Consider the following 56,810-nt stretch of genomic DNA (forward strand, 5'->3'; position numbering starts at 1 on the left):
CCCTCCATGATGTCGGCAATCTTCTTATTCAGACCCTGCGGTGTAATGCCATGCTCTTCATTGTGTTCGGCCTGTTTGGCACGCCGGCGAGCCGTTTCATCAATCGCTTTCTGCATCGAGCCGGTAATCCGGTCGCCGTAGAGGATGGCCCTGCCGTTCACATTCCGCGCGGCCCGGCCGATAGTCTGGATCAGCGACCGCTCGGAGCGCAGGAAGCCTTCCTTATCAGCATCCAATATGGCCACCAGCGACACCTCGGGCATGTCCAGGCCTTCCCGCAGCAAGTTGATCCCGACCAGCACGTCGAACTCACCCCGGCGTAGATCGCGGATAATCTCGACGCGCTCCACGGTATCGATGTCGGAATGCAGATAGCGCACCTTGATGTCGTGCTCCATCAAGAAGTCCGTGAGGTCTTCGGCCATGCGCTTGGTCAGCGTGGTTACCAGCACGCGCTCCTTGATCGCCACCCGGGCGTGAATCTCGGACAGCAGATCATCCACTTGGGTGGACGCCGGCCGGACTTCGATTTCCGGATCCAATAGGCCAGTCGGCCGGACGACCTGCTCGACCACCTGACCAGCATGCTCGGCTTCGTATGTGGACGGCGTCGCCGACACGAAGATCATCTGGGGCGCTATGCGCTCCCATTCGTCGAATTTCATGGGCCGGTTATCCAGTGCCGATGGCAACCGGAAACCGTATTCCACCAGGGTCTCCTTACGGGACCGGTCGCCTTTGTACATGGCGCCGATTTGGGGAACGGTCACGTGGGACTCATCCACCACCAGCAGGGCGTTGGCCGGGATATAGTCGAACAAGGTCGGTGGCGCCTCGCCGGGACGACGGCCCGACAGGTAACGTGAGTAGTTCTCGATGCCGTTGCAGTAGCCAAGTTCCATCATCATTTCGATGTCGTAGCGGGTGCGCTCCTCCAACCGCTGCGCTTCCACCAGCCGGTTGTTGTCCCGCAACTGCTTCAAACGCTCATCCAGTTCAACGCGAATGTGTTCCACCGCATCCAGCACGGTCTGACGGGGAGTGACGTAGTGGGACTTGGGGTAGATCGTCACCCGAGGCACTCGGCGCAGCACCTCACCGGTGAGCGGATCGAAATAGCTAAGGTTTTCCACCTCGTCATCGAACAGCTCGATGCGGATGGCTTCCTTCTCGGATTCGGCCGGGAACACATCGATGACGTCACCGCGAACCCGATAATTGGCGCGATGGAATTCGATGTCATTCCGGGTGTACTGCAGCTCCGCCAGACGGCGCAGGATAAAGCGCTGGTCGATCTCATCGCCCCGATCCAGGTGCAGCATCATTTTCAGGTAGGACTGCGGGTCGCCCAAACCGTAGATCGACGATACCGTGGCCACGATGATTGCGTCGGGACGCTCCAACAATGCCTTGGTAGCCGACAATCGCATCTGCTCGATGTGCTCGTTGATCGACGCGTCCTTTTCGATGAACGTATCGGACGACGGTACGTAGGCTTCCGGCTGGTAGTAGTCGTAGTAGGAAACGAAGTACTCCACTGAGTTCTCTGGGAAGAACTCGCGGAACTCGCCGTACAGCTGCGCGGCCAGCGTCTTGTTGTGAGCCATGATGATGGTGGGCCGCTGAATCTCCTCGATCACCTTGCAACGGTGAAGGTCTTGCCGGAGCCAGTCACGCCTAACAGGGTCTGATGTGCCAGGCCGGAATGGATGCCATCCACCAGGCCTTCGATGCCTTCGGCTGATCACCGGCGGGCTCGAAGGGTGAATCAACCTTGAACTTCCCCTCGTTTGCGGTACTCGGCTCGTTCTTGGCCATAATAGGCGGACAACCTCCGGTTTTTGACGGACAAGGCCACGAAAAAGCCCCACTGTCCAGAAATTTAGCGTTATGCCGGCTTCATGATACCATCGGAACAATCGACGGCCGGCAGAAAATAAGTCATTGTGCCTACTTCACCCGTCGCAGAGCCCTATCAGACGCAGCTTTAAGGAGCGCAAGTTTGGACCTTCAACTTTCCAGCCGAGTACAGGCTATCAAGCCCTCTCCCACCCTCGCAGTCACCAACAAAGCCGCGGAACTCCGCGCAGCTGGCCAGGACATCATTGGCCTTGGGGCTGGCGAGCCCGACTTCGATACCCCGGATCACATCAAACAGGCAGCCATTGAAGCCATCAACAACGGCCAGACAAAGTACACGGCTGTGGATGGTACGCCGGCCCTGAAGAAAGCGATTATCGCGAAGTACAAACGGGACAACGGCCTGGATTACGAAGCCAACCAGATCTTGGTAAGCAGTGGTGGCAAACAGAGCTTTTTCAACCTCGCACTTGCCACGCTGAACCCCGGTGATGAAGCCATTATTCCGGCGCCCTACTGGGTGTCCTACCCGGACATGGTTCTGGTTGCCGAAGGCAAACCAGTTATTCTCGAAACGGGTGCTGACACTCGCTTCAAGATCACGCCGGAACAGCTGGAAAACGCCATCACCGAGCGCACCCGCCTGTTCGTGATCAACAGCCCGTCCAACCCCAGCGGCATGGCTTACACCCTGGAAGAGCTGCAGGCCATCGGTGAAGTGCTGAAAAAGCACCCGAACATCATGATCGCCACCGACGACATGTACGAGCCCATCCTCTGGACCGGCAAGCCGTTCTGCAACATCCTGAACGCTACTCCGGAGCTGTACGACCGGACCTTCGTTCTGAACGGTGTTTCCAAAGCCTACTCCATGACTGGCTGGCGCATCGCTACGCCGCTGGCCCCGCCAAGATCATTGGCGCCATGAAGAAGATCCAGTCCCAGAGCACGTCCAACCCCTCGTCGGTGTCTCAGGCGGCTGCCCAGGCAGCTCTTGATGGCTCACAGGACTGTGTTGGCGAGATGGTCAGCGCGTTCAAGGAACGTCACGACTGGCTCGTAGAGGCGCTGAACGGCCTGCCCGGTGTGGATTGCCTGCATGGTGACGGCACGTTCTACGTATTCCCGAGCTTTCACGCCGCAATCGACGCCGACAAGGACGCCACCACAGACGTCGAGTTTGCCGAGAAGCTGCTGACTGAAGCCGGTGTCGCCCTGGTTCCGGGTTCCGCCTTTGGTGTTCCGGGCCACATGCGACTGAGCTTTGCCACCAGCATGGACAACCTCAAGCAGGCCATTGAACGTCTGCAAAAGGCCCTTGGTTAAGACTGGGGAAACGTCCTCGGTCAAAAAGTTTGAGCGAGGGGTTGACGAGGCGGTATAGCCAACTTAATATACGCGCCTCGTCACACACGACGACGTTCCCCGATAGCTCAGTTGGTAGAGCAACGGACTGTTAATCCGTTTGTCGCTGGTTCGAGCCCAGCTCGGGGAGCCACTATTCTAAAAGCCCGCTAATTCTCTGAGTTAGCGGGTTTTTTATTGTCTGATTGCCCTGCTTTCCTCATCTGACCCTGCATCCGCCCTAGCCTGATACCTAAAGGAGTGACGGGGTAGAACCTGCCTCCCAAAAACCGCTACTAGCACGTCCATGTGCGCTTGTTTCCGGCCATCCTTGGCCTTCAACATTTTTGGGAGGCAGGCTCTACCCCATCAGCCGATGTATTCAGAGATAGGCAAATAACGACAAAGCAGCTGACACCTCACGGCTTCGAGGGGCGGCAGGCAGAGCTTTCCAAAACTGTGGAGGGCCATGGACGGCCCGAAACAAGCGCACACGGACGTGCTTGTAGCGTGTTTTGGAAAGCTCTGCCTGCTGCCCCTTACACCGAAACTCACAGGCTAGGTTGAGATTTTAGGAAAAGAACCAGTTACAACCCCAAAACCTCAGCATGAATAGCTTCCAGAGCAGCCAAAGGGTCATCAGCTCGGGTAATTGGACGACCAATCACCAGATAGTCGGAACCAGCCGTGAGAGCATCTGTTGGAGTCATGATGCGTTGCTGGTCGCCCTTGTCGCGCTCAGCGGGCGGATTCCGGGGGTGATTAGCTTGAAGTCTGCGCCCTGCTCGGCTTTGAGCTTGGGAGCCTCCTGGGCGGAGCAGACGACGCCGTCGAGGCCGCAGTTTTTGGTAAGGGTTGCCAGACGTGAAACCTGGACGTCAGGCGAGTCAGTGATACCAATGCCGGCCAGATCATCCGCAGACATGCTGGTGAGCACGGTGACTGCGATCAGCAACGGGCGTTCGGCGCCGTAGGATTCCAGTCGCTCCCGGCAGGCGGTCATCATCTTCTCACCACCCGAGGCGTGAACGTTGACCATCCACACACCGAGGTCAGCGGCCGCTGCCACGGCGGCCGAGGTTGTGTTTGGGATATCGTGAAACTTCAGGTCCAGGAACACATCGAAACCGCGTTTCTGCAGGCGATCTACCAGCTGCGGGCCACTGCGGGTGAACAACTCCTTGCCTACCTTGAGCCGACACTTGGTCGGATCCAGTTGCTCTACCAGCTCTACGGCCGGTTTCTCAGATGGAAAATCCAGGGCGACAATGATCTTCGGATCGTTTTGGTTTTGCACGTTATAAACCCTACAGACTGCTTTAAAGAATTATTCGGCCTCTACACCCTGAATCGGGCGAATGGTCTCCCACTGCTTGCAGCTGGGGCAAAGCCAGTGCAATTGCTGGCCGGAGAAGCCGCAGTTGGCACAGCGGTATATCGGGCGATTCACGAGGATCAGGTGACCGATGCGGCTTACCAAACGCCCCTCATCGGTGGTCATACCCTTCTCATACCCGGCCATCTCAACCAGCCGCAACAGACCCCGGACACTGGGACGCACCTCCAGCTCCTGACGCAGGAGCTCAATGGCAGCAAGACGCCCGGAGGATCGCTCAACGGACTCCACCAGGGCCAACAAGAGACTGGTACTGGGGTAGCTCTCGTAGAGCTTCCGCAGCTTTTTGCCGAGCCGCCCAACATCACCGTGCTCCTGCTCCAGCTTCATCAACCGATCCACGGCTTCAGGACCAAATTCCGGGTTCTGATCGAACACCTTTAAGCTCTGATTTGCGGCTTCCCGGAAGCTACCCTGGCGGATCTGCAGCTTCATCAGAATGAGCGTGGCGCGAACGCAGGACTGGTCATAATCCAGCGCCTGTTTGCAAAGCTTTTGGGCGCCCCAACGGTCATCCTCACGCAGCGCCTGCTCAGCCAGCTCACAGGTAATGTAGGCGAGCACCTTGAACATGGCCGGATCGGCATCACCCTTGGTGAGCGCCCGCGCCACGTCGGCGGCTTTGCCCCACTCTTTTTCCTGTTGATACAGCTCGATCAGCTGCTGCGACGACCCGCGACCGTAATCGCGATCGCCCATCAGCTCCTGCAGCAGAGCTTCGGCTCTGTCCAGCAGGCCCGCCTTGAGGTAATCCTTGGCAAGTTCGAGGGTAACCTGGGGAGAAAAGCGGGTAGGTAATTCAGGGCGTGCCAGCAAATTCTGATGAATAAGGATGGCGCGCTCAGTCTCGCCTTTAAGACGGAAATGACTGCCAATGGACAAGTGCAGGCTGACCGTCTCTTTGTTCACAGCCAGAGACTGCACGAAGTTCTCGACGGCTTGATCGGAGTAATTGGTAAAGAGGAACTGGAGTCGGTCGCGCACCGACTCTTCATCAGCGATCGGGGTGCTGGACCTGCGACGGCTTTTGCCAAGCCGGCCTGCAAACCAGCCGGCAGCAACCGCTATCGTCAGCAGCAGCCACTGAAGCACTATATCCATTAAAGAGTCCGGTCGGTCTGGGCCCTGGATTTCTCCAATGCCTGCTCGGCACGATTAAGTCGTTTCTCGAGGGTTCGCCGGGACACCGAGTTTCGAACAGTGGCCAGCACGGTCATCAACACGCCCACGAGCGCGCCAATGATAAAAGACATGATAATCCAGACGGCGACGCCGTGAGGCTGGGTTTCAAACAACAGGAAGTTGAGCGATACCGCCATCTGATTGTTGAGAGAGAACACAAGTGCCAGCAGGACAAGGACCAGTACTAACAGAATAATGAAGATTTTCTGCAATCCTGCCATAGCAATAACGCTCCCAAACGGACTTAAAAGAAGTCCGGATTATACAAGTTCCCTGATGCTGCGTCAGAAGCCTTTTTTCAGGCTGTCATTGACCTGTTCCCGCAATTCCTTGCCGGGCTTGAAATGCGGCACGAATTTGGCGGGCAGTTGCACGGCTTCGCCAGTCTTCGGATTGCGACCAGTTCGTGCAGCCCTGTGATGCAGCGAAAAACTGCCAAACCCACGAATTTCAATTCTCTGGCCATCGGCGAGCGACTGAGACATGTGTTCAATAATGGTTTTTACAGCCAACTCGACGTCTTTAACGGAAAGCTGACTTTGCTTGGACGCAATCAGCTCGACCAGTTCGGACTTCGTCATGAGGCGTTTCCCTCTTTCTTTATTATGTGTCCGCCGGATACCGGACTCTCATGACTCCTAGTTTAGCCAAACCAAAAAAAAACACAAAAAAAACGGGCTCTTAGAGCCCGTTTTTTTCTTACCAACCGAGATTATCAGTCTTTGTTGGCGTTTTGCTGCTGCATCTGCTCCTTGATGAGATCACCGATGGTGGTCGCACCAGAAGTTTCAGCTGTTTTGGCACGCATGCCTTCAACCGCTTGCTTGTCATCTTCAACGTCTTTGGACTTCACAGACAGGTTGATGATGCGGTTCTTGCGATCGATGCTGATGATCTTCGCTTCAACTTCCTCGCCTTCCTTCAGCGCGTTGCGTGCGTCTTCAACACGGTCACGGCTGATTTCAGAGGCTTTCAGGACAGCTTCCACTTCGTCATTCAGAGCGATGGTCGCGGCCTTCGCATCTACAGCAGAGACGGTACCCTTAACGATAGAGCCCTTGTCGTTCAGCTGTACAAACTCTGCGAACGGATCGCTTTCAAGCTGCTTGATGCCGAGGGAGATACGCTCACGCTCAGGATCAACAGACAGGATAACGGTTTCAACTTCGTCACCCTTCTTGTATTCACGAACTGCTTCTTCGCCAGTCTCGTTCCAGCTGATGTCAGACAGGTGAACCAGACCATCGATGCCGCCGTCCAGACCGATGAAGATACCGAAGTCAGTAATAGACTTGATCTTACCGGAGATGCGGTCGCCCTTGTTGAAGTTGCTGGAGAAATCTTCCCACGGGTTGGATACGCACTGCTTGATACCCAGGGAGATACGACGACGTTCTTCGTCGATGTCCAGAATCATCACTTCCACTTCGTCGCCTACTTGAACGACTTTGGACGGATGGATGTTCTTGTTGGTCCAATCCATTTCGGATACGTGAACCAGACCTTCAACACCTTCTTCCAGCTCAGCAAAGCAGCCGTAGTCGGTCAGGTTGGTAACACGTGCCTTGACCCGGCTGTTCTCCGGGTAACGACCCTTGATATCAACCCAGGGATCTTCACCCAGCTGCTTCAGGCCGAGGGATACACGGTTACGCTCACGGTCGAACTTCAGAACCTTAACGCTGATCTCATCGCCCACATTCACGATTTCGCTCGGATGCTTGATGCGCTTCCAGGCCATATCAGTGATGTGCAGCAGGCCGTCAACACCGCCCAGATCTACGAACGCGCCGTAGTCAGTCAGGTTCTTGACGATACCTTTAATTTCCATACCCTCGGTCAGGGTTTCCAGCAGAGCTTCACGCTCAGCGCTGTTTTCAGCTTCCAGAACCGCGCGGCGGGAAACAACCACGTTGTTACGCTTCTGGTCCAGCTTGATAACCTTGAACTCGAGCTCTTTGTTCTCCAGGTGCGCAGTGTCGCGAACCGGACGAACATCTACCAGAGAGCCAGGCAGGAAGGCGCGGATACCGGCCAGATCGACGGTGAAACCACCCTTGACCTTACCGTTGATAATACCCTTAACAACCTCTTCCGCTTCGAAGGACTTCTCAAGTACCTTCCAGGCTTCTGCGCGCTTGGCTTTCTCGCGAGACAGACGGGTTTCCCCGAAACCATCTTCGACAGCATCGAGAGCGACATCTACAACGTCGCCAATCGCAACTTCCAACTCGCCTTTTTCGTTAAGAAACTGGGAGGCGGGGATAACGCCTTCGGACTTCAGTCCGGCGTTAACGGTGACCCAGTCGCTGTCGACGTCAACTACGGTTCCCTGGACGATGGAACCCGGTTGCATGTCAATTTCTTTTAGGCTTTCTTCAAAAAGATCCGCAAAGCTCTCGCTCATTATGTGTCCTATGTGATCAACGCAAGTTTACTCCGTGCTACCAGCAACACGGTCTGTTAGTCATGTCCGGATGAAGCCAGTGGCTGGCCGATAACGCCACATCCGGCATTTCAACGACGAAAAGGTGTAGTCAGGCCTGGCCCGCTGCGGCCATACACCTGTCCAACACCTCTTCAATACTCAACCCTGTAGAATCAATGACTTGCGCATCATCCGCAGGCTTGAGAGGGGCTGCAGAACGGTTCATATCCCGCTCATCGCGAACCCGTATCTCTTCTAAAAGGGCATCAATGTTAACATCGACGCCTGCGTCCTTCAACTGGCTAAATCGTCTGCGGGCCCGCTCCTCTGCACTGGCGGTCAGGAAGATCTTGACCGGAGCATCGGGGAATACCACGGTGCCCATGTCACGACCGTCGGCGACCAGGCCCGGTGCCTTTCGGAAATCCCGCTGACGCTGCAACAGCGCATCCCGAACCGGCTGCATGACAGCAACCCGCGACGCATTATCGCCACAGGTCTCGGTGCGTATCTCCGAGGTGACATCCTCTCCGGCCAGAATGACCTTCGCCGGCTCTCCCGGGGGCGTCGGCTCAAACGCCACATCCAAAGACGCCGCGACGCCAATCAGGGTTGCCTCATCTTCGAGGGACACACCCTGACGCACAGCCGCCAGTGCGGTCAAGCGATAGAGTGCGCCACTGTCGAGCAGATGAAAGCCCAGTTTCTTGGCCAGCATCTGGGTGACCGTGCCCTTGCCCGATCCACCGGGGCCGTCGACCGTGATTACCGTCGGCAGGTTATCCGTCATTACTCAGCTCCCTCCGCGGCAATTCGGATTCCGGTGCTCTGGGCCAATTCGACGAAACCGGGGAACGATGTTGCCACATTGGCACAATCAGTCACTTCAATGTCACCTGTTGCCCGCAAGGAGGCGACGGCGAACGCATGGCAATGCGGTGATCGCCTTCGCTGTCGACCTGGCCACCGGAAATGGTTTGCCCACCTTCAATGATAATGCCGTCCGACGTTACCGTGGTTTCAACACCCAGATTCGCCAGACCATCAGCCATAACCTGAATTCGGTCACTCTCCTTCACACGGAGCTCTTCGGCACCACGGAGCACGGTTCGCCCCTTGGCGCAGGTGGCAGCAATGAACAGCACCGGAAATTCATCGATAGCCAGAGGCACCTGGTCCTCCGGAATGTCGATACCGGTCAGTTCGGCAGAACGAACCCGAAGGTCGGCCACCGGCTCACCGCCGATCTCACGCTCATCGAGCACTTCGATATTCGCGCCCATCTGACGCAAGATGTTGATAACACCAACACGGGTCGGGTTCATGCCGACGTGGCGAAGCACCAGATCTGAGTCCGGGGCAATGCTGGCAGCCACCAGGAAAAACGCAGCGGAAGAAATATCTGCAGGCACATCAATATCGTTGGCAACGAGTTCCCCACCACCGCTGACACTGGCCGTGGCACCATCGCGATGCACGTGATAGCCGAATCCGGCCAGCATGCGCTCAGTATGGTCCCGGGTTGGCGCAGGCTCTGTCACCGAGGTGCTGCCCTCGGCATAGAGACCGGCCAGCAACAGGCAGGATTTAACCTGGGCACTGGCCACGGGCATTTCGTAATGGATGCCAGTCAGGTGCTGGCCGCCACGGATTTTCATCGGCGGACGGCCGCCCTCGGCGGTATCAATCACTGCACCCATGGCCCGCAGCGGATCGGCTACACGGCCCATGGGGCGCTTGGTCAGGCTCGCATCGCCGGTCAACTCGGAATCAAATGGCTGCGCCGCCAGCAAACCAGCGAACAGACGCATGGCTGTGCCGGAGTTGCCCAGGTACAACGGGCCCCGCGGTGCCTGCAAACCGTTGACGCCGACGCCGTGAATACGGACAAAGCCGTCATCCGGCCCCTCAATGGTGACGCCCATATCCCGGAATGCCTGAAGCGTAGCCAGGCTATCCTCCCCCTCAAGAAAGCCTTTTACTTCCGTGATGCCGTTAGCCAGCGCGCCCAGCATGATTGACCGATGGGACATGGATTTATCACCCGGTACCCGGATATCACCGGCGATCGCGCCGCCGGGCTGAAGACGAAACGTTACCTGATTCTCACTGTTTTTTGTCACGTAAGCCTGCCCTGAAAGCATTTTTGAAAAGTGTTCCCGCGCCGCCTTGGCGCGACTGAAAACCCGGAGCAGCATGGCACTGTCCTGATTGGCAATCGCATCGCGCAACTGATCCAGATCATGGGTGAAATGGTCAATCACACGCAGCACCGCGTCGCGGTTGGAAAGAAAAATGTCGTGCCACATCACCGGATCGCTGGCCGCGATTCGGGTGAAGTCGCGAAAGCCGCCCGCGGCGTACCGGAAGATGTCCATATTCTCGTCTTCACCGGCCAGGGTATCCACTAGCGAAAAGGCGATCAGGTGCGGGAGATGGCTGGTGGCCGCAAGCACCTCATCGTGATAAGCCACCGACATCGTTAGCACCGTGGCGTCGCAGCCTTCCCACAGCTGCTTGAGGTTCGCCAGGGCCTCGGGATTGGCGTCGTCGGCCGGGGTCAGAATAACTTTGTGGCGGGCAAACAGATCGGGATTGGCGGCGCGAATACCACTCTTCTCAGAACCCGCAATCGGATGACCGGGGATTACCTGCGGGGACAACCTGCCGAACACCGCTTCAACGTCGGCCACAAAACTGGATTTGGTACTACCAACATCAGTCAGTACTGCCGACTCACCCAGCCAGGGTTTAATTTCTGCCAGCACCGCACGGGTTGCCCGAACCGGCACCGCCAGAACCACCAGATCACTGCCGGTGACCGCCTCTTCAATAGACTTGGCCGCTTGGTCAATAACACCCAGCTCAACGCCCAGAGCCAGCTCCTCGGCTCGCTTGTCTGCTCCGACCACCACTTCAGCCAGACCATTGCGCCTGAGAGCGCAGGCCAGCGAGCCGCCAATCAGGCCCAAGCCGATGATCGCGACACGCTTGAACAGAGCTTGCTGATCCGGCACCTCAGGCTTCCCTCTCAGACAGCGACTTTGATGAAAAAACAGATGACAACCCTGATGACAACCCAGATGCCAAAGACTGTTCGAGCGCCTCGATGAATTGCTGATTCTCTTCCGCCAGACCAACGGACACCCGCAGGTGGCGAGGCATGCCGTAACCGCCTACTGGGCGCACAATAACGCCCTTGGCGAGCAAGGCCTGATAAATGTCCTGCGCGCGTTCGCCGACATCAACCGAAATGAAATTGGCGGCCGAGGGTATGTACTCAAGCCCAAGACGGTCGAAGGCCTGCTCCAGCTGGCGCAGCCCGGCAGTATTCACCTCACGGGAACGTTCCAGATAGCGTTCATCTGCCAGCACGGCAGTTGCGGACGCCAGCGCCACGGTGTCGACGTTAAAGGGCTGGCGCACACGGTTGAGAATGTCGGCGATGGCTGGCGAGCTAATGCTATAGCTACCCTGAGTGCTGCAAGGCCCCAGGCTTTGGAAAAGGTTCTGCAGACAATCAGGTTCGGGAACTGTGCCAGCAGCTTCACCCCATCCGGGTACTCATCACCCTGCAGGTATTCGCAGTAGGCTTCGTCCAGCACCACCAGCACATTGGCGGGAATTTTTTCCAGGAAAGCTTCTATCGCCGCAGCGCCGTGTACGGTGCCGGTCGGATTATTCGGGTTAGCCACAAAAATCAGGCGGGTACGGTCGGTAACGGCCTCCGCCATGGCGTCGAGATCATGCCCCCAGTCTCGGGCAGGTACCGAGACCCCTTTGGCGCCAATGGCCTGGGTCACCAGCGGGTAAACCGCAAACGCGTATTGGGAAAAAATGACTTCGGCATCTCGATCGGCGAAGCAGCGGGTTATCACTTCCAGCACATCGTTGGAGCCATTACCCAGGGTGATCTGGTCCATATTGACGCCGAAACGATTCGCCAAGGCCTGCTTCAGATCGAACCCGTTGCCGTCCGGATACAGACACAGCTCTGACAGCGCCTTCTGCGCCGCCTTCAGGGCAACGTCACTGGGGCCCAGCGGATTTTCATTGCTGGCCAGCTTAACAATGTCGGCCGGATTCAGGCCCAACTCGCGGGCCAGCTCGTCAATTGGCTTGCCCGGCTGATAGGGAGACAGTGCCTGAACCCCGGTTACTGCCAGACTCTGGTAATCAACTGCCATCGCTATCACTCACTCCGTAACTTTTTCCTGCCCTTAACATCGCAATGCTAGAGAACACCAATCGGATAGGAACCCAGACGCTTCAGCTCAACCGCTTCCTCGTCCACCTGGGCCAGCAGCTTGCTCACCTGGTCGTCTTCCATGTGGCCTTCGAAATCGATATAGAACACATAGGCCCAGGTACCGCTGGGCGACGGCCGGGTTTCAATGCGAGTCAGGCTGATACCGTGCTGATGGAAAGGTTCCAGCAGCTGGTACAGCGCGCCCGGCTTGTTGCGCATAGATACCAGGATGGAAGACTTGTCGTGACCACTGGCCGGCACTTCTTCCCGACCTATAATCAGGAACCGGGTGGTGTTGTCCGGACGGTCCTCAATGCTGTTCGCCAGCTTCTTCAAGCCATAAAGCTCGGCGGCCATATCGCCGGCAATTGCCGCGGCACCTGGCTCTTCCGCTGCCCGGCGCGCCGCTTCGGCGTTGCTGGACACAGTGATGCGCTCGATACCGTAGCGATGGGTATCCAGCCACTGGCGGCACTGAGCAAAAGATTGCTGATGCGAGTAGATGCGGGTGATGTCCTGGTCTTCGTGCTTGGGTGACACCAGCAAGTGGTGGTGAATCCGAAGCTGAACTTCGCCGCAAATCTTCAGCGGTGACGACATGAACATATCCAGCGTGTGGTTGATCATGCCTTCGGTGGAGTTTTCCACCGGCACCACGCCGTAATGAGCCGCACCCGACTCCACTTCCCGGAACACTGCATCAATGGCCGGCAGCGGTACGCTGACCACTGAATGCCCAAAATGCTTCAGAGCAGCCGCCTGGGTGAAGGTTCCCACCGGCCCCAAGAAGGCAATGTGCATCGGCTTTTCCAGGGCCAGGCAGGCGGACATGATCTCGCGAAACAGTCGCGCCATCTCCTCGCCCGACAATGGCCCGGGATTCTGCTCTTTGATGCGGCGCAGTACCTGGGCTTCCCGCTCCGGACGGTAGAAAAACACGTCCTGGTCCGGGTTTGAGTCCATCTTTACGTGTGCCACTTCCTGGGCACAGCGAGCGCGGGCACTGATCAGATCCATGATCTGCTGATCAAGGCTGTCAATCTCATCCCGGAGTTCGGCCAGACGAATCTGCTCGTCACTCATGATTAACCACGCTCCTTCGCGAATTCAGCCATATACTGCACCAACGCATCGACACCGGCCTCCGGCATGGCGTTGTAGATGCTTGCACGCATGCCACCCACGGAGCGGTGCCCCTTGAGGTTAAGCAAGCCGCGGGCATCGGCGCCCTTAAGGAAGTCAGCATTGAGAGCATCGTCCGCCAGGGTGAACGGCACGTTCATCCAGGACCGGAAACGCGGATCGATCGGATTGGCGTAAAAATCGTTGGTGTCGATGAAATCGTAGAGTTTCTTGGCTTTGCGGGCGTTGATCGCCCCCATGGCCTCTACCCCACCCTGAGCCTTCATCCACTGGAACACCAACCCTGCCAGGTACCAGGAATAGGTAGCCGGCGTGTTGTACATGGAATCGTTATCGGCGATGACCTGGTAGTTCATCATCGTCGGCGTTTCCCTACGGGCTTTGCCCAGAAGATCTTTCCGAATGATGACAACCACCAGACCAGACGGCCCGATGTTTTTCTGGGCGCCGGCGTAAATCAGACCAAACTTGGAGAAATCCATAGGCCGGGACAGCATGGTTGAGGACATGTCCGCTACCAGCGGCACAGAACCGCTGTCTGGAATGAAGTCGAATTCCAGGCCGCCAATGGTTTCATTCGGCGTGTAGTGCAGATACGAAGCGTCAGCGCTGGTCTGCCAAGCTGAAACATCCGGAATCGAGCTGAATCCGGAATCCTCAGCACTGGCCACCACATTGATGTTGCCGTAGCGCTTGGCCTCGGCGATCGCCTTTTTCGACCAGATCCCGGTGTTCACGTAATCCGCAGACCCACCTTCTCCGAGGAGATTGAGGGGGATGGTGGCGAACTGACTGGAAGCCCCACCCTGCATAAAGAGTACGGCGTAATCATCTGATATACCGGCTAATTCACGAAGATCTCGCTCGGCGGTTTCAGCAATCTGTACAAACTCGTCGCTGCGATGGCTCATCTCCATCACGGACATACCAGTACCGCGCCAGTCCAGCATTTCCTCGCGTGCCTGCTGCAGCACTGCTTCCGGCAAGGTTGCCGGGCCTGCACAAAAGTTATACGCCCTACTCATGTTCCGTGATCTCTCAAGTCATACTGATTCGGTCTGTTGGCAGTGCCGGCTTAGTCTTCGCCGGCACCTTCCTCGGAGCTGCTCTCACCCGCTGCATCACCGGCGTCACCATTGGACTCTCTACCTTCTAGCGTACCTTCCAGTACTCCGCCTTCAGGTGCTTCACCGTCAAGCTCTTCGCCATCAAGGCCAGCGTCATCGGCTTCGGCAATCCGCTCCACGCCTACCAGGCGCTCGTCTTCCTGGCTCAGCTTGATCAGACGCACACCCTGGGTGTTCCGGCTCAGCACGGAAACTTCGTCCGTGCGGGTCCGCACCAACGTGCCCTTGTCGGAGATCAGCATCATTTCATCGCCATCGAACAACTGCAGGGCTGTTACCAGGTTACCGTTACGCTCGGAGCACTGCATGGCGATAACGCCCTGGCTGCCTCGGCCGTAAGTCGGGAATTCATCAATGGCTGTGCGCTTGCCGTAGCCGTTCTCACTGGCGGTGAGGATCACGCCATCTTCCTGAGGAATGATCAGGGAGACCACATGGTGCCCTTCTGGCATCTTGATGCCGCGCACACCACGGGCGGTCCGGCTCATCGGACGAACAGCCTCTTCGTTGAAACGCACCGCTTTACCGGCGGTGGAGAACAACATCACTTCAGCGTCGCCCTTGGTGATGGCTGCGCCAATCAGGGTATCGCCCTCATCCAGCGACAGCGCAATCAGGCCACTGCTGCGCGGGCGGGAGAAATTCGGCAGCGGCGTCTTCTTGACCACGCCAGCGTACGTCGCCATCAGCACAAACTGGTCTTCCGGATAATCCCGTACCGGCAGGAAGGTGGTAATACGCTCACCTTCATCCAGAGGCAGGATATTCACCATCGGGCGACCGCGGTGAGCACGGCTGGCACGCGGAATCTCGAATACTCGCAGCCAGTAAACCTTGCCCCGGTTGGAGAAGCACAGAATGGTGTCGTGGGAGTTGGCGACCAGCAGCTTCTCGACAAAGTCCTCGTCCTTCATGGACGTTGCAGCCTTGCCTCGACCACCGCGACGCTGGGCCTGGTAGTCTTCGACCGCCTGGGTCTTGGCATAACCACTGTGGGAGATGGTCACCACCAGGTCTTCTTCGTCGATCAGATCGGCAATGGTCAGGTCACGACGGGAGCTGGTGATCTCGGTCAGACGCTCATCGCCGTAGTCGTTAACGATTTCCTGCAGCTCATCACGGATCACCTGCATCAGACGCTCCGGATCGCCCAGAATGTCGAGCAGATCGGCAATCTTCTCCAGGATTTCCTTGTACTCGTTCTGCAGCTTCTCGGTCTCAAGACCGGTCAGGCGGTGCAGACGCAGATCCAGAATCGCCTGGGCCTGCTCTGGTGACAGATGGTACAGGCCTTCACGCAGGCCGTAGACCTCGGGCAGATCGTCCGGACGACAGGCGTCTTCGCCGGCGCGTTCCAGCATGGCCAGTACATCACCGGGCGACCAGCCCTTGTCCATCAGCTTTTCCTTGGCTTCAGCCGCGGACGGCGAGGCTTGATCAGCTCGATGATTTCGTCGATATTGGCCAGCGCAACGGTCAGACCTTCAAGGATATGACCACGCTCACGGGCCTTGCGCAGTTCGAAGATGGTACGGCGGGTGACCACTTCCCGGCGATGACGGATGAACGCATCCAGCATCTGCTTCAGGTTCAGGGTCTTGGGCTCGCCGTTGATCAAGGCAACCATGTTGATGCCGAAGACCGTTTCCAGCTGGGTCTGGGAAAACAGGTTGTTGATGATCACGTCCGGGTTTTCACCCCGGCGCAGCTCGATCACAACCCGGATACCTTCCTTGTTGGACTCATCCCGCAGCTCTGAAATACCTTCCAGGCGCTTCTCTTTAACCAGCTCCGCAATCTTCTCGATCAGCCGTGCCTTGTTCAGCTGGTACGGCAGCTCGGTAATGATGATGGCGTCGCGGTTGGTTTTCTTGTCGTGCTCGATTTCGTGGCGGGCGCGAATGTAGATCCGGCCGCGGCCTGTACGATAAGCCTCAACGATACCCGCCCGGCCATTGATGATGCCCTGAGTCGGGAAATCCGGTCCGGGGATAAACTCCATCAACTCATCAACGGTGAGATCCGGGTTGTTGATCAACTCCAGACACCCGTTCACCACTTCCGTCAGGTTGTGGGGCGGAATGTTGGTGGCCATACCAACGGCAATACCGGAGGAACCGTTGACCAGCAGATTCGGAACCCGGGTGGGCAGCACGTCGGGAATGCGTTCGGTGCCGTCATAGTTGTCGACGAAATCGACGGTTTCCTTGTCCAGATCCGCCAGCAGGGAATGGGCGATCTTTTCCATACGAATTTCGGTGTAACGCATGGCAGCCGCGTTGTCGCCATCGATCGAACCGAAGTTACCCTGACCATCAACCAGCGGGTAACGCAGGGAGAACGGCTGGGCCATACGAACAATGGTGTCGTAGACAGCAGAGTCACCGTGCGGATGGTATTTACCGATAACGTCACCGACCACACGGGCCGATTTCTTATACGCCTTGTTCCAGTCATTGTTCAGTTCGGACATGGCGAACAGAACGCGGCGATGCACCGGCTTGAGGCCGTCCCGCACATCCGGCAGCGCACGGCCGACGATGACGCTCATGGCGTAATCGAGGTAGGACTGTTTTAACTCGTCTTCTATGTTTACCGGCAGGATCTCTTTGGCTAACTCACCCATCGAGAAAGGTTCCTTTGCGTTATCTGGAAGTCGTGTCGGAGCCGTTATACGGCCCCCTAGTTATTCTGTAATAAGCCGCCGAGTCTACCACAATCACACCGTTACCGGGGCAACTGTGAGACAGGCTTAATCAAACACCACCGTCTTGTTTTCGTAGGTAATCACCTGGTCTTCGATGTGGGAGCGAAGGCCTCGAGCCAACACGTTCTTTTCCACATCCTTACCCAGGCGAACCATGTCGTCGATGGAGTCGCGGTGTGTTATGCGAATAACGTCCTGTTCGATGATCGGACCTTCGTCCAGATCCTCGGTGACGTAATGGCAGGTCGCACCAATCAGCTTCACACCGCGGCTATAGGCCTGATGGTAAGGACGCGCACCGGCAAACGACGGCAGGAAGCTGTGGTGGATATTGATCACCTTGCCCGAGTATTTGCGACACAACTCGGCAGGCAAAATCTGCATGTAGCGGGCCAGCACAACCACGTCGACATCGTACTGCTGGAACAACTCTTCGATGTGGGCGAAGGCCTCGGCCTTGTTGTCCTTGCTCACCGGGACATGGTGATAAGGAATCTCATGCCACTCCACCATGCGGCGAAGGTCGTCGTGGTTGGAAATCACCGCCGCGATCTCAGCATTCAGCTCCTTGCTGTGCCAACGGTGCAGCAGGTCCGCCACACAGTGTGACTCCTTGCTGCACATCAGAATGACTTTCTTCGGCTGGGCCGAGTCGGCAATGTGCCAGTTCATGTCGAACTCACGGGCAATCGGCTCAAACGCCGCCCGGAACTGATCAAGACCAAAAGGGATAGAACTGGCCTTGATTTCGTGCCGCATGAAGAACCGGCCGCTCTGGGTGTCCGAGTGATGGCTCGCCTCGGTAATCCAGCCATTGTACGTGGACAGAAAATTACTCACCTTGGCGACAATTCCGACCCGATCCGGGCAGGAAATCACAAGACGATAGGTATGCTCCATGGAAAGCCTTTCCTTAACTGAAATCCGGGAAAGCAGGTGCGCCGGGGAACCACTGGCGGAACAATCGACAGGTTGACGTTACGCACCGATGAAAATGACCGACTATCATAGCCTATCTGAACGCCAGAAACGAGGAACAGAATCATGGACAAGGCCCCACAGCGGCAAATCAAAGGAACCCGCCTCAAGAGGCAGTCAGAGAGCCTCAGCGCCATCGCCCTGACCCTGACCCTGACAGTGTTCACAGCAGGCCCGGTCTCCGGACAGGCCATTCTGGAAGGCGAACGCTTCCATCCAGCAGTTGCCACCCAGGGAATGGTCGCTACCAGCCACACCCTCGCAACGGACGTCGCCCTGCAGGTGCTAAAAGACGGCGGCAATGCCATCGATGCAGCGGTTACAGCCGGCTTTGCCCTGGCCGTCACCCAGCCACGGTCCGGCAACATTGGCGGCGGCGGCTTCATGCTCATTGCTAAAGGCGATAACAGCGCACCCGAAGCCATCGATTACCGGGAGAAGGCCCCGGCAGCAGCCTCGGAAACCATGTTCCAGGATGACAACGGCGAAGTGGTCAAGAACCGGAGCCGGTTTACCCACCTCGCAGCGGGTGTCCCGGGCACTGTTGCCGGGCTGGCCATGGCCCTGGAGCGCCACGGCACTCTATCCCTGAAACAGGCCCTGGCGCCGGCCATCAAACTGGCCCGGGATGGATTCACCGTACCGCAGCGCTTCACCGATGGCCTGGAACAGGCCCGTGCCCGCCTCGAACCCTGGCCGGCGACGCTATCGACCTTCTATAAAGCCGATGGCAGTGCCTACCAATCCGGCGACATCTTCCGACAACCAGACCTGGCCGATACCCTTCAGCGCATTGCGGACCAGGGGGTAGACGGTTTTTACGAGGGCGAAACCGCTGAGCTGATTGTTGCCGAAATGGATCGCATGGTGGCTTGATTACCGAGTCGGATCTGAGCAGTTACGAGCCGGTGGTTCGCACGCCGGTACATGGCACCTATCACGACTACGACGTGTTCTCCATGTCGCCGCCCTCCTCCGGCGGCACCCACATCGTGCAGATCCTGAATATCCTCGAGGGCTATCCGCTCCGGGAATCCGGCCATAACACCGCCGATACCATTCACTGGATGGCCGAGGCCATGAAACTGGCCTATGCCGACCGTTCCCAGTACCTGGGCGATACCGATTATGTGGATGTGCCGCTGGCCGGCCTGACGAGCAAGTCCTACGCTGAGGCGCTCAGAAAAGACATCACTCTTGAACGGGCGCGACCGGCCAGCGAGATCGGACCTGGCGAGCCCACCGCCTATGAAAGCCCGGAAACCACCCACTTCTCGGTGGTCGACAAATGGGGCAATGCTGTCTCCAACACCTACACCATCAATTTCAGTTACGGCTCTGGCATCACCGTGGAAGGTGCCGGCTTCCTGCTTAACAATGAAATGGACGATTTCAGCGCCAAGCCCGGTGTACCCAACGCCTACGGCCTGATTGGCGGCGAGGCAAACAAAGTGGAACCCGGCAAGCGCATGCTCAGCTCCATGTCGCCCACCATTGTGAAAAAACAGGGCAAGAATTTCCTGGTCACCGGCAGCCCGGGTGGTTCCCGCATTATCACCACCACCCTGCAGGTGCTCCTGAATGTGATCGACCATGACATGAACATCCAGACTGCCGTCAGCGCGCCCCGGGTCCATCATCAGTGGTTGCCGGATGAGCTGCGCATTGAGCAGGGCATCAGCGGCGACACCGTGAAGTTGCTGGAAAGTCTTGGCCATACCGTGGTTACCAATTCGGCGATGGGAGCCATTCAGAGTATTATGGTGGGAGAGGACGGAACACTTTACGGGGGTGCTGATCCGCGGCGTAGTACGTCCTCGGCTCAGGGTTACTGATACCGCCGCCGCACCCGATTCATCAAAACCAGGAGGCGATAATGTATCTGTCTGTGCAATTGAGCTGCTATCCGCTCAAGGAAGACTACAAACAACCGATCCGGGACCTGATTGCCCGCCTGGAACAAACCGGGCTGGAAGTTTACCCCGGCCGCATGAGCACAGAGATCTTCGGAGAGTTCGACGAAGTCATGAAAGTGCTCTCCGATACCATGAAATGGTCATTTGAAACCTACGGAAAGTCCGTGTTCGTGGCCAAGATCATGGAGGGTGACCGGAGACCGAGATGACCGCTCCCAATGAACCGGGCGATCGGAAGCCGTCGGATTCACCAAAACCGGCCATTCCGAACCAGTATTCCTTCCTGTGGCTGAGCGCCGCCATCTTTCTGATGGTGCTCTGGCTTCAGGACAGCGGGCAGCCAAAGCTGCAGGTACTGGCGTACTCCGAGTTCAAGACCGCGGTTATTAACGGCCAGGTGGCCGCCGTTACTCTGAAAGACGAGCGCATCACCGGCCAGTTCTCCGACGCCGATGCCGGATTCCAGACCATCCGCCCACCGATGGAGGATCCGGTATTACTCAACTTACTTGAAGAAGCCGACGTCACCATCTCGGCGACCCCCTCCGGGTTGCCTGGTGGCAAGAGCTAATTCGCGGTTTCCTGCCCTGGATCCTTCTGCTGGCTCTGATGTTCTGGTTCTGGGGCGTGGCTCAGAAACGAATCACCCAGGGCGGCGGCCCGTTCGACTACGGTAAGTCGAAAGCACGCCTGGCCCGGCGGGAAACCTCCACCACCACGCTGGATGATGTCGCCGGGATCGAATCGGCGAAACGCGAGATCGCGGAGATCATCGATTTCCTCAAATCCCCGGAAAAATATCGGGCCCTGGGTGCCGAAATGCCCAAGGGCGTGCTTTTGGTGGGGCCACCGGGTACTGGTAAAACGCTTTTGGCGCGCGCCATTGCCGGCGAGGCAGAGGTGCCTTTCTTCAGCATCAGCGCCTCGGAATTTATCGAAATGTTTGTGGGTGTCGGCGCCGCCCGGGTAAGGGACATGTTCCTGAACGCCCGCAAGGCCGCGCCAGCGCTGATTTTCATTGACGAACTGGACGCCATCGGCCGATCCCGGGGCACCGGACTGGGCGGCGGCCACGACGAACGGGAACAGACGCTAAATCAGATCCTCACGGAGATGGACGGCTTCGAACCCCACGAGAACATCCTGGTTTTGGCCGCCACCAACCGGCCCGATGTACTGGATAGCGCCCTGCTCCGACCCGGCCGATTCGACCGCAAGATCACCCTGGACCGCCCCCACAAGGAAGCCCGTGCCGCCATTCTGAAAGTACACGTGCGCAAGGTGCCCCTGGCGGACGATGTCGACCTGGAACAGATCGCAGCGCGCACCATTGGCTTTTCGGGCGCCGACCTGAAAAATCTGGTCAACGAGGCCGCCCTGACTGCAGCCCGGGAAAACCTGCACGAAGTCACCGCCCACTGCTTTGAGCTGGCCCGAGACCGGATCATCCTCGGTGAAGAACGCGATGCCCACCTCTCGCCCGAAGAACGTGAGGCTGTGGCCTATCACGAGTGCGGCCACGCCATCATGGCCTACTATCTACCCAAGGCCGACCCGCTGACCAAGCTCACCATCATCCCCCACGGCATGGCCATGGGCGTCACCGAGCAAACGCCTAGGGACGATCAGTACAGCTACACCGAGAGTTATCTAAAAGATCGGATCAAGGTAATGCTCGGCGGACGGTCGGCCGAAAAAGTGATCTATGGCGAGGTCAGCACCGGCGCCCAGAACGATCTTAAAGAAGCCACCACGCTGATCCGAAAAATGATTGGCCAATGGGGTATGAGTGAAAAAATAGGACCGCTTGGCCTGAGTATTGGCGAAGAGCACGTATTTCTCGGCCGCGAGATGGGCCTGCCACGGGAATTCAGCGAGAAAACCGCCGAGCTGATTGATGCTGAGATTCAGGCTCAGCTGATGGCGCTGGAAAAGGCCACACTCGATTTCCTGACCGAGCATCGGGCGCAACTTGAAGCCCTGGCCAAAGCTGTGCTGAAACAGGAGACCCTGTCAGCGGAAGAGGTCGATGAAATTCTCAAGCGGGAGGACGATCGCAAGATTGCCTGAGCAGCCACAAGGCCGCCCAGGTCACAGCCATCCTGATCAGGAATGACCCAGAATGGCCGCCAGCTTATCCTGCGTTTTGTCCTCAAAATCACTGGCATCGTGCCGTTCGTGCAGCTGCTCTTCCGGCTCGCCCCACGTGCGGTTAACCATCCGCCCACGCCGTACCGCCGGGCGATGAGCAATCTCTTCCATCCAGCGCACCACGTTGCTGTAAGTATGAGCCTCCAGGAACTCGGCCGCGTCGTAAACCTTGTTAGCCACCAGGGCGCCGTACCAGGGCCAGATCGCCATATCGGCGATGGTGTACTCGTCGCCCGCGATGTAACGGTTATTAGCCAACTGACGGTCCAGCACATCCAACTGGCGCTTCACCTCCATGGTGTAGCGGTTAATAGGGTACTCGTATTTTTCCGGCGCATAGGCGTAGAAGTGGCCAAAGCCGCCACCCAGCATGGGCGCGCTTCCCATTTGCCAGAACAACCAATTCAGGGTTTCCGTGCGCTTGGCAATATCCTTGGGCAGGAAGGCACCAAACTTCTCCGCCAGGTACAACAGGATGTTGCCGGATTCAAACACGCGAATGGCCGGATCTGCACTGCGGTCCACCAAGGCCGGAATCTTGGAGTTCGGGTTCACCTCGACAAAGCCGCTGCCAAACTGATCGCCGTCGCCAATCTTGATTGGGTAAGCGTCGTATTCCGCACCCTTGATGCCCTGCTCCAACAGCTCTTCGAGCATGACGGTGACTTTGACCCCATTCGGTGTTGCCAGTGAATACAACTGCAACGGATGCTCGCCTACCGGTAGCTCCTGGTCATGGGTAGGCCCGGCAATCGGCCGATTGATTTTGGCAAAGGTGCCGCCACTCTCGGACTCCCATTTCCAGACTTTGGGCGGGGTGTAAGTCGGGTCACTCATAACGGAATGCTCTCCTAACGGGCAAATGGACAACGATAGATCGCTGCCCTTTGAATTTCCTGTAAGTGGTACGCCGCTTAAGGCGGACAGGACCAGTCGGTCAAAAAATGCTGATGTTTCAGAGGTGTTGGGCCGAAAACCGCGGATTCAAGCACAGCACCATATTGCGGATAACGCGCACTGGCGCCACCACGGCAAGTTCCGAATTCACTGCTATAATTTCATGGCTGTATTTAACATTTTTTGACAATCTTGTTCGCACCGTCGGACGACGGAATCCATTGTAAACGAGGGAGTTTACATATGAAGCCGCTTAATCGATTAGCACGTCCCTGGCTGGTTATTGCCATAGCCGCACTGCTCGTTGCCTGTGCTGGGCCAGGACCAAAACCGGACAGCGAACTGCAAGCTGCTGAGTCTTCAGTCCAGCAAGCCGAAGCGGCCGATGCCCGCAAATTCGAGCCAGTTCTCCTCAACCAGTCCCAGAATAAAGTGGCGGATGCCCGCGAGTTGATGGACCAGGAGCAATACCGGAAGGCCGAGCGCCTACTGGAGCAAGCCGCCGTGGATGCTCAATTGGCCGCCGCTCGTTCAGAAACCGAGAAAGCTCAGCGTGCAGTAGCGGAGATTAACCGGTCTATCGACGAACTACAGGATCAGCTCGAGACCAACTAACTGTGAGCCCGAACCAGGAGATTGAGATGACGACTCGTACCTTTGCCACCAGCATCGCAGTCGGGCTGCTTGCACTGATGACCGGCTGCGCCAGCTCTCCACCCTACAACGCCGAGGTTGATCAGGCGCGCACCCTGTATCTGAACATTGAGCAGGATCCCGATGTCGCCCGCAGTGGCGCAAGTCAACTTCGAGCTGCCAAGCGACAACTCGATCGAGCCGAAATGTTGCTGGAAGATGAGGCCGACATTTCCACAATCGAGCACGCCGCTTATCTTGCCACCAGACATGCAGAGATCGCCCAGCAACAAGGGCTCCGTGCGTCACTGGAAGACGAAATCAGCTCCGCTGAAGAGCGTCGGCAGAAGATCATGCTGCAGATGAAGACCAACGAGGCCGATGCACTACGAGCTCAGATGGCAGCCCTGCAGGCGGAAAAAACCGAACGCGGCATGGTGCTGACCCTCGGGGATGTTTTGTTCGACTTGAACAAGGCCGACCTCAAAGCCTCCGGCCAGCGAACCGTGGCCCGATTGGCGGAATTCATGCTGGAGTACGACGACCGTCGTGTACGGATTGAAGGCTATACGGACAGCACCGGCGAAGAATCGTACAATCGGCGATTGTCTGAGCGCCGCGCCATGTCGGTCTATGACGAACTACTCAGCCACGGCGTTTCCAGCAGCCGTGTCGAGTTTGAAGGCTACGGTGAGGCCTATCCGGTGGCCAGTAACGACACCAGCGCCGGGCGGCAACAAAACCGGCGTGTCGAAATCGTGATCTCGGACGAAACCGGGCAGATTGAGGGCCGCTAGAAATAACCAGGCCCGGGCAGCACGAAGAACTGCCCGGGCTCGCTTACGCCGGCAAGCCTGAGAGAAACCAAGAACTTTACCGCTTCAAACTATCCAGCACCTCAACGATCGGGGCTTGGTTGACTTGAATGAAACCGCGCTTTGGCCTGTCCAGATCGATAATCAGGAATACGATCAGGGTAATCAGGAGAGACACCAGCATGATGGGCACCACCATCCGCTGCCCGCTCAAACCCGAGGAGTACCCCATGATCCCTCCCGACGCTATAAAAACGACGAACAGGAGGATCAGCACCACTTCCGGCACGTGCATCTGCAGTAAGGCATTACGCTTGCCTTGGCTGTCGATGGCATCGTTCAGAGATTTCACGAACGCCCCCGTTGTTACCGGACGCGGGTCAACGTTGGTAGCCGCAATCGCCAGCGACCAAAGCTCGCTCTGCAATTGAGCGATCTTGGCGTTGTATTCCTTGCGCTCGTCAACCTTGGTCAGGTCAACCTGGCCTACCTCCACCCGTAACTGCGCATAATCCCGCCACAGCTGCTTGGCGTCATCCTGGAATTCCTGCGGCAGCAACTCTACCCTCAGCACCGCCGTTCCAATGGCATTGGCTTCGTCAATGACGGCAATGCTGCGATTGTCATAGCGCTGCATCGACATGCTGAAGGTAAAACCCAACAGCAACGCCAACAAGCCCAGAATACTGGCCTGAACAGACCCAGTGAGCTCCTTCATTTCTGACGTGGTGCGAGACTGGGTGAAACGACCAGTTCTAAATCCCAGCTCGTTACAGACAACAATTGCGACGAAAAGCGCCGCGGCAATCAGCACGCTGCTGAATCCGTAGAGTACTTCCTGTTCGTTCATGGTAATTCCCAGGTGGAGCGAAAAGCGTAAAAAGGCGAGGCGTTGCCGCTGCTTAAGGCGCTAACACTATCCCCATTTAAAGCGACATAAAAGCATTAGAACGCGACTTTCGCGAACTCCCTATAGGAAGTCCCTATATAAAGAAGAAATCAGCAACCAAGTGCACGGCCCTCGGTCGTTTAGTCCACACCGGTCTTCGAGGAGTACAATGATAGAAGACCATCGTGCAGAACAGCGACCAGACCATGACCTGCTTTCGACGATTCCTACGGATGTTAGTGCTGATTGCCCTCGCCCAGGGCGCTCAGGCGCCCTGGGCTGCGGGACCTATCTGGTCGACAACGATGCCTGGCCCATTGAGGTTGAGGAGCGCTGTGGGGCCAGATTACGTGGTGGAATATCCCACAGCCACAGTCCCCGGGCTGGGCGTGGTACAAACCGAAATGCATTGGTACTACAACCCCGGGCCCCAGCGGTTTATAAGGCGGCTGACCTTCCGCAATGGCAAGCTGGCACAGGTGGAAAGCCTGGGTTATGGATTCCATGTTTCCGATCGGGCCAGTTGCAACATCAGCACCCTTCGGCACGCTCGCACCGAATACGAGCTGATCGCCCGTTGCGGCGAACCCGTCTCAAAGCGAGTGGAATGGCGGACGCCCAAACCCACTCGACGCCTGGAGACTTGGCAGGGATTGCGGCCGGTGCTGGTTCAGCTGTGGCTTTACCACCTCGCTAACAACCAGTTCCGGCAGGTAGTCACCCTGAGAAACGGACAGGTGGTGGACATCGAATCCCGCTCTGCCCGGTAAGCGGCTGGCGCAAACACGCTCGGGGCCTGCAACACTTTTCCGCAGTTTCTCCGTAAACGCGACCAAATGACTAACTGCCAATCCTGTTACCCACGTTGCTAATTTGATAGTGAAACTGGCGATATTCCATTCCACTGGTAGGCTTAATCTCGTTGCAGATAATGCAGTGAAAAACAGTGTGAGTTGTATCCAGGGAGCAAAAACAAAAAACAATACAAGCCTGAACGGAGCAATCTCTATGTTGAAAGGAAATCTGAAACTCACGTCACAACGCACCATTCTTGCCACCTGTTTCGTTGGGTTGTCCGCCAACGCGGCTGTCAGCGTGGATACCTACACCCTTCGGGAAGCCGTCACCGTGGAAGGAGTTCGCAGTCATCAAGCGGCCTTCCAAGCGGCTGCTGATGCCAACGGTGGTACCCGAGAGGCGTCGTCTCCGGGGTATCAAGCCTCTGTAGACTATGTCGCAGAACAACTGACTGCAGCCGGCTACGAGGTCACGATCCAGGAATTCGATTTTCCCTTCTTTGAGGAAAACCAGCCCGCCATTCTGGATCAGTTGGCGCCCACGCCAACGTCCTATGAATATTTCGGCGTGGATGGGTTTGCCACCATGACGTACTCCGGCAGCGGTGACGTTACTGCTATCGCAGAGGGGGTGGACCTCGCCCTACCTCCCGGAACCGATGCCAACACCTCAACCAGCGGCTGCGAAGCAACTGATTTCGCCGGTTTCACAGCGGGCAGCATTGCAGTGATACAGCGCGGCTCCTGCTCTTTTGCGCAAAAGGCACAGAATGCGCACGACGCGGGTGCCGCCGGCGTGATCATTTTCAATGAGGGCCAGGAAGGGCGAACCGATGCTTTCTTGGGAACGCTCGGTGGCCCGGATTTTTCCATTCCCATTGTGGGCGCGGCCTTCTCGGTTGGCACCGATTTGGCGGCCGGGGGCGTTGAAGTCAATCTTTTTGTCGATGCCGCATCGGAAATCCGGAGCACATCGAACGTTATCGCCGAAACAACAGCCGGACGGGATGACCGTGTTGTGGTGGTGGGTGCACACCTTGATTCGGTTTCCGAAGGCCCCGGCATCCAGGATAACGGCAGTGGTTCGGCCGCCATTTTGGAAACCGCCCTGCAGATTGCCCGACAGGAGATCTCACCGCGCAACAAGTTGCGTTTCGCCTGGTGGGGCGCGGAAGAGGCAGGTCTGTTGGGTGCGGAGCATTACGTCGCCAATCTCAGCCCGCGCGACATCAAAAACATCGCCTTGAACCTCAACTTCGACATGATTGGCTCACCTAACTTTGTGCGCTTTGTGTACGATGGTGACGGCTCAGATACCGCTCTGGCCGGCCCCAATGGTTCCAAGAACATTGAGAGCGTCTTCCTGAAGTACTTTGAAGAAATGTCGCTTCCGGTCGAGCCTACTGCGTTCGATGGTCGTTCTGACTACGGTCCGTTCATCGCAGTCGGCATTCCAGCCGGAGGATTGTTCACCGGCGCTGAGGGGATCAAAACCGCCGATGAAGCTGCTCTGTATGGCGGCACCGAAGGCGACCAGTACGACCCTTGTTATCACCTCGCCTGTGACACCTTCGATAACATCAGCCTGGAAGTGCTGGACCAGATGTCCGATGCCGTTGCGCACTCTGTCCTGACCTTTGGGATGACAACGTCATCTGTAAATGGCACCGACAAGGGTAAGGGTCTTGGCAAATTCAAAGATGAAATGGAGTATCGCGGATCGAAGCTGGTTAAATAACCGAGCCTCCTTCAGCACTTGAGGTTAATACCCAGACGGAGTGGCCATCGGCCACTCCGTCCCATGCAAACATCCTTCTCTATCAAGCCGAAGCTCGCGCGGCGCGGGCCGCGTGAAGCTTCTTATAGCTCTCAACCAAACGCAGGTGCTTATCCAGTCCTTCCAGCTGCGAGTTGGTTGGGGTAAGGCCGTAAAAACGCGTGCTGCCATTCACTGAGCCAACCACCGCATCCATGGTCTCATCCCCGTACATGCGTTTGAGATTGAACAGGTAGTCGTCCAGCTCAAGTTCATCATCCAGGGTGATTTCCAGCACTGCGTTCACTGCCCGGTAGAACAGGTTGCGCTCAACAGTGTTGTCGTTGAACTGCAGGAACATGTCGACGAACTCCAGAGCCTCCTCGTGCCACTCCAGCGCCAGGCAGATCAGCAGCTTCAGCTCCAGAATTGTCAGCTGTCCCCACACGGTGTTCTCATCAAACTCGATACCAATCAGGCTGATGATCGTCATGTAGTTGTCGAGCTGGCTGGCTTCCAGGCGCTCCGCCAGATCGGCAAGCTGCTCGTCAGTCAGGGAATGCAGGTTGAGAATGTCCTGACGGTAGTCCAGGGCCATGTTGGTGTTATCCATGATCAGGTCTTCAACCGGATACACCTCGGAATAACCGGGCACCAGAATACGGCAGGTGGGCGCGCCAAGGTCTTCATACACGGCCACATACACCTCTTTGCCCATCTCCTTGAGAATATTGAACAAGCCGACGGATTCTTCTTCGTTAGTGCCGGAGAAATCCCACTCACAGAACTCGTAATCCTGCTTGGCACTGAAGAAACGCCACGACACCACACCGGTTGAATCAATGAAGTGCTCAACAAAGTTGTTGGGCTCAGACACCGCCAGGCTGTTGAACGTCGGCGCCGGTACATCATTCAGGCCTTCAAAGCTCCGGCCCTGCATCAGTTCAGTCAGGCTGCGCTCCAGCGCCACTTCAAAGCTCGGATGTGCGCCAAAGGAGGCAAACACACCTCCGGTACGCGGGTTCATCAGGGTCACGCACATGACCGGGAACTGGCCACCCAACGAGGCGTCTTTGACGAGGATGGGGAAACCCTGGGCTTCCAGCGCGTCGATGCCCTCAAGGATATCGGGGTACTTTTCCAATACGTTTCGGGGTACGTCCGGCAGCGCAATTTCCTCTTCGATGATCTGGCGCTTCACGGCCCGCTCGAAGATCTCTGACAGGCACTGCACTTCGGCTTCGAACAGCGTATTCCCAGCACTCATGCCGTTACTGAGGAACAGGTTCTCAATCAGGTTCGAGGGAAAGTACACTACCTCGCCATCGGACTGCCGAACGAACGGCAGAGACACAATGCCCCGCTCCACATTGCCGGAGTTGGTGTCGATCAGGTTAGAGCCACCCAGCTCGCCGTCCGGGTTGTAAATAGCCAGGCTGTAGTCATCCAGAATACCCTCAGGCAGCTCGTCATTGGGCCCTGGCTTGAACCATTCCTCATTGGGGTAATGAACGAATTCGCTGTTGGCGATCTCTTCACCGAAGAACTGATCGTTATAGAAGAAGTTGCAGTTCAGGCGCTCAATGAACTCACCCAGCGCGGAACACAGGGCGCTCTCCTTGGTGGAGCCCTTGCCGTTGGTAAAGCACATGGGCGACGCCGCATCGCGAATGTGCAGCGACCACACATGGGGCACAATGTTGCGCCAGGAGGCGATCTCAATCTTCATGCCCAGATCCGCCAGGATGCCGGTCATGTTGGCAATGGTTTGCTCCAGCGGCAGGTCCTTGCCTTCAATGAAGGTACGGGCATCGCCGTCTGGCTCCACCATCAGCAGGGCCTGGGCGTCTTCGTCCAGGTTATCGACCTGCTCAATCTGGAACTCGGGGCCGGTTTGAACGACCTTTTTGACGGTACAGCGATCAATCGACCTCAGGATGCCCTGGCGATCCTTGTCGGAAATGTCCTCCGGCAGCTCTACCTGAATCTTGAAGATCTGGTTGTAGCGGTTTTCCGGATCAACGATGTTGTTCTGCGACAGGCGGATGTTGTCCATGGGAATGTCCCGCGCCTTACAGTACACCCGCACGAAATAGGCCGCGCACAGCGCCGAGGATGCCAGGAAGTAATCGAAAGGGCTGGGGGCGGAGCCGTCGCCCTTGTAGCGGATAGGTTGGTCAGTAACGACGGTGAAATCGTCAAACTTGGCTTCAAGTCTGAGATTGTCGAGAAAGTTGACGTTGATTTCCATTACGAGGGTACCAGGATTGGAGAATTTGGCGCGCCGTGGCCTTAAACTCGGTCCATTATCCAGTTTTTCTTACCCGTCGTCTTGGGGGGATTACCAGTATCCCACCCTACGCGGGTTTCTCGATTCCATCGCCATCATCGATCCTTAACTAAATAACCTACATTCCATGGCCTACCCTTCCGTTAACATCATAATGACCATGCTATATTTCCATTGGCAGGCCGTTTGGCTTCCTTGGTCGCGTCAGAAGCATCGGGTTTCTACAACCGAGGAGCGCCTTCGGCACCCTTGCTAATTGGTGATTCCATCTGGGACTCGTCTGGATACCTCGAGAGACAATCAATAAGGAAGAAAATGCAAAATAATAAATTTATCAAAGGATTGACCATTGTTTCCGGAGCAACACTGCTGGTCGCATGTGGCGGCGGTGGCAGTGATAGCAATGGCGGTTCAGGGGGAACGACCCTGTCATTGGACTCCGAAAACTACGCTGCCAAGCGCATTGCCATTTCTGCGGATTCAAACGTTGACAACATTGTTGGGCTGTATGACGGCATTGCGGACGGCCTGGCTTGATTGGCGAGGTTGAAGAACTGCTGTTACCTGAGGGCGCTGAGGAATCCCGCACCGTTAACTGTGACAGTGGTGGCACCCTGACTGTTTCATACAATGAGACAAGCGACGTCATTGATCAGTTGCTGAGTTTCAGAGAGTGCATTGTCACAACCGACATGTATGGCAGCGTGCTTCTGAATGGAACCTACGAAGCTACGATAACCATCTCCGGTGAATCAGAGGCAGACGTCAACGAGGCGTACAACATTACGGGTGAAGTTCAGGAGAGCAATGAACCTCTCCAGATCAAGGGAACGACTGACACAAATCTGGCAACCGGACTGAACAACAACCCCGAGAGTTTCCGGCTGATCAACACGATTGACGTGTTCGAGATCAAAATCGGTACAGACTATGCCGCCATTACCAATGCTGTAACCCGCATAAACACCACAGATACTGGGATGGAGTTCAGTCTCTCAGGCAAGGTGCTCGGCTCAGCCATTGGCGGCTATATCGATCTATCGACTCCGACGCCGGTCGAGATATCAGATAGTCAGGTTTGTCCCACCTCTGGTGTTATCAGAATCGCCAGCGAAGGTTCAGCAGAGGTTCGGTACGGCAGCAGTGCCGGCGGCACAGCATCAGCCGTTGCGGTATGGATCGACGGCCAGGTTGTTGAAAGTTATAGCGACTGCAGCGCTGTAGGCTTCACATCTGGTTATTGATTCCAGGAGAGAGGGGTAATCCCCTCTCCTCGGTTTGCTCTTAAAGCCATACTCGCAGTGTGCCTTTAAGGGACCTCTATGCGCTGAACCTTTTTGCGAACGCGCTCAACCTCCTCAGGTAACTTAAGAGCAAGTTCAGCGTGCTTCAATGCAAACTGCGCGTGCCTCGAAGCCGCTTCCCTGAACTCACCATCCCCCAGTGAGGACAGTGACGTCAAAGCGGATTGCAGTCGGAGCATCACCTCAATGGTACCGGCGCCGTCCCGCGAAATAGCGCTAAAAGCATTATCTAACATGTCATCCACAGAGACCTCTGGCACCCAGACGCGATCCCGCTCCGTCGCCACATTCTGCTCCTCGGTTTCACTCCATTGGGCGAAGATTCGAACGAAGGTGTCAATAATTTCCACAGCAGTGCCGGGATCGTTGATGCCCGGGGATAACGCCCGGCTCGCGATTTCTGACAGAACAATCAGCCCAAATCGGGGATCTTCCTCAAACGTTCGTTCCTTCCCGATAAGAAATGCCTGCGAAATACAGTCGAAATCGAACTTCTCACTCTTACCCTCCCGGCCAACGTGGGCAACCGGCTGCCCGGGCATAATGAACTCCCCCGGCAAAACAGCCACGTAAATCTGAAGATCATGCTTCTCGGCAATGACCTGTAAAGCCTCGACATCCACACGCTGCAAATAACCGACAGATTCGCCGTACACAGGTTCACCATCCCCCGGTGAGCCAACTTCTTCCCTCCCAGTGTTGGACAGCAGCGGTTTCGCAACAGAGAGCGGCAAGCCACCGCTTCTACTTTGCTGATTGTCGTACCCAACCTCCCAAGCCGGGCTATCCGGTCCACCCAGCGAACAAACCCAATAATGACAATTCCAAACACCGTCACCGTAATTGCAAACAGTACGAACCGACCGGTTGATCCGTAGTAGCCGTTCATAAGAGCAATCAGGCCGACAATACTGAAGATGAAAGCCCCTACAAAAATAGAAAGCGCGTACTGAGAGACATCATCAGCAATCACCACAGGGAACGCCCGAGGAGTAGCCGAACCACTGGCGGATGCATAGGCGGAAAGCATGGATCCCACAGCAAAAACGGCAATCACCAGCATGCTCGCTGAAATGATGCTTAATAAGGTTTCCAGGGAATCGGCACTGATGTCGGGCAATCCACTTTGAGGGAAAGTGTTATCCGCTATCCGGGCCAGAAATGCGGCGGCAATTGAAAGCACACAACTGAACAGCGGTTTCACCCACAACCGCTCACCAAGTCTACTCAGAAAGAACCTGATGCGATCTCTCATCTTGCGTTTCCTTGGCTCAGCAAGCGATTCTGAGCCGCTGTCCTAGCCAACGATTGTCATTTCTTGGCGATGATGTAGACCGCGTGAATGATCCCTGGCAAGTACCCGAAAAGAGTTAGAACGATATTTATCCAGAAATGCTTTCCTATGCCGACTTGTAAAAACACCCCAAGCGGGGGCAGCAGAATGGCAACAATAATTCGAATGATGTCCATATTAGTCCTTACTCATTTTGATTTTGGGCGGCATAACGATTGCCAAAGACGACCTCAACTTCTGACCAATGCTCTTAAATGGTAGGTGCCATACTCCAATTGAGCGAACCAAACTATTAGTAAACCACGTATACCGATTCTAACCGACCATTTTGATCCCTATTTCAAAGGCATCCTGATGAACGAATTTTCGAAAGAAACCCAAACACGCATAGCCTCAGCCCTGGCAGGTGGCTGGGTCGCCGATGCCGCCAGCCTTGGTCTGCACTGGCTCTACGACAGCAACCGGATCTTGGAGGTCGCTGGCCAGACGCCAGAGTTTCTCACGCCCAGCGCTGATTATTTTGGTAAGGGCTTTGGCTTCTTTGCCCACGGCGGTAAACAGGCCGGCAATGTCAGTCATTATGGTGCCGCAACCAAGGTGCTCACCGACAGCCTGCTGGCCTGTCAGGGTAAGCTCAGTGTACGGGATTACCAGCGCCGTTTTCTGGCCTACTTCGGCCCCGGTGGTGACTGGCAGGGCTACATCGACAACCCTACCCGCATCACCCTGCAAAACCTCATCGCCAACGAACAGAAAGCGATTGAGGCCGGCAAGGCGGCGATTAAGACGCCCCTGACCGAAAAACAGCAGCGCATATTGGTGCAAAAAGTCCTGCCCTATACACGCCGGCTGAGCGGTAAACAGTTGGCAGCCCCGGTGCGTGAAGCCATCAGCCTCACCTATCAGGAACCCGAAATACAGAAGGCGGGCGTGTTGTTAGCCGAGACCATTGACGGGCAGTTGCTGCCGGAAAGTGGCGCCGACGACATGCAATTGCCTGCAGTATCCAAACTGCCGCCGCTGGTTGCCTGCTACGCCAGGCAAGCTGACCTTATGACGCAAGTTGAAGCGGCAGTACGGGTAACCAATCACAACGACGATGCAGTGGCCTGGGCCCGTTGCGCCGCACAGCTTTTGGAATCGGTGTTTCTCGGTGAGCCATTGTCAGAGGCGATCGACAAAGCCGCCCCAGAAGCGCCTGATCGCAAGAATCTGGACCAGGCCCTCTCGGCCACGTCGCTGGATGCAATAAATGCGGGAGATACCTTCGGCCGCACCTGTTACCTCCACGAAGCCATGCCGGTGATCTTCCACATCATAAGCCAGGCTAACTCCTTCACTGAGGCCATTCGGGCAAACATACACTGCGGAGGTGATTCCTGCGGTCGCGCCTGGATCATTGGGCCACTTATGGCCGCAATTCATGGGGTGGGCAGTTTGCAGGGTGTGCCGTTGAGCTGGCTTGCGCGAGTAACGGATGCCGCCAGCCTTTATGGGGATGCAGAAACGCTCTCAGTTAGTTGACAGAGTCTACCAAAACGAATAAGGTTGACTCCATCAACTATCAACAGAGAGCAAAATGGCAAATTCCTCCCTCAGCGATGCTTTGCACCGACTTATGCACGCTTACAAGCGAGAGCTCAGAGCGGGTATCCAACAACAGCAGATTCCGCTCCCCATCACGCACATCCGCGTCTTAAAAGGCATCTGCCGGTTCCCCGATGCCACCGCGCGCTCGATTGCCCAACGCATGAATCAGGACAAGGCACAGATCACGCGCGTATTGAACGAGTTGATGCAGTCAGGCTGATCGAAAAAACCAAGAACCCCAACGATCGCCGCAGCCAGTTCCTAACCCCGACCTGCAATGGAACGAAAATGATGTCGAAAATCGATGCGCTCGAAGAGCAGGCAGCGGAACACATGACCCGCAACCTGAGCGATAGCGAACTCGATACCTTCGTTCGGATCGCCGGCACCATGATCGAGAACTCAACAAGTGACAGCACCGCAGACAAAGGAGCGACCGACAATGGCTAAGCCTCCCACGAAAGAATTGGTGGTTGTTCGCTCCACTCAGGTAACAGAGCACATGCTCCGCATTACCCTCGGTGGGGAACAACTGGCGCACCTCCCGGAAGATCAGGAAAGCGCCTACATCAAACTGATTTTCCCTCAGGGTGAAAGCGAGCGCCCTCTGATGAGGACATACACCATCAGGCACCAGCGGCAGGCTGAAATCGATGTCGACTTCGCCCTGCACGACCAAATGGGGCCAGCGTCACGTTGGGCACTCAACGCCCAACCGGGGGACAGGATTCTGATTGGCGGCCCTGGCCCCAGGAAACTGATCAACCCTCAAGCTGACTGGTTTCTGTTGGTCGGCGATATGACCGCGCTCCCGGCCATCAGCGTCAATCTGGCTGAGTTACCAGCCAATGCTACGGGGTATGCGGTGATAGAAGTAACTAGCGAGTCAGACATCCAGACTCTGGATCATCCGGAGGATGTGGAGCTGCACTGGGTAATCAACCCTGAACCTGACCCTGAGGGCCGGACTCTTGTCTCCAGAGTTAAAGCCTTGCCCTGGCTTTCAGGACAAGTCGCGGTGTGGGCCGCCTGCGAATTCAATGGAATGCGTGCGTTGAGGACGTTCTTCAAACAGGAACGAGAGATTGCCAAGAGCCATCTCTACATCTCAAGTTACTGGAAACTGGGTCAATCTGAAGATGGGCATAAGCTGGCGAAAAAACAAGACAGTGAACAGTTAGCAACGGTCGTTTGAGACCTCACTGTTTAACCCTTGGTATCCAGCTCGCCGATCAGGTCAGCCATGGCGCTGGCGTGTGGGGCACTTTCAGCCTGAGGCCGGCTTTAACGCCCGCCTGATTGGCCTCCGGCTGGTTCTGGCTGGCCTTCAGTTTCCCGGTTAGCTCCTCAATGCGGATCTCAATACCTACGATCCCCTGCATTAAGCGCTCGGTGTATTCCTCCGGAGCATCGTCCACGGACCAGGGCTGCGCACGGTCGCGTTCGTGTCGGTCTGTGAGGTTATGGAGGTGCTCTTTGAGCCAGCTTGGGTCCTGCACCACCCGAGCTGTGCCCTTGGCATGCACCGCAAGGTAATTCCAGGTCGGTACCACCCGGCCGGTCTCAGCCTTGGTGGCATACCAAGAGGGAGAGACGTAGGCATCTGGCCCTTGGAAAATGGCCAACACAGAACCGCCCTTCTCTATGCGCTGCCACGCCGGATTGGTTCGCGCCAAATGACACTGCAAAGTGCCGAGCGAGCTGTCTGGGTCCACCTGAAAATGGAATGGGACGTGATTCGCCTCGATGCCATCTTCGTCGGCAATCACAAACAGGCCGAAGCTGTAATCGCGGATATAGCGATGCAGCATCTCTGTGTCATCTTCCTTAAAGTGCTTAGGCACATACATTCTGAGGATGCCTTTCTACCGGGTTTATTGGGTTGGCCTCAGCCTAACGAGGTTCAAACTATAACTCATGTCAGGTCCTGATAGGGATTGTACGCCACTTCCCAGTAATGCCCTTCGGTATCCTGAAAATACCCGGAGTACCCACCCCAGAATACCTCTTGCGCCGGCTTGATCAGAGTCGCTCCCGCCGTAATCGCCTGCTGTAGAACGGCATCCACCTCTGACTTGCTGGCAACGTTATGGGCCAGCGTAATTCCGGAGAATCCGAACTCGAAAGGAGCCGGCAATCCAATGTCCTTGGCCAACTCCTCGCGGGGATACAGAGCCAGCCATGTGCCTTCCAGGCTGAAGAAAGAGATTCCACACCTTCAAACTCGTGCCGTGGCAGGCCCAGCCCTTCGCCGTAAAAACGCGTGGCCCGGTTCAGGTCATCAACACCCAGTGTGACTATGCTGATCTTTGGTTTCATTTAACCTCGCCGTTTTCAATGGGAATGGCATCCAGCGGCGCCACAAAGCCGATATACAAAACACAGGCATCTCCTTTCTGGCAGTAGGCTGAATGAGGCAGTTTCGCCGGACCATAGGCGTACTCCCCAACCTGTATTGTCTCTTTGCTCTGATCGTCGTAGGTGACATCAAGAGTCCCGGACACCAGTACCATCCGCTCCTGGGAGGTGTGGAAGTGCCGCGGTATTTCAAAGTCACCGGGAACCTTAAAGTAGATGTCCAGGTTGTTTTCAGCCGGGTCACCATTCAGAACCGCAATCTCGCACCCCGTGGGAATGAAGTCAGGACATGGCATCCACTGAAGATTCTCATCCTCATGCGAAATCACCAGTGCCTTCTCGGCCGCGGTTGCGTGGCCGAAAATAGATAACGACATTAAAGCCAGAACTAACGAAGTAAGTTTCATTGCCAGATCCCTCTTATGATTCTGTGTTCAACGTTGATTTTCCACAGACATCTCTACTCCATACCAAAGAACTGCCCCGTCCGCGCCAGAAAGCCTGAGCTATCTTGGCGGGCGTTACAGTTGTCCTCTTTTGAGGGAGGAAAGGTCAGGCATCAGGTGCCTGCCAAGGGACCGGAAGTGGCTCTCCATCGCCGGTCTTAACGCGCACCGGGGCCATGCCCAGAGCGGCAACCAACTTCATTTCCTCACCTGATGTGTTCACGATCTGATGGACGGTGTCGGATTCGAGAACCAGGGTCGAGTCAGGGCCAAAGCTGAAGGTTTCGTCTCCAACCGTGCAGGTTCCGGAGCCGGAGAGGACAAGAATGACCTCCTCACACTCGTGACGATGCACCGGTGTGGCCGCGCCCGGCGCCATGGTTTGCACCCAGACTTCCATGGATTTCACACCCTGCTTGTGGCCTCCGATGGTCTGATGCCTGAGCCCGGGCAATTCCAGTGTTTCGAGCTCAGAATTCTTGAAGATACCCATAGCACCTCCTCTAACACCAACGCTGGCCCGCCGGGCCGTGTTATCAATTACGGCGGAGACCGGTTCCGTTAATGCGCGGGCGTTCTGATTAAATATTGAGCAAAACACCCAAACTAGCAAGGTAGGCCAGTAGAGCAGAAGTACTCATCCGAGCGATTTAGTGCTTTGAAAACGCCGATCACACGGCTGCCTGAGGCGAAAACCGACGATCCCAGATCCGCTCCAACGCCTCGAACAAACTATCTGTGGTGAGGGCCAGCAAACCAATCAGGATTGCCCCCTGCAACACGTAGGCTGTGTTGCCATTCACCAGCCCGGCAATGACAGGATCGCCCAGTGTGCGCGCACCTATGGTGGAGCCAATAGCCGCGGTGGCGATGTTGATGGTGACTGAGGTCCGGATACCGGCCAGGATCACCCTGCCGGCCAACGGCAATTCTGCCCGAAACAATATCTGCCCCGGTGACATACCCATGCCTCGTGCCGCCTCGCGCACAGTGGGATCGACGCCTTCCAGACCCGCCAGGGTATTACGCAGAATGGGCAGCAAGCCGTACAGGATCAAGGCAACCAGAATGGGCGCCTCACCGAAGCCAAGCACCGGCACCGCCAGCGCAAGGACAGCCACCGGGGGAAAAGTCTGGCCAATGGAGGCCACCTGACTGACCAAGGGCAGAAAATCTCGGCCCGAGGGACGGGTGGCAAAGATACCGCCAGCCACCGCCACGAATGCGCCGACAGCGGCCGACACAACCACCAACAGCAAATGGTTCTGCAGCAGAAACAAGAAGCTCTCACGCTCGTAAATCACCGTTTGTTTGTCTGGCTGCAGCCACTGAAACAACGGTTCCAAGACCGGCATCCCGACGCTCAGCCCGTATAGGAGAACAGCCAGAAATACGGGAGGTAGCCAGATGCGCATCAGGCGCCTTCCTGAATGATGCGCTCGCGGGTGATAACACCGGTTTCCTGTCCGCGTGCGTTGAACACCGCAATCTCACCCAAGTCCTTCCAGAGCATGACAGATAACGCCAGGCGCACGCTGTCCCCTTCCGTGATCGCGCCCTCCCCGGCTTCCGATTGTCTTGGTTCAGCATGGGCCGACATCAGGTCACGCACTGGCCGCAGGCTCATCAGCTTTAGGCCTCGGTCCTGCTTGCCCACGAGGTTTTCAACGAAGTCTGAGGCGGGATGACGGAGAATATTTTCGGGCGTGTCGTGCTGGATAATGCGGCCCTGGTCCATCACTGCAATCCGGGTGGCCAGTTTCAAGGCTTCATCGATATCGTGGGTCACGAATACAGTGGTTTTACGCACCTGCCTCTGAATCCGCAGCATCTCCATCTGCAGATTATCCCGGGTGATCGCATCCAGCGCGCCAAAGGGTTCATCCATCAACAGGATGTTGGGGTCTGCCGCCAGCGCTCTGGCCACACCTACCCGCTGGGCCTGACCACCGGAGAGTTGCTGGGGGTATTTGCTGGCGTGAGTGGCCGGATCGAGATCCAGCAGGGTCATCAGCTCTTCAACACGCGCGTCGATTCGCTCCTTTGGCCACTTCAACAAATGAGGCACCATGGCGATATTGCGTGCCACGGTCCAGTGAGGAAACAGACCGGTGCCCTGAATCACATAGCCCATGTTCAGGCGCAGTTGCTCTGCATTCATGGCGTTCACGTCCTCACCATCCACCAGAATCTCTCCGGCGCTGTGAGGCAACAAGCGATTGATCATGCGCAGCGTGGTGGATTTACCACAGCCTGAACTGCCCACCAGCACGCAGACCTCGCCGGTCTCAATGGTCAGGTTGAGATTGTCCACCGCGACGGTATTACCGAAGCGCCGGGTGACATTTTTCAGTTCGATCATCCAGGCAATTCCTTTCCTATATCAGGTTGTCGCCGGCGTCGGCTTGAGGCTGTCAGCAAGCATCGTGAATAAGGCGTCCGCCAGCAACGCAAGCGCGATAGTGGGTAAGGCGCCCAGCAACACCAAGTCCATGGCCGCCTGCCCCAGCCCCTGAAAGATAAACGATCCAAAGCCGCCCGCGCCGATCAAGGCAGCGACCGCTGTAAGGCCGATGGCCTGAATGGTGGTGATGCGCGCACCCTCGATGATCACCGGCAGTGCCAAGGGTAATTTCAGCTGAAAGAACAACTGCCGCTCAGTCATCCCCATGCCCTGGCCAGCATCGGCCAGGTTCTCCGGAACCTCCGTGATCGCAACGAAGGTATTTCGCACCATGGGCAGCAGGCTGTATGCAATGAGCGCCAGCAGAGCCGGCGCCCAGCCAATACCCCGAATTCCCAGCGACTGCAAAGCCGGGAACGCCGACGACAGCGCCCCCAGAGGTGCGATCAAAAGGCCAAACACGGCCAGGCTGGGGATGGTTTGCAGAAAACTGACGGCGCCAAGAACCGGCCTCTGCCAGGCCGGGCTGCGAATCATTTTCAGAGCCAGCACAAACGCGAGGCCAGCACTGAACGTCACGGCACCAAAGGCCAGCGCCAGATGCGTCCACAGCGCCTGCTCAAACTTATCCGGCCGGGCATTGAATTCCCGTACCAGTGAAAGGCTCGCCAGGCCCTCGCCTCGCAATAACACTAGCCAGCTTCCCACAATCACCACCAACAACATGAGCTGCAGCCCTCGCCCGGCCCGGAGCCGTCCAAGGATCTCAATCAGCATCAATGACAACAGGAACAGCAAGCTCCAGAAACCCGAACCAATCGTGGAGCGCGCATAGGGCGACGCCTCTGGCAGATGGCGGCCGGCAAAAATTTCAAGCAACAGAGGCAAGGCGGCCAACGAAAAACCAACGAGGCCAAGAAGAAGTGGGTATCGCAGCCGCAACGGCAAAACGGACATCAAAATGGACGCAGTCAGCGTCAGGGTGACCACCCCTGCCCCCAGCCATCCAACGGCTGACAGCAGACCATGGCCGGTACCGGGAACAATGCGATTAGGTTGTATGGCGCCAAGATCCAGAAGCCAGACCAGCACCAGGGCGAGCACACCCAAGGCTGGAATGACCCGATTCGGCACCATCAGGTTGGAAGCAAGTTTGTTAACAGGCAAACCTCAGTCCTGGCCCAGGGATTCCAGATAGTCCCGCGCCACTTGCTCCGCCAGCACACCGTTTACCGCAACCAAGCCGTTCAGGCGTTGAAGGGTTTCCAGATCCAGGGAATCGAAAATCGGTTCCAGAACCTCCCGGATCTTCGGGTAGGCTTCCAGAACCTCGGCGCGCACGATGGGCGCAGGCTGATACACCGGCTGAACGCCGAGAGTGTCAGCCATCACTTTCAGGTCAAGGGCGTTGAGGCCGCCGTCAGTGCCGTAGGTCATGGCGCCATTAACGTCGTTGTTGTTCAGCGCGGCAGCCCGGAGTGTCGCGGCCGTGTTGCCACCGGAGAGAACCAGCAGCTGGTCAGAGTTCAGGGTGAAACCGTAGGCCTTCTGGAACGCCGGCAACGCACTGGCGGATTCAACAAACTCGGCACTGGCCGCAAACTTGAAGGCGCCACCGTTGTTGATGTAATCCGCGAGATCCTCGAGCGTCTTCAGATTGTTCGCCCGCGCCAGGTCTCCACGCACACTCATGGCCCAGGTATTGTTGGCTTTGGCCGGTTTAAGCCAGACGATGTTGTGTGCTTCTTTATCCAAGTTGGCCGCCTGCTCGTAGGCCTTATCGGCATCCTTCCAGATATCCCGGTCCGCCTGATCATGAAAGAAAGCGGCGTTGCCGGTGTACTCCGGGTAGAGGTCTATTTCGCCCGCCTTGATGGCATTGCGAACAATGTTAGTTGCCCCCAACTGGATCCGGTTCTTCACCGGAATTCCGGCTTTTTCCAAGGACTGCAGCACCATCTGGCCCAGCACGGCGCCTTCGGTATCGATCTTGGACGATACCACCACTGGGCCCGCAGCCATTGTTGGCCCGGCGAGTAACAGAAGAGTTAAAGCCGCTGTGCGGCGAAAGCGGGAAATTGGGGACACGGCCATTCCTCTTGGTCGTTAGTTCATTCTTGCGGCTTTCACGCTACGGCCTGAGCAAGAGAAGCCTGGCCGACAGCTTTTATTAGTCTATTGGACGCACACACGAAGGCAAGGACAAATGGTTTATCCAAGAGGCTGGGCTGCTCTTACCTTTCTGAGGAAGGAGTCAGGTCTGCATCATCCATTGGCGCAATAGCAACCGTTCCGTCTTAATCATGCGGCAATTGCTATCTTCGGGCCGTTCAGGGGGAAGTCCTCTTCTCCATCTCCTTCCGGTAATCTGACCCTAACGACGACTTTTCATCGTCACCAAGGAATTTGCCTGCGTAGGGGAACACCTCTTTTTCTTCTTCCTCGAGGTGATGCAGCAACTTGTGGGCAAGATTTTTTGCGTGAGTCAGCCACCCTGGGGAGTCCTGTTCAGCATTTGACAGGGCCTCAATCAACTCATCGAGCTCATGATGCTCAGCGACACTGTGCCGGGCTTTCTCTTGAGTTTGATCAAACTTCATCAGCGGGGCATAAAAGTAACGTTCTTCGGCAAGCGCATGATCTTCAAGCTGTTTTTTTAAGTTCAAAAACAAGCGATCACGCTCTTCGCTGGCGCCACTGGTTGCAAGTACCTGATCAATCAACTCTCGTTGCTTGTCGTGGTCTGCCCGAAGCTCCTCAAAAATAGTCATCCTAGATATCCTTGTTCAAGTTGAGATTGGGCCTTGCCTGCCTTTGCGAACCATGGCCAAGGCGCGATTCGATTTTCCTAGCCTACTTCCCTACGCCATCCAAGTTACATTGGTTCAAGTGAGCGTCGAAGAACCTGTTTGCTCTCAAATCCAGACGACGACTTTTTCGTTTTCCATCTCGCCGGCATGTACACCCCCAGAGATAATGAGAACGTCTAGCAGCGAGTTTCTTTGGCGAACGCAAATGCTGCCAGGCATTCTTCGTCGTGAAATGAGGCTTCTCGATACTCTTCGTACGTCGCCAGTGATTCGAATGAGAACAGCGCAATGGCGACATTGTTGGCGCCCTCAGACGGCAGAAAGTACCCGTGATGCTGGCCACCAAATTTCTCGACGAGAGGAATCCACATTTTGGAGTAGAGCTCAAATTCTGAGAGTTTGTAGGGATCTATGATGTACTTCAGATAGCAGGTAACCAAGTGAACTCCATTTCAGATTTAATCCAGCAACATAACGCATCAGCGTTTAGAAAAGCACAGGCCAATTTTCGGGACTGACTGCAAAGCTGCTACTTCGGCTTTCTTGCCTCAACGCCGCACCGTATGCCTGATCAGCCCATTCACGCGCTTGCTCCCGATCATCAAAAATTTCCTCCGGGGCAGCGTAATAGGACATCCGCATAACCTTACCTTTTTTCTCATATTCGAACTGCTGAAGCCCGAGCTCGACAAATGCACCCGACGTGTTGTCGTCCGCTTTCAGATAAAGAGCATCATCGGCGACGAGCGCAAACATCAGACCGTCGTGTAGATGCCATAGCCTCCAAACATACGCTTGGCTTCGACTGCACCGAACAGTGCAAAAACATCGTTGAGATTCTTAACAAATTCGCTGGTCGCTTTCATGCAATTAACGCCCGCAGTCAGGTGTCATCGCTCGACGCTACCAGATGAATAATGTTGGATGGGCTCGATATCCAGAAGGCTTTCAAGCCTTCCGGGAGTGGCTCAATTTCATCTCGACGGTGGCAATCCTGCTCCTTGAGATATTCGGCCGCCTCACCAATGTCGTTTGTGATGACTTCCAACCAGATCTCGGCCTGGCTCAAGCCAGGCACCTTATCGAGCCATAGGACTTTGTCCCCGAATTCGAACCGTGGAGTGTCATCCCCCCCAGTGGCAGGCATCTCTGTGAAGCGGAGAACATCTCTGTAAAAGCGCACCGTATTCTGATGCTCGTGCGGCGGGATCTTCATCGCAATGTTGCGGCCAGGCTGAAATTCTACGTCCATGGATTCATCCCCTCTCTAGTCTTGGATCAACCTATCGAAAGCAGTTCCGAACCTATTTTTCATATCCACCTGCGCACTTCAGACCTGAACTTGTCGTACACCTCACCGAATTGCTCGTGCATAAATCGCTCCTCAGGGACGATCTGAAACCGGTTCATATACAAGATGAACACGGGAAGGAATAGCAAAGAAATAACGCTGCCCAGGTACAAGCCCCACGCACACAAAACCAGGAAAAACCCCAAGTACATCGGATTCCGGCTATACCTGTAGACGCCGCTTACCACCAGGTTTGTTGATTGGTTCGGCACCCGTGGATCTACCGTTGTTTCGGCTACCCGGAACTGCAGGACGCCAAGAATGGCAATGCAAACGCCAAACGCTGCAATGCCAGTTGACCACCCGGCTACACCAGGAATCGCGAAATTTAGCGCAGGCGAAAGCCCTGCGACAGCCCACATACCGCCAACGGCAATGGCGACGAGTACAACTGGCGGAACTTTAAGCTCGAGTGCTTTCACAAAATACTCTTACCCCAGAAAAGATCTATGAATGGAGGATTACGCCGAGCCCCAAAGCCCCCTACTGCAACAATTTGGTGTTTTCAGTTGCCGCTTGGCCCCCGAAAAAAACCAATCACCCACAAGATCATAAACACAGCGAGCAATGGAAAAAGCACGTAATCCAGGTAGCCCACCAACGCAGAAATGCCAAGGATCGTAAACAACCAAACGAGAACCGGAGTGAAGCAGCAGAGCGCTGTAATCACGCCACCAATTGCACCAACCTTCATCAACCGATTTCCGTTCTTCATAAGTTCAACAGCAGGATTGGTCCATCTGTACAGGAGGACACGGCGTGTCGCCGTAAGAGCAAAAAACACAGCAATCGCCGAGCTTGGGCTTGAGCAAGACCTTGCAGCCCTTGCATTCATAAAAATACTGACAGGAATCCTCCGGCATTGTTTCCACTTCCCTGTGACCGCACTCAGGACATGTTAGCTCAGACGTGAGTTTTGGTTTCATAAGCCACCTTTCGCAAAAAGCGGTTGTCAGATCTCAAGCTGCCTGGTTTCACTGACCGCTGCCTTTCCACCTGCCATAAGACTAATAATAGAACCCTGTTCAGCTTGCAGCTTCACATCGATAACACTGGGTGAAGCTGGGGACATAAAATAGCCCTGTTCGATTAGAAACTGATGCTTTTGAATCTTCAGCTTATCGCGCAAGTAACAAGCGAGCGGCCCTGCGGCCATCCCCGTAGCGGCTTCTTCATCGATACCATAGCGCGGAGCAAACATTCGGGCACCCGCGTCTCTACCCGCTTTGACGGCTTCTGGGCAGAACACGTAATAGCCGATCAAGTCATACTCGTCACTGATGGCAGATATGTCTGTCATTATTGGGCGGATAGATTTGGTGCGGGCTGAGTCTTTAAGACCAATGATCAGGAACGAGTTGCCAGTATTCACCACACAGGGTTCTGCTCCTTCCAATAGATCGGAAGGTTCGAGGCCAAGAGAACCCAATGCGCGGTCCCGATGCGCTTGATCTAATTCAATGTACCTGGGCGCCGATTGTTCCATGTAGGCCATATCGCCTTGCATGAGAATCTCACGACGGCCATCAATGGTTTCTTTCGACGTTTGGTCATTCGGCAGCAGACCGATTTGGCGCAGATAGCAAAAGGTGGCGATGGTGGCATGGCCACAATGCGCGATTTGTCGGGTAGGTGTGAAGAATTCGAGCTTAAAGTCCGCTACAGACGAAGGTGAGACAAATGCCGTTTCTGAAAGCCCGATACTGGCGGCAATACGTTGCTTCTGATCCTGAGAGTACTGCTGAGCATCCAGAACAACGCCAGCAGGATTGCCACCCTTATGCTCATCGACGAAAGCGTTGATGATAGGAATATCAATTTTCATATTAACGTCCTTGCTCCAGCCTTAACGCTAAGCACTGGGGGTGCAAAAATCAGTTGTATGAATCTCCTTTTCTTACCTCGTTAAGATGAACCATAACAAATGCGGCAATAGTCAGGATCAGGATTGCTATCGCCTCAAATAGAATATTCTCAGGAGCCATGTCTTTTCCCTGCAGAATAATCAACCGGGCGAGAGCTGTAATTGCAATGAAAATCGGGAATACGGCTGCAGATCGCCGATCGGAGTAGAATACGGCCACCATACCAATCACTTCCATGTAGAGGAACATCAATAGTATGTCAGCAAGGCTGATCCTCTGGGCAACGAACACTGAGTGCAGCTCGAAAACCACACCACCAAGGGTCATCACAACAACAATGATCAGCAATAAACGCTCGATCATCTGAAAGATAGCAAGAGCCGCAGTTTTCTCGGAAGAATTCATCCAGTTTGCCTTAAAAATTTGCGCACTTTTGAAGCTGCTCCCTAACCCAGGCGACTGTTAGTCTTTGTCCAGACGCCGATGATGAGAAATGCGGCTTTAGTGTCCAAAAAAGAATGGGTCCCAGTCATGGTAGCTATGTTTTGGGACGATGCAGCGCCTTATAGCGCTCCGCTAACTCCGCTCGAATCGCGCGACGTTCCTGGCCATTAGCAAACCGCCTGACTTGGTCGTCAGTCTCGGGTTTCAGTTTAGGCACTTCAACAGCTTTTCCATTCTCATCAACCGCCACCATCGTAAAAAAGCAGCTATTGGTGTGTCTGACTAACTTTTCCCGAATGTTTTCGGTAACCACTTTTACGCCTATCTCCATGGATGTGCGCCCTGTGTAGTTAACACTAGCCAGGAAGGTGACCAATTCACCGACGTGAATGGGTTGAAGAAACATCACCTGGTCGACCGACAGGGTGACCACATAACTGCCTGCGTAACGGCTGGCGCAGGCATAGGCCACTTCATCAAGATACTTCAGCAAAGTGCCACCGTGCACATTGCCGGAAAAGTTGGCCTTATCCGGTGTCATTAAAACCGTCATCGTAAGGGTTGTAGATCCAAGTTCCATAATGGTCTCTTGGTGATCAATGTGATGAGGAAGGCCAGGAAAGAGCCTTTATAAAAAACGCTTTGAGCAATGATGATCAGAATCCGTTCAAAGGCTGATGGCTGGGCGATTTCAATAAACGTCGGCAAATGCATCCGCTCTTTTTCAGCTTCCTAAAGCTAAGTATGGATCAAGCGTCATCGTCTTTCATTCGCCAGTTTTCCAGTATTACGAACCAGGGAGTATAGCCGTTCTTCGCTATGTGCCTTTTTTCTTGCAGTCAGAGGCGAGAGGGAGAACCTTGCCCTTCCCTACCGATGCGCCAGCGCGTAGTCGATTGCCGCACACACCGCCGCAGCCTGCGCGGCATTGCATTGCTCAGGTGTCGATCGGGAGCTGTCAGGATAAACCTCAGTGGTAGTTTTGTAGGGCGCGCTGGTGACACTGGCACACAGCCCCAGCTCATTGAGCGGATACTGGATCACGCCCCGAGCGACCACCGGTGAGCCGAAGATCTCGCCGCTGTCATCGGCCGGAGCGATATGAGTGATTGGCTCCACCGCTTTAATGATCGCCTGCTGAAACTCAGGTTGCGGGTTCTCAGTGTCAGCGACCAGATAGAAACCGTCGGGAATCCCACCCGGCTCGAAGGGCTTGCCGTCCCGGGCAGCCAGCGCGGGGCGAAATTCAGATTCGTCAGTATCAGTGGTCTCGTGCAGGTCGATATGCAACAGCGCACGATCACGCAAAGGCGCCACCAATCGCATAATTGCCGCCGACTCTTCAGCCGGACTGTCTTCGCGGAACGAACGGTTCGGGTCCACTGCGTTCGCGTTCCAGCGGTGGATGCGCTCGTAAGCCCAGGGGCTGACACAAGGTGCGACCAGCAGATTCACGCGGCCCGCGTAAGCTTCCGCATGCTGATCGAGAAACTGCAGCCCGCCATGCACTCCGCTGGTTTCATATCCGTGTACCCCGCCTGTTATCAGCACAACCGGCAGATCGTCACGCCAGTCGCGGCTCCGGATCGCCATCAGCGGATAGCCATCGGAGCCGTAGTCGAGATGGCCATACTCTTCCACGTCGAAGCGCGAGCGAAGGCGTTCGATCACACTCACCACCTCGGATTCGTAGCTACGTTGACGAGTTTGTCGTGACAACCACTCGGCACGTTCAGCGTCGCCCCAGGGAGTGCCTGGCGTACCGATTGGATAGGGCGTGGGTTCCGTATTCATGTTGCGTTTGCTCCAGTAAAAATCGATGCCGGCGGGCATAGGTGTTCAGTTTTGGCGGCTGTCGCTTGGAAACACCACCAGATCATCACCTTCCTGCCAGGGCGGATACTTGACCATGACCTGCTTGAATATTGGGTGCTCCAGCCAATCTCTCAGCCATCGCTGCAGATTCGGATAAGGCAGGCTGTAAAATACCTCTCGATCGACATGGGCGAACTGCCGTACAAACGGCATGATGCAATATCAGCAATGCTGATGTTTTCCCCCAGGAGATACCTGTTCTCAGCTAATAAGCGCTCTAACTCCTTCAAAAACACCTCGCCTTTATGCCGGTATTCCTCCTGAGTTAGTGCTGGATGGCGATCAGCGTATTTATAGCGATCCAGCCAGAGTTTAAATTCATCATCGTTACGCTCGATCAGGGCGCCAGCGCTTGCTAAATCGACGCTTAACAAACCGTGCGGATCATTCTGCTGCAGCGCCCATTCCAATATTTCCCTGCTTTCCTCGAAAACGAGTCGCCCGGAGCTATCCCCTTCAGCCAGTTCCAGAACAGGAACCGTGCCTTTAGGCTGATCGCCAGCATCTGCGCCGGTTTGTTTTTCAGCACTATCTCCCGTAGCTCCACCTTCCACTCGGCAAACAAGATGCCGAGGCGAGCACGCATAGCGTAGGGGCAACGACGGAAGGAGTACAAACGATGCAGTGCGACAGTGATGGCGAGCCTCCTGGCTGAATTAACTGAGGTAATAAATCGGACGGCGCTTCGGGGTCAGGAAGTCGCAGCCACTACCGAGATTTCGACCTTCAACTCAGGAGACGCCATCTGCGCTTGCACACAAGCCCTGGCTGGAGCTTCGCCTTCAGGTACCCAGTTATCCCATACTTCGTTCATGGCCTTAAAGTCGGCCATATCAGCCAGATAGATGGTTGCAGACAGAATTTTGTCGCGGCCGGAACCGATACTCTCCAGCAGCTCGTCCACTTTCTCCAGCATCCCGGTTGTCTGGGTTTGAATGTCACCGTTCCTGTCCTTGGCCACCTGGCCGCAAAGATAGGCGGTACCATTGTGTTTTACGATCTTGCTCATGCGGTTATTGGTGGAAATGCGCTCAATAGTCATTGCTGTCGCCTTTTGGGGAAATGAATATACAGCCCGAGGCTCTCACGATCCTCGAATTGCCGGGTATGCCCAGCACCTGCATTAAGAATATAATCACGGACCAAGCCAGACCTTCTCTATTTCAGAATTCCAAGCCTCGGGCCTATTACTGTGAGCACCCTGCATCGACGTGAAAAAAGCCAAGCCAAGCCTGCGCGCAAAGGTCTGCACCCGAGGAATTTACACAACCAGGGCTATGACTTCCAAGGCCTCGTAAATAGTCACCCAGCACTAGCCCCTCACGTGAAACCGAACGCTCATGGCAACCTTTCCATCGATTTCGCAGACCCATTGGCGGTAAAAACTCTCAACGCCGCGTTGTTGAACCGATACTACAACATTGTCGATTGGGATATTCCAGAGGGTGCGCTTTGTCCCCCAATTCCTGGCAGAGCGATTACATCCATCACATGGCGGACTTGCTCGGGCCTGAACAATCCAGCATCAAACTGCTCGATATAGGCACCGGAGCAAACGGAATCTACCCGCTACTGGCTTGCCAGATTTACGGCTGGCAGTGCGTGGGAAGTGACATTAACACTGAGTCGCTTGAGAACGTAGCCGCGATTATCGCCAACAATCCCTCACTCAAAGACCGCTTCACGCTGCGCACGCAGCACGATAAAAACCATATCTTTGAAGGGATCATCCGAGCCGGAGAATTCTTTGACATCAGCGTGTGCAACCCACCGTTTCATGCCTCACTCGATGAAGCACTTAAAGGCAGCCAGCTTAAGCTCGACAACCTTGCCCGTAGTCGCGGTGAACGAAAAGCAAAAACCAAATCCCCTACTCTAAACTTTGGCGGGCTGGGGGCAGAGCTTTGGTGCAAGGGCGGCGAGCAGCTGTTTCTTAAAAAGCTAATAAGAGAAAGCCAGCAGTATTCAACTCAATGCCGCTGGTTCACCAGCCTGGTTTCAAAAGCCGACAACGTTAAGCCTGCGAAGAAGTTGATTCGAAAGCTCGGTGCAACTGATGTGCGGGAAATAGCGATGAAGCAGGGAAAAAAGATCACCAGGGTATTGGCCTGGACCTTCATCTGAGCAGGGTGAAGAAAAACTCGCTGCCGCCGGTGTCTCTGGGCCGGTAACCTATTTGCCCACCGTGCAGCTCAATAATCCCCTTGCAGATGTACAGACCGAGCCCGGAGCCGCCAGAGCGTCGACGTGTGTCGGACGTCTCCTGGGCGAAGCGTTCAAACAGATGGTCGCTGAATGCCTCTGACACGCCCTCCCCTTCATCCTCTACGGTGCACATAACCCCTTCCTCTGACGGTGCCAGATGGACCACCACCTCACCACCGGCACGAGAAAACTTGATGGCGTTGGACAAGAGGTTCTGTACCACCTGTAACAGACGATCAGGATCGGCCATTACCGACGACGCAGGCTCGAGCCGGGTGCTCAGTGAAATGCCTCGTTCGTCAGCCAGGTATTGTTGGATTTTCACTGCTTCGTCGACCACGTCCGCCAGATCAATCATTTGCAGATTCAGCTCAAAGTGGCCTTCGGACAATCGCTCTACGTCCAGAACATCGTTAACCAGGCCAATGAGTCGCTCGGTATTGCGGGTCGACATCTTCAGCAATGTTTGCTGCTTTTCCGGCTGCTCGTCCAGTTTGCCATTGGCCAGCAGTTTGAGGCCGCCGTAAAGGGAAGTAAGCGGCGTTCTCAACTCATGACTGACCATGCTCACCCAATCACTCCTGGTACGACTCAGGGCGTCTCTTTCCTTATCGGCCTGGCGACGGGAATCTTCATAGGCATAGGCAATGGCCGAGACAAAAAGCATGGAACCAAAACCGGCTGCAAGACGCCCGAACAACGACTCGTCCGGGTAGCTACTAGCAATCCACTGCATTTGATGGCCCGCCAATAGCATCAGCAGCCCAAACAACGCGAGCAGGGTCGTTCGCATAGCCGTCAGTCGGGCTGAGGTGAAATTGGCAATCAGCGGCAACGTAGGCAACCAGGTGAGCACCCGGGAATGCAGCCCGTTGTCATAAATAGCAGTCATGAAGATAGCGGCAATAGCACTGAGAATCATCAGGTCGCCAGCCGCCCCACTTTTGCCCGTTCGGACAAAGAACACGAGGCTGGCAATAAGGGCGAATACCCCGAAACACGCCACCAGGGAGACTGTCCCAATCCCTTCTGTAGACAAGCGCACGACGGCCATGGCGAACATTGCCAATGTGCCGAAGATCAACAAAGCCACCATCACCCGGCCGCGACGCAAGTCCTGTTGAGACAGTTGGGACAGATGGCGTCTCAGAAAAAGATCAAGAAAACGCCTCTGGGCATCAAAATAGGCAGCTGCGACACCGCTCTTATCTGTTTTATTCGGATGATGTAGGTGTTCCAACTCGCCGATGCCTCTTTGCAGTTAAAATGACTGTAGTCGAGGTTACCCGAGAATAACTTCCCGTTCTCATCTATTTGAGAACTTGATTGAGGGGTTGGGCGCAGTACGCTCAACCCCTCAACTGAGCGGCAACGTACGGTGCAAGGGCCGTTGCCGCGAGAACAACAGGCCAGATGTTGCCATCCTTGAACGTATAGGCCTCAAGCAACTCGGGCCACGATTTGCCTTGCCAGAGCCCAAACGAAAACTCAAAAACGAGTGTGAGCGCGAGCCACCCCAACCCAACGGCCCAGATCTGCACGGGACGGCTAATTTGCAGCCAAGGAAGCGATAAGTACGCAACACCAATGATCAAGATTGAAAGCAGCAACCCGCTCAGCACGAGTGCGGTCGGGGTTCCGACCGCCGGGATAAGCACAAACTCACGCAGCGCTCCATTGGCAGCCGCTAGAACAAGGATGCTGGCCCAAATCACCAATGCCTTTAAAGTGACTACCGTAAGCATCAATTGCTCCTATGGCGCCTAACGCGGAGCTAAGCGGCCCGTCAGGGACGTCCGGCGGCCACCGACCGCGTACTGATGCGCCTTGTCAAATGGCCCTCGGCACACGGTCCGATTGAACCACGGTTTGATTGAGTTGCCGGAGCTTGTTGACAGAGACTTGAAACTGGCCATTTCTCGGTAGCCGTTTACCTTTGAACTGCTCCCAAACAAGGCTCCTGGCCCGTTATAGATTTCCTCGAATGTACCGTCACGCAAGATCTTAATGATGATCGCATGCTGCGGCTGGCTCCGGAATGCAACAGAGTTGGATTGCGTAGCTTTGATCTCTACTTCCACGCCGGTTTCGGTGACCGCGTCATAGCCTTTGTTGGACGCTGTTTTCAGCTCAAGATTGTATGCATCGGCCACGAGGCATTCACCCAAACTGCCAACCATGTGACCATCGGGAGTAAAGTGCCTGCCCGGGAACATGGCCTCCAACTCATTGACCGTGGCATAGAGCTGGGTGACCAAGCCCCGGAATTTATCGTGATCGATTATAGACATTTAACGCTTGCGTCAGTGGTTGGTGAAGCACAGCGGAACCAATCCACTGCATGTGCTTGTTAGCGGTCTAGGTCTGAAACTCATAGAGATTATTCTGTAAACCATATAATTCCACGGTCCCTTTCATACAGAAACCTATATTTTCCAGTAAGAGATTTGATCGTAGGTTATCCGGAAAAGTAATAGCTAAAATAGTATGTAAAGTGTGCTTGCTCATCTCGTATTTCAGAACTTTTTTAGCTGCCTCACTTGCGTAACCTTTCCCACAAAATTCAGGTAAAAGTGCATAACCTAAGTCTGGGAATTCTAATCCTTCTCTTTTTACTAAGCCGCACATGCCTATTGGTGTATTTTCACCCCTCAGCAATACCAGGTTGAGACCAAAACCCTGAGCACAAGGACGTCCCACTTGCGCGGCTGGCTCCAGAAGGAACTTGCCATGGCGATAACCGCAGACTCCACCTCCAACCAAGCTTCCATGATGGACACGCGGGTAGCAAAGGAAACGAGGTTAAGGATACGCTGGCCACCTTGAAAACACTGGCCCTACCCCCAATTAGAAGGTAGTTCGATGCCTCGGCCTGATCGTACGGCATCTTCCCTTTTTCATGTATTCACCACCGGGAAAAGCACTATGGGAATCCTTCATAAACCGTTTCAACAGCGGACTGTCTGGCAGTTGGCGCCGCTGATGGCACTGGTTCTGTTACTCAGTGGCTGTGGAATCAACAACATTCCCACTTACGATGAGAAAGTCACCTCTGCTTGGTCCCAGGTAGAAAACCAGTACCAGCGCCGGGCGGATCTGATTCCCAACCTGGTGGAAACCGTCAAGGGCTTCGCGGCTCAGGAGCAGGAAACCCTGACAGCAGTCATTGAGGCGCGTTCCAAGGCCACGTCCATTCAGGTAGACGAGAGCATTCTCAACAATCCCCAGAAACTGCAGCAGTTCCAGCAGGCTCAGGGTGAGCTAAGCAGCGCACTGAGCAGGCTGATGGCGGTGTCTGAGCGTTATCCAGACCTGAAGTCGAATCAGAACTTCCTTGCCTTACAGTCACAGCTTGAAGGTACGGAGAACCGTATTGCTGTCGCGCGGCGTGATTTCATCCAGGCGGTGGAGCGCTATAACACCGAACTGCGCACCTTCCCGGGTAAAATCTGGCACAGCATCCTGTACAGCGATCTGGAGCCCCGCGCCAACTTTGAAGCCACTACGGAAAATGCCGATGAAGCGCCTGCGGTGGAATTCTGATGATTGCAAAGTTCCACAAAAGCATGCTGTTAGCGTTATTGGTATTGCTACCGGCTGCTGTATGGGCACAGTCAACGCCCGAGTTTCCCGAACTGACCGGCCGGGTGGTCGACCAGGCGGAGATACTTTCTCCTGAGGTCGAAGCGCGCCTTGGCAAGATGCTTCAGGCCCACGAGCAAACCAGCACTGAACAGGTTGTGGTAGTTACGCTGCCGAACCTTCAGGGCTTTCCCATTGAGGATTTTGGCTACCAGTTGGGCAGGCACTGGGGTATCGGTCAGGAGGGCGAGGATAACGGCGCTCTGCTGATTGTGGCCAAGGAAGAACGCAAAATCCGCATTGAGGTGGGCTATGGCCTTGAAGGCCGGCTCACTGATGCCGACTCATCGGTGATCATCAATCGCATTATTACCCCGGCGTTCCGTCAGGGGGATTTCCAGGCCGGTATCTTCAACGGCGCAGCCGCGATGATCCAGGTTCTCGGTGGTGAACCGATGGCAGTTCCCCAGGGCCAGAAAACAGGTGTCGCCCAGGAGAAGCCCAACGCCGGTATGGTCGCGCTGTTGTTCTTCATCATGATGGCCGTGGTGTTCTTTATCGGCAGTCGCGGTGGCCGTGGTGGGCGCGGTGGCGCAGCCCTGTTAGGAGCAGCTCTGCTGGGTGGTGCCATGGGCGGCCGTGGCGGCGGCTTCGGTGGTGGTGGCTTTGGCGGCGGCCAGCCAGTCAGGGTTGTCGACATTATCGGGGGAATCTTTCATTTTTGTGAATCCTGAATTCTCATTGCTGAATCGATGATCGGTTAGCGGCTACCGCGCAGCACCAGGCCGCCCGCGCCGGCCAGCAGTACCCAGCTCCAGATCGGCACATCAGCGACCCAGGCCTGGGCCTCTGGTTGGGTGCCCAGCACCGCCACGGCGATCAGCACAACGGCGGTCAGGCCGCGTCGCCAGCGGCGCTCCGCGCGCCTTTGCTGTTCCTGAAGTAGCTCCAGTGTAGCCTGATTCTGTTGTTCGGTGGGGCCGGACTGGCGCAGCTGCAGCAGGGCATCGTGCACCAGTTGCGGCATCTCAGGGGACTGCTCCAGCCAGGAGGCAGGTGCGTTTGCAGTGACTTGATCAGTCCGGACGGGCCTATCCGACGGCGCATCCAGCTTTCAAGGTACGGTTGCGCGGTGCTCCACAGGTCCAGTTCGGGGTAAAGCTGACGCCCCAGGCCCTCCACGTTCAGCAGTGTCTTCTGCAACAGAACCAGCTGGGGCTGCACTTCCATATTGAAGCGGCGTGCAGTTTGGAACAGGCGTAGCAGAAAGTGGCCGAATGAGATGTCCTTCAGCGGTTTCTCGAAAATTGGTTCGCACACAGTGCGGATGGCTGCTTCGAACTCGTTGACCCGGGTATCCGGCGGCACCCAACCGGACTGAACGTGCAGTTCGGCGACCTGACGGTAGTCCCGGCGGAAAAACGCCAGCAGGTTGCGCGCCAGGTAGCTCTGGTCGTCCGGGGCCAGGGTGCCAACTATGCCGAAATCGATGGCAATGTACTTCGGATCGGCCGGGTTGCTCACGTCCACAAAGATGTTGCCCGGATGCATGTCGGCGTGGAAGAAACTGTCCCGGAATACCTGGGTAAAGAAGATTTCCACGCCTTTTTCGGCCAGCACCTTCATGTTCACGCCGGCCGCTTTCAGGGCCGCCACGTCGGCGATGGGGATGCCGTGGATGCGTTCCATCACCAGCACTGACTTGCGGGTGTAGTCCCAGTCAATGAAGGGGATGTAAATCAGTGACGAATTCTCGAAATTACGGCGCAACTGGCTGGCGTTGGCGGCCTCGCGCTGCAGGTCGAGTTCGTCGTGGATGGTGGAGTCGTAGTCTTCGACCACCTCCACCGGGTGCAGGCGCCGGCCTTCGGACCAGTATCTCTCCAGCAGCCCGGCCATCAGGTACATCAGGGCCAGATCCTGGCGAATAACCCGTTCGATACCCGGACGCAGAACCTTCACCACCACCTTCTGACCATTGGGCAGGGTGGCACCATGCACCTGGGCCACGGAGGCTGAGGCAATCGGATCTGGCGTGAAGTCCTGAAACAGCTCCGCCACCGGGGCCCCAAGCGAGGTCTCAATGATGCTGCGGGCAACGTCGCTGGGGAAGGGGGGAACCCGGTCCTGCAGGTTTTTCAGGGACTCGGCCATGTCATCCGGCAGTAGGTCGCGCCGGGTCGACAGAATCTGGCCGAACTTCACGAACACCGGGCCCAGTTCTTCCAGGGCCAGCCGCAGCCGGTCGCCCCGGTCTAATTTGGGCTTGGGGAACAGATGCAGGGTGCGAGCAGGAAAAACACCTTCAGTGGTGCCGGCAACTCCGCCAGGGGCAAAAACGTATCCAGCCGGTACCGGCAGAACACCCAGGCGATTCGGATCAGTCGTTGCAGGCGGGTCACGGGGTCTCCGGTTCGTCAGTAGGGGCGCGGTTGCCAATCTGGTCGATGCGCGCGGCAAGGCGTTCAGTGCGAAGGTTGAGGTCGTCAATATCCGCGAACGTGGCTTCCAGTTCGCGCCGGCCGGGCAGGGCGCGGCTTTCTTCGTGTACGTATTCCTCGATGTTCGCGTTCAGCGCCTGGAACGCATTGCGGCTCCACTTCACGGCACCGCGAACCCGTTGGCCCAGGAAATGCGCGGGCACATCGCCAATGTGGCGAGCCATGGCCGCTTCCCAATCCGGATTCAGTTGGTCAAGGGCGCGTTGCAGCTGGTGCGCCAGCG

At 55.9% G+C, this 56,810-nt stretch carries 53 protein-coding genes, 1 tRNA gene and 12 pseudogenes (2 of these 66 running past the window's edge); 19 read left to right on the top strand and 47 right to left on the bottom strand.

Annotation, left to right across the window (positions count from 1 at the left end; all coding sequences use genetic code 11):
• Positions 1-1,818, bottom strand: a pseudogene (gene uvrB, locus AU14_RS03355) (excinuclease ABC subunit UvrB); it reaches 238 nt to the left of the window's first position.
• A 184-nt stretch (positions 1,819-2,002) separates the two neighbouring features.
• Here uvrB and AU14_RS03360 point away from each other — a divergent pair.
• Together AU14_RS03360 and AU14_RS03365 are read left to right on the top strand one after the other, a co-directional pair.
• A pseudogene (locus tag AU14_RS03360) lies at positions 2,003-3,186 on the top strand (pyridoxal phosphate-dependent aminotransferase).
• Positions 3,187-3,282: 96 nt separating this feature from the next.
• Positions 3,283-3,358 (top strand) — tRNA-Asn (locus AU14_RS03365).
• Positions 3,359-3,791: 433 nt separating this feature from the next.
• On the opposite strand, the pseudogene pyrF reads toward AU14_RS03365, so the two are convergent.
• The 12 genes and pseudogenes from pyrF to purU all read right to left on the bottom strand — a co-directional run bounded on the left by pyrF (position 3,792) and on the right by purU (position 18,336).
• Positions 3,792-4,501, bottom strand: a pseudogene (pyrF, locus tag AU14_RS03370) (orotidine-5'-phosphate decarboxylase).
• A gap of 30 nt (positions 4,502-4,531) precedes the next feature.
• The gene (gene lapB, locus AU14_RS03375; RefSeq protein ID WP_041338911.1) at positions 4,532-5,701 is read right to left on the bottom strand and encodes a lipopolysaccharide assembly protein LapB; all 1,170 of its coding nucleotides are present in this window, start codon (positions 5,699-5,701) and stop codon (positions 4,532-4,534) included.
• Positions 5,701-6,003: a LapA family protein gene (locus AU14_RS03380; protein ID WP_041338914.1), complete on the bottom strand. Its 303-nt coding sequence runs from the start codon at positions 6,001-6,003 to the stop codon at positions 5,701-5,703. Before AU14_RS03380 ends, lapB begins: the two co-directional genes overlap by 1 nt.
• Before the next feature lie 63 nt (positions 6,004-6,066).
• Positions 6,067-6,363 (bottom strand): integration host factor subunit beta, encoded by a 297-nt coding sequence (locus tag AU14_RS03385; protein ID WP_041338916.1) that lies wholly within the window; start codon positions 6,361-6,363, stop codon positions 6,067-6,069.
• 134 nt (positions 6,364-6,497) lie between these two features.
• Positions 6,498-8,189, bottom strand: a complete 1,692-nt coding sequence (gene rpsA / locus AU14_RS03390) for a 30S ribosomal protein S1 (RefSeq protein ID WP_041338919.1) — start codon at positions 8,187-8,189, stop codon at positions 6,498-6,500.
• A 130-nt stretch (positions 8,190-8,319) separates the two neighbouring features.
• The gene (cmk, locus tag AU14_RS03395) at positions 8,320-9,000 is read right to left on the bottom strand and encodes a (d)CMP kinase (RefSeq protein WP_041338922.1); all 681 of its coding nucleotides are present in this window, start codon (positions 8,998-9,000) and stop codon (positions 8,320-8,322) included.
• A pseudogene (locus AU14_RS03400) lies at positions 9,000-11,227 on the bottom strand (bifunctional prephenate dehydrogenase/3-phosphoshikimate 1-carboxyvinyltransferase). Before AU14_RS03400 ends, cmk begins: the two are co-directional and overlap by 1 nt.
• Before the next feature lies 1 nt (position 11,228).
• Positions 11,229-12,397 (bottom strand): annotated as a pseudogene (gene hisC / locus AU14_RS03405) (histidinol-phosphate transaminase).
• 47 nt (positions 12,398-12,444) lie between these two features.
• A complete protein-coding gene (gene pheA / locus AU14_RS03410) occupies positions 12,445-13,542 on the bottom strand; it encodes a prephenate dehydratase (protein ID WP_041338924.1) in 1,098 nt (365 codons plus the stop codon).
• Positions 13,543-13,544: 2 nt separating this feature from the next.
• Complete coding sequence (gene serC / locus AU14_RS03415) at positions 13,545-14,627, bottom strand: 3-phosphoserine/phosphohydroxythreonine transaminase (protein WP_041338927.1); 1,083 nt, start codon at positions 14,625-14,627, stop codon at positions 13,545-13,547.
• Positions 14,628-14,677: 50 nt separating this feature from the next.
• Positions 14,678-17,355, bottom strand: a pseudogene (gene gyrA / locus AU14_RS03420) (DNA gyrase subunit A).
• Between the two features lie 126 nt (positions 17,356-17,481).
• Entirely contained in the window at positions 17,482-18,336 is an 855-nt protein-coding gene (purU, locus tag AU14_RS03425) for a formyltetrahydrofolate deformylase (RefSeq protein ID WP_041338930.1), read from the bottom strand.
• A 144-nt stretch (positions 18,337-18,480) separates the two neighbouring features.
• Here purU and ggt point away from each other — a divergent pair.
• The 4 genes and pseudogenes from ggt to ftsH all read left to right on the top strand — a co-directional run bounded on the left by ggt (position 18,481) and on the right by ftsH (position 22,400).
• A pseudogene (gene ggt, locus AU14_RS03430) lies at positions 18,481-20,249 on the top strand (gamma-glutamyltransferase).
• A 41-nt stretch (positions 20,250-20,290) separates the two neighbouring features.
• Positions 20,291-20,539, top strand: a complete 249-nt coding sequence (locus tag AU14_RS03435; RefSeq protein ID WP_041338932.1) for a YkoF family thiamine/hydroxymethylpyrimidine-binding protein — start codon at positions 20,291-20,293, stop codon at positions 20,537-20,539.
• Positions 20,536-20,901 (top strand): ATP-dependent metallopeptidase FtsH/Yme1/Tma family protein, encoded by a 366-nt coding sequence (locus tag AU14_RS20460; protein WP_236744348.1) that lies wholly within the window; start codon positions 20,536-20,538, stop codon positions 20,899-20,901. Before AU14_RS03435 ends, AU14_RS20460 begins: the two co-directional genes overlap by 4 nt.
• A gap of 38 nt (positions 20,902-20,939) precedes the next feature.
• On the top strand, positions 20,940-22,400 hold the full coding sequence (gene ftsH / locus AU14_RS03440) for an ATP-dependent zinc metalloprotease FtsH (RefSeq protein WP_236744349.1): 1,461 nt from the start codon (positions 20,940-20,942) through the stop codon (positions 22,398-22,400).
• A gap of 36 nt (positions 22,401-22,436) precedes the next feature.
• On the opposite strand, the gene yghU is transcribed toward ftsH, so the two are convergent.
• On the bottom strand, positions 22,437-23,318 hold the full coding sequence (gene yghU, locus AU14_RS03445) for a glutathione-dependent disulfide-bond oxidoreductase (RefSeq protein ID WP_041338935.1): 882 nt from the start codon (positions 23,316-23,318) through the stop codon (positions 22,437-22,439).
• A 303-nt stretch (positions 23,319-23,621) separates the two neighbouring features.
• On the opposite strand from yghU, the gene AU14_RS03455 reads away from it, so the two are divergent.
• Both AU14_RS03455 and AU14_RS03460 read left to right on the top strand, forming a co-directional pair.
• Complete coding sequence (locus AU14_RS03455) at positions 23,622-23,993, top strand: DUF4398 domain-containing protein (RefSeq protein WP_041338941.1); 372 nt, start codon at positions 23,622-23,624, stop codon at positions 23,991-23,993.
• A gap of 26 nt (positions 23,994-24,019) precedes the next feature.
• Positions 24,020-24,808 carry an OmpA family protein gene (locus AU14_RS03460; RefSeq protein WP_041343558.1) on the top strand — a complete coding sequence of 263 codons (789 nt, stop codon included), beginning with the start codon at positions 24,020-24,022 and terminating at the stop codon, positions 24,806-24,808.
• A 76-nt stretch (positions 24,809-24,884) separates the two neighbouring features.
• Here AU14_RS03460 and AU14_RS03465 read toward each other — a convergent pair whose 3' ends face one another.
• Complete coding sequence (locus tag AU14_RS03465; RefSeq protein ID WP_041338944.1) at positions 24,885-25,676, bottom strand: bestrophin-like domain; 792 nt, start codon at positions 25,674-25,676, stop codon at positions 24,885-24,887.
• A gap of 224 nt (positions 25,677-25,900) precedes the next feature.
• Between AU14_RS03465 and AU14_RS03470 the strand changes: the two genes are divergently transcribed.
• On the top strand, positions 25,901-26,485 hold the full coding sequence (locus AU14_RS03470; RefSeq protein ID WP_236744350.1) for a DUF2845 domain-containing protein: 585 nt from the start codon (positions 25,901-25,903) through the stop codon (positions 26,483-26,485).
• 238 nt (positions 26,486-26,723) lie between these two features.
• Positions 26,724-28,250: a M28 family peptidase gene (locus AU14_RS03475; RefSeq protein ID WP_094191139.1), complete on the top strand. Its 1,527-nt coding sequence runs from the start codon at positions 26,724-26,726 to the stop codon at positions 28,248-28,250.
• A gap of 82 nt (positions 28,251-28,332) precedes the next feature.
• Here the strand turns inward: AU14_RS03475 and AU14_RS03480 are convergent, their stop codons facing one another.
• Positions 28,333-30,519 carry an OsmC domain/YcaO domain-containing protein gene (locus AU14_RS03480; protein ID WP_041338947.1) on the bottom strand — a complete coding sequence of 729 codons (2,187 nt, stop codon included), beginning with the start codon at positions 30,517-30,519 and terminating at the stop codon, positions 28,333-28,335.
• 354 nt (positions 30,520-30,873) lie between these two features.
• Here AU14_RS03480 and AU14_RS03485 point away from each other — a divergent pair, with 354 nt between their 5' ends.
• Together AU14_RS03485 and AU14_RS03490 are read left to right on the top strand one after the other, a co-directional pair.
• A complete protein-coding gene (locus AU14_RS03485; protein ID WP_041338950.1) occupies positions 30,874-31,095 on the top strand; it encodes a hypothetical protein in 222 nt (73 codons plus the stop codon).
• A complete protein-coding gene (locus tag AU14_RS03490) occupies positions 31,092-31,802 on the top strand; it encodes a hypothetical protein (protein WP_041338952.1) in 711 nt (236 codons plus the stop codon). Before AU14_RS03485 ends, AU14_RS03490 begins: the two co-directional genes overlap by 4 nt.
• Before the next feature lie 65 nt (positions 31,803-31,867).
• Here AU14_RS03490 and AU14_RS22590 read toward each other — a convergent pair whose 3' ends face one another.
• The 3 genes and pseudogenes from AU14_RS22590 to AU14_RS18895 form a co-directional block, all read right to left on the bottom strand.
• Positions 31,868-32,518: a DUF2254 domain-containing protein gene (locus AU14_RS22590; protein ID WP_269079097.1), complete on the bottom strand. Its 651-nt coding sequence runs from the start codon at positions 32,516-32,518 to the stop codon at positions 31,868-31,870.
• 113 nt (positions 32,519-32,631) lie between these two features.
• Positions 32,632-33,117: pseudogene (locus AU14_RS23645) on the bottom strand (DUF2254 family protein); the annotation flags it as partial.
• Between the two features lie 56 nt (positions 33,118-33,173).
• The gene (locus tag AU14_RS18895; protein ID WP_041338955.1) at positions 33,174-33,332 is read right to left on the bottom strand and encodes a YqaE/Pmp3 family membrane protein; all 159 of its coding nucleotides are present in this window, start codon (positions 33,330-33,332) and stop codon (positions 33,174-33,176) included.
• 178 nt (positions 33,333-33,510) lie between these two features.
• On the opposite strand from AU14_RS18895, the gene AU14_RS03505 reads away from it, so the two are divergent.
• The 4 genes from AU14_RS03505 to AU14_RS03515 all read left to right on the top strand — a co-directional run bounded on the left by AU14_RS03505 (position 33,511) and on the right by AU14_RS03515 (position 35,941).
• Positions 33,511-34,680, top strand: coding sequence for an ADP-ribosylglycohydrolase family protein (locus AU14_RS03505; RefSeq protein WP_041338957.1), 1,170 nt, complete (start codon positions 33,511-33,513; stop codon positions 34,678-34,680).
• A 55-nt stretch (positions 34,681-34,735) separates the two neighbouring features.
• A complete protein-coding gene (locus AU14_RS20465; protein ID WP_236744351.1) occupies positions 34,736-34,966 on the top strand; it encodes a hypothetical protein in 231 nt (76 codons plus the stop codon).
• Between the two features lie 68 nt (positions 34,967-35,034).
• Positions 35,035-35,196, top strand: coding sequence for a hypothetical protein (locus tag AU14_RS20470; protein WP_236744352.1), 162 nt, complete (start codon positions 35,035-35,037; stop codon positions 35,194-35,196).
• Positions 35,189-35,941, top strand: coding sequence for a siderophore-interacting protein (locus tag AU14_RS03515; RefSeq protein WP_041338959.1), 753 nt, complete (start codon positions 35,189-35,191; stop codon positions 35,939-35,941). The genes AU14_RS20470 and AU14_RS03515 overlap by 8 nt, the downstream gene beginning before the upstream one ends.
• Before the next feature lie 37 nt (positions 35,942-35,978).
• Here the strand turns inward: AU14_RS03515 and AU14_RS03520 are convergent, their stop codons facing one another.
• From AU14_RS03520 to AU14_RS03615, 22 genes and pseudogenes are all read right to left on the bottom strand, one after another.
• Positions 35,979-36,596, bottom strand: coding sequence for an FMN-binding negative transcriptional regulator (locus AU14_RS03520; RefSeq protein WP_052471951.1), 618 nt, complete (start codon positions 36,594-36,596; stop codon positions 35,979-35,981).
• A 65-nt stretch (positions 36,597-36,661) separates the two neighbouring features.
• On the bottom strand, positions 36,662-36,901 hold the full coding sequence (locus AU14_RS20475; RefSeq protein ID WP_330217952.1) for a VOC family protein: 240 nt from the start codon (positions 36,899-36,901) through the stop codon (positions 36,662-36,664).
• 160 nt (positions 36,902-37,061) lie between these two features.
• Complete coding sequence (locus tag AU14_RS03530; RefSeq protein ID WP_052471952.1) at positions 37,062-37,511, bottom strand: cupin domain-containing protein; 450 nt, start codon at positions 37,509-37,511, stop codon at positions 37,062-37,064.
• Between the two features lie 145 nt (positions 37,512-37,656).
• A complete protein-coding gene (locus AU14_RS03535; RefSeq protein WP_041338963.1) occupies positions 37,657-38,043 on the bottom strand; it encodes a cupin domain-containing protein in 387 nt (128 codons plus the stop codon).
• Positions 38,044-38,221: 178 nt separating this feature from the next.
• Complete coding sequence (locus tag AU14_RS03540; protein ID WP_041338965.1) at positions 38,222-38,965, bottom strand: ABC transporter permease; 744 nt, start codon at positions 38,963-38,965, stop codon at positions 38,222-38,224.
• Complete coding sequence (locus tag AU14_RS03545; protein ID WP_041338967.1) at positions 38,965-39,912, bottom strand: ABC transporter ATP-binding protein; 948 nt, start codon at positions 39,910-39,912, stop codon at positions 38,965-38,967. Before AU14_RS03545 ends, AU14_RS03540 begins: the two co-directional genes overlap by 1 nt.
• 21 nt (positions 39,913-39,933) lie before the next feature.
• Complete coding sequence (locus AU14_RS03550) at positions 39,934-41,091, bottom strand: ABC transporter permease (RefSeq protein WP_041343564.1); 1,158 nt, start codon at positions 41,089-41,091, stop codon at positions 39,934-39,936.
• A 33-nt stretch (positions 41,092-41,124) separates the two neighbouring features.
• Positions 41,125-41,976, bottom strand: a complete 852-nt coding sequence (gene osmF / locus AU14_RS03555) for a glycine betaine ABC transporter substrate-binding protein OsmF (protein WP_407942812.1) — start codon at positions 41,974-41,976, stop codon at positions 41,125-41,127.
• Positions 41,977-42,284: 308 nt separating this feature from the next.
• A complete protein-coding gene (locus tag AU14_RS03560; protein ID WP_041338971.1) occupies positions 42,285-42,725 on the bottom strand; it encodes a hemerythrin domain-containing protein in 441 nt (146 codons plus the stop codon).
• 215 nt (positions 42,726-42,940) lie between these two features.
• Positions 42,941-43,204: an NIPSNAP family protein gene (locus AU14_RS03565; RefSeq protein ID WP_041343567.1), complete on the bottom strand. Its 264-nt coding sequence runs from the start codon at positions 43,202-43,204 to the stop codon at positions 42,941-42,943.
• Positions 43,205-43,250: 46 nt separating this feature from the next.
• Entirely contained in the window at positions 43,251-43,520 is a 270-nt protein-coding gene (locus AU14_RS03570) for a TfoX/Sxy family protein (RefSeq protein ID WP_201773504.1), read from the bottom strand.
• Between the two features lie 127 nt (positions 43,521-43,647).
• Positions 43,648-44,016, bottom strand: a complete 369-nt coding sequence (locus tag AU14_RS03575) for a VOC family protein (protein ID WP_041338974.1) — start codon at positions 44,014-44,016, stop codon at positions 43,648-43,650.
• 59 nt (positions 44,017-44,075) lie between these two features.
• Positions 44,076-44,537, bottom strand: a complete 462-nt coding sequence (locus tag AU14_RS03580) for a methyltransferase family protein (RefSeq protein ID WP_041338977.1) — start codon at positions 44,535-44,537, stop codon at positions 44,076-44,078.
• Between the two features lie 83 nt (positions 44,538-44,620).
• A complete protein-coding gene (gene merF / locus AU14_RS03585; protein WP_052471953.1) occupies positions 44,621-44,809 on the bottom strand; it encodes a mercury resistance system transport protein MerF in 189 nt (62 codons plus the stop codon).
• Between the two features lie 25 nt (positions 44,810-44,834).
• Positions 44,835-45,041 carry a GDCCVxC domain-containing (seleno)protein gene (locus tag AU14_RS20480; protein WP_094191140.1) on the bottom strand — a complete coding sequence of 69 codons (207 nt, stop codon included), beginning with the start codon at positions 45,039-45,041 and terminating at the stop codon, positions 44,835-44,837.
• Between the two features lie 26 nt (positions 45,042-45,067).
• Positions 45,068-45,940, bottom strand: a complete 873-nt coding sequence (locus AU14_RS03590; RefSeq protein ID WP_041338992.1) for a PhzF family phenazine biosynthesis protein — start codon at positions 45,938-45,940, stop codon at positions 45,068-45,070.
• A gap of 49 nt (positions 45,941-45,989) precedes the next feature.
• Positions 45,990-46,385, bottom strand: a complete 396-nt coding sequence (locus tag AU14_RS03595; RefSeq protein WP_052471954.1) for a phosphate-starvation-inducible protein PsiE — start codon at positions 46,383-46,385, stop codon at positions 45,990-45,992.
• Between the two features lie 133 nt (positions 46,386-46,518).
• Entirely contained in the window at positions 46,519-47,004 is a 486-nt protein-coding gene (locus tag AU14_RS03600; protein ID WP_041338995.1) for an acyl-CoA thioesterase, read from the bottom strand.
• Positions 46,974-47,144, bottom strand: a pseudogene (locus AU14_RS23650) (alternative oxidase); the annotation flags it as partial. The gene AU14_RS03600 and the pseudogene AU14_RS23650, both read right to left, overlap by 31 nt.
• Before the next feature lie 150 nt (positions 47,145-47,294).
• On the bottom strand, positions 47,295-48,218 hold the full coding sequence (locus tag AU14_RS03605) for a M14 family metallopeptidase (protein ID WP_041343573.1): 924 nt from the start codon (positions 48,216-48,218) through the stop codon (positions 47,295-47,297).
• 45 nt (positions 48,219-48,263) lie between these two features.
• A pseudogene (locus AU14_RS03610) lies at positions 48,264-48,885 on the bottom strand (glutathione S-transferase).
• A gap of 105 nt (positions 48,886-48,990) precedes the next feature.
• Entirely contained in the window at positions 48,991-49,341 is a 351-nt protein-coding gene (locus AU14_RS03615) for a RidA family protein (RefSeq protein ID WP_041338998.1), read from the bottom strand.
• Positions 49,342-49,491: 150 nt separating this feature from the next.
• Here AU14_RS03615 and rlmF point away from each other — a divergent pair.
• Positions 49,492-50,423: pseudogene (gene rlmF, locus AU14_RS03620) on the top strand (23S rRNA (adenine(1618)-N(6))-methyltransferase RlmF).
• On the opposite strand, the gene AU14_RS03625 reads toward rlmF, so the two are convergent.
• The 4 genes from AU14_RS03625 to AU14_RS23655 all read right to left on the bottom strand — a co-directional run bounded on the left by AU14_RS03625 (position 50,416) and on the right by AU14_RS23655 (position 53,204).
• Entirely contained in the window at positions 50,416-51,603 is a 1,188-nt protein-coding gene (locus AU14_RS03625) for a sensor histidine kinase (RefSeq protein WP_407942844.1), read from the bottom strand. The pseudogene rlmF and the gene AU14_RS03625 overlap by 8 nt on opposite strands.
• A gap of 250 nt (positions 51,604-51,853) precedes the next feature.
• Entirely contained in the window at positions 51,854-52,249 is a 396-nt protein-coding gene (locus tag AU14_RS03630) for a hypothetical protein (RefSeq protein WP_041339004.1), read from the bottom strand.
• Between the two features lie 18 nt (positions 52,250-52,267).
• Entirely contained in the window at positions 52,268-52,795 is a 528-nt protein-coding gene (locus AU14_RS03635) for a DUF6998 domain-containing protein (RefSeq protein WP_236744354.1), read from the bottom strand.
• A gap of 67 nt (positions 52,796-52,862) precedes the next feature.
• Positions 52,863-53,204 carry a GNAT family N-acetyltransferase gene (locus AU14_RS23655; protein WP_407942845.1) on the bottom strand — a complete coding sequence of 114 codons (342 nt, stop codon included), beginning with the start codon at positions 53,202-53,204 and terminating at the stop codon, positions 52,863-52,865.
• A 225-nt stretch (positions 53,205-53,429) separates the two neighbouring features.
• On the opposite strand from AU14_RS23655, the gene AU14_RS03640 reads away from it, so the two are divergent.
• Together AU14_RS03640 and AU14_RS03645 are read left to right on the top strand one after the other, a co-directional pair.
• Positions 53,430-54,047 (top strand): LemA family protein, encoded by a 618-nt coding sequence (locus AU14_RS03640; protein WP_052471955.1) that lies wholly within the window; start codon positions 53,430-53,432, stop codon positions 54,045-54,047.
• A complete protein-coding gene (locus AU14_RS03645) occupies positions 54,047-54,820 on the top strand; it encodes a TPM domain-containing protein (protein ID WP_052471956.1) in 774 nt (257 codons plus the stop codon). Before AU14_RS03640 ends, AU14_RS03645 begins: the two co-directional genes overlap by 1 nt.
• A 26-nt stretch (positions 54,821-54,846) precedes the next feature.
• Here AU14_RS03645 and ubiB read toward each other — a convergent pair.
• Positions 54,847-56,488, bottom strand: a pseudogene (gene ubiB, locus AU14_RS03650) (ubiquinone biosynthesis regulatory protein kinase UbiB).
• A protein-coding gene (locus tag AU14_RS03655; protein ID WP_041339007.1) for a ubiquinone biosynthesis accessory factor UbiJ crosses the window boundary here: on the bottom strand, positions 56,485-56,810 show its 3' portion. It continues 316 nt past the right edge of the window; 326 of the gene's 642 nt are visible here — the last part of the coding sequence; the start codon falls outside the window, past its right edge; the stop codon is at positions 56,485-56,487. The pseudogene ubiB and the gene AU14_RS03655 overlap by 4 nt, the downstream one beginning before the upstream one ends.

The organism is Marinobacter similis (assembly GCF_000830985.1).
Classification (GTDB): Bacteria; Pseudomonadota; Gammaproteobacteria; order Pseudomonadales; family Oleiphilaceae; genus Marinobacter; species Marinobacter similis.

Bases quoted from the DNA above. Each gene is read 5' to 3' on its own strand.
- lapB (WP_041338911.1), bottom strand. From the start codon at position 5,701: ATGGATATAGTGCTTCAGTGGCTGCTGCTGACGATAGCGGTTGCTGCC.
- AU14_RS03380 (WP_041338914.1), bottom strand. From the start codon at position 6,003: ATGGCAGGATTGCAGAAAATCTTCATTATTCTGTTAGTACTGGTCCTT.
- AU14_RS03385 (WP_041338916.1), bottom strand. From the start codon at position 6,363: ATGACGAAGTCCGAACTGGTCGAGCTGATTGCGTCCAAGCAAAGTCAG.
- rpsA (WP_041338919.1), bottom strand. From the start codon at position 8,189: ATGAGCGAGAGCTTTGCGGATCTTTTTGAAGAAAGCCTAAAAGAAATT.
- cmk (WP_041338922.1), bottom strand. From the start codon at position 9,000: ATGACGGATAACCTGCCGACGGTAATCACGGTCGACGGCCCCGGTGGA.
- pheA (WP_041338924.1), bottom strand. From the start codon at position 13,542: ATGAGTGACGAGCAGATTCGTCTGGCCGAACTCCGGGATGAGATTGAC.
- serC (WP_041338927.1), bottom strand. From the start codon at position 14,627: ATGAGTAGGGCGTATAACTTTTGTGCAGGCCCGGCAACCTTGCCGGAA.
- purU (WP_041338930.1), bottom strand. From the start codon at position 18,336: ATGGAGCATACCTATCGTCTTGTGATTTCCTGCCCGGATCGGGTCGGA.
- AU14_RS03435 (WP_041338932.1), top strand. From the start codon at position 20,291: ATGTATCTGTCTGTGCAATTGAGCTGCTATCCGCTCAAGGAAGACTAC.
- AU14_RS20460 (WP_236744348.1), top strand. From the start codon at position 20,536: ATGACCGCTCCCAATGAACCGGGCGATCGGAAGCCGTCGGATTCACCA.
- ftsH (WP_236744349.1), top strand. From the start codon at position 20,940: ATGTTCTGGTTCTGGGGCGTGGCTCAGAAACGAATCACCCAGGGCGGC.
- yghU (WP_041338935.1), bottom strand. From the start codon at position 23,318: ATGAGTGACCCGACTTACACCCCGCCCAAAGTCTGGAAATGGGAGTCC.
- AU14_RS03455 (WP_041338941.1), top strand. From the start codon at position 23,622: ATGAAGCCGCTTAATCGATTAGCACGTCCCTGGCTGGTTATTGCCATA.
- AU14_RS03460 (WP_041343558.1), top strand. From the start codon at position 24,020: ATGACGACTCGTACCTTTGCCACCAGCATCGCAGTCGGGCTGCTTGCA.
- AU14_RS03465 (WP_041338944.1), bottom strand. From the start codon at position 25,676: ATGAACGAACAGGAAGTACTCTACGGATTCAGCAGCGTGCTGATTGCC.
- AU14_RS03475 (WP_094191139.1), top strand. From the start codon at position 26,724: ATGTTGAAAGGAAATCTGAAACTCACGTCACAACGCACCATTCTTGCC.
- AU14_RS03480 (WP_041338947.1), bottom strand. From the start codon at position 30,519: ATGGAAATCAACGTCAACTTTCTCGACAATCTCAGACTTGAAGCCAAG.
- AU14_RS03485 (WP_041338950.1), top strand. From the start codon at position 30,874: ATGCAAAATAATAAATTTATCAAAGGATTGACCATTGTTTCCGGAGCA.
- AU14_RS18895 (WP_041338955.1), bottom strand. From the start codon at position 33,332: ATGGACATCATTCGAATTATTGTTGCCATTCTGCTGCCCCCGCTTGGG.
- AU14_RS03505 (WP_041338957.1), top strand. From the start codon at position 33,511: ATGAACGAATTTTCGAAAGAAACCCAAACACGCATAGCCTCAGCCCTG.
- AU14_RS20465 (WP_236744351.1), top strand. From the start codon at position 34,736: ATGGCAAATTCCTCCCTCAGCGATGCTTTGCACCGACTTATGCACGCT.
- AU14_RS20470 (WP_236744352.1), top strand. From the start codon at position 35,035: ATGATGTCGAAAATCGATGCGCTCGAAGAGCAGGCAGCGGAACACATG.
- AU14_RS03515 (WP_041338959.1), top strand. From the start codon at position 35,189: ATGGCTAAGCCTCCCACGAAAGAATTGGTGGTTGTTCGCTCCACTCAG.
- AU14_RS03520 (WP_052471951.1), bottom strand. From the start codon at position 36,596: ATGTATGTGCCTAAGCACTTTAAGGAAGATGACACAGAGATGCTGCAT.
- AU14_RS03530 (WP_052471952.1), bottom strand. From the start codon at position 37,511: ATGAAACTTACTTCGTTAGTTCTGGCTTTAATGTCGTTATCTATTTTC.
- AU14_RS03535 (WP_041338963.1), bottom strand. From the start codon at position 38,043: ATGGGTATCTTCAAGAATTCTGAGCTCGAAACACTGGAATTGCCCGGG.
- AU14_RS03540 (WP_041338965.1), bottom strand. From the start codon at position 38,965: ATGCGCATCTGGCTACCTCCCGTATTTCTGGCTGTTCTCCTATACGGG.
- AU14_RS03545 (WP_041338967.1), bottom strand. From the start codon at position 39,912: ATGATCGAACTGAAAAATGTCACCCGGCGCTTCGGTAATACCGTCGCG.
- AU14_RS03550 (WP_041343564.1), bottom strand. From the start codon at position 41,091: ATGGTGCCGAATCGGGTCATTCCAGCCTTGGGTGTGCTCGCCCTGGTG.
- osmF (WP_407942812.1), bottom strand. From the start codon at position 41,976: ATGGCTGCGGGCCCAGTGGTGGTATCGTCCAAGATCGATACCGAAGGC.
- AU14_RS03560 (WP_041338971.1), bottom strand. From the start codon at position 42,725: ATGACTATTTTTGAGGAGCTTCGGGCAGACCACGACAAGCAACGAGAG.
- AU14_RS03570 (WP_201773504.1), bottom strand. From the start codon at position 43,520: ATGTTTGCGCTCGTCGCCGATGATGCTCTTTATCTGAAAGCGGACGAC.
- AU14_RS03575 (WP_041338974.1), bottom strand. From the start codon at position 44,016: ATGGACGTAGAATTTCAGCCTGGCCGCAACATTGCGATGAAGATCCCG.
- merF (WP_052471953.1), bottom strand. From the start codon at position 44,809: ATGAAGGTTGGTGCAATTGGTGGCGTGATTACAGCGCTCTGCTGCTTC.
- AU14_RS20480 (WP_094191140.1), bottom strand. From the start codon at position 45,041: ATGAAACCAAAACTCACGTCTGAGCTAACATGTCCTGAGTGCGGTCAC.
- AU14_RS03590 (WP_041338992.1), bottom strand. From the start codon at position 45,940: ATGAAAATTGATATTCCTATCATCAACGCTTTCGTCGATGAGCATAAG.
- AU14_RS03595 (WP_052471954.1), bottom strand. From the start codon at position 46,385: ATGAATTCTTCCGAGAAAACTGCGGCTCTTGCTATCTTTCAGATGATC.
- AU14_RS03600 (WP_041338995.1), bottom strand. From the start codon at position 47,004: ATGGAACTTGGATCTACAACCCTTACGATGACGGTTTTAATGACACCG.
- AU14_RS03605 (WP_041343573.1), bottom strand. From the start codon at position 48,218: ATGAATACGGAACCCACGCCCTATCCAATCGGTACGCCAGGCACTCCC.
- AU14_RS03615 (WP_041338998.1), bottom strand. From the start codon at position 49,341: ATGACTATTGAGCGCATTTCCACCAATAACCGCATGAGCAAGATCGTA.
- AU14_RS03630 (WP_041339004.1), bottom strand. From the start codon at position 52,249: ATGCTTACGGTAGTCACTTTAAAGGCATTGGTGATTTGGGCCAGCATC.
- AU14_RS03635 (WP_236744354.1), bottom strand. From the start codon at position 52,795: ATGTCTATAATCGATCACGATAAATTCCGGGGCTTGGTCACCCAGCTC.
- AU14_RS03640 (WP_052471955.1), top strand. From the start codon at position 53,430: ATGGGAATCCTTCATAAACCGTTTCAACAGCGGACTGTCTGGCAGTTG.
- AU14_RS03645 (WP_052471956.1), top strand. From the start codon at position 54,047: ATGATTGCAAAGTTCCACAAAAGCATGCTGTTAGCGTTATTGGTATTG.